The 57,671-nt window shown below is 40.8% G+C and carries 61 protein-coding genes and 1 riboswitch (2 of these 62 running past the window's edge); of the genes, 33 read left to right on the top strand and 28 right to left on the bottom strand.

Annotated elements, in window-relative coordinates; genetic code table 11:
- The 4 genes from recG to gmk form a co-directional block, all read right to left on the bottom strand.
- Positions 1-229 carry the 5' end (the start) of an ATP-dependent DNA helicase RecG gene (gene recG, locus L0991_12685; GenBank protein XGB62231.1) on the bottom strand. It extends 1,850 nt beyond the left edge of the window, so 229 of the gene's 2,079 nt are visible here — the first part of the coding sequence; it begins with the start codon at positions 227-229; its stop codon lies off the left edge, out of view.
- A 317-nt stretch (positions 230-546) separates the two neighbouring features.
- A complete protein-coding gene (spoT, locus tag L0991_12680) occupies positions 547-2,673 on the bottom strand; it encodes a bifunctional GTP diphosphokinase/guanosine-3',5'-bis pyrophosphate 3'-pyrophosphohydrolase (protein XGB62230.1) in 2,127 nt (708 codons plus the stop codon).
- 39 nt (positions 2,674-2,712) lie between these two features.
- The gene (gene rpoZ / locus L0991_12675; GenBank protein XGB62229.1) at positions 2,713-2,985 is read right to left on the bottom strand and encodes a DNA-directed RNA polymerase subunit omega; all 273 of its coding nucleotides are present in this window, start codon (positions 2,983-2,985) and stop codon (positions 2,713-2,715) included.
- Between the two features lie 119 nt (positions 2,986-3,104).
- Entirely contained in the window at positions 3,105-3,728 is a 624-nt protein-coding gene (gene gmk, locus L0991_12670; GenBank protein ID XGB62228.1) for a guanylate kinase, read from the bottom strand.
- A gap of 301 nt (positions 3,729-4,029) precedes the next feature.
- Positions 4,030-4,129: riboswitch (purine riboswitch) on the top strand.
- A gap of 58 nt (positions 4,130-4,187) precedes the next feature.
- Here gmk and L0991_12665 point away from each other — a divergent pair.
- The 4 genes from L0991_12665 (at position 4,188) to L0991_12650 (ending at position 7,897) form a co-directional block, all read left to right on the top strand.
- On the top strand, positions 4,188-5,558 hold the full coding sequence (locus L0991_12665; protein ID XGB62227.1) for an NCS2 family permease: 1,371 nt from the start codon (positions 4,188-4,190) through the stop codon (positions 5,556-5,558).
- A gap of 188 nt (positions 5,559-5,746) precedes the next feature.
- Entirely contained in the window at positions 5,747-6,172 is a 426-nt protein-coding gene (locus L0991_12660; GenBank protein ID XGB62226.1) for a phosphate-starvation-inducible PsiE family protein, read from the top strand.
- A gap of 212 nt (positions 6,173-6,384) precedes the next feature.
- A complete protein-coding gene (locus L0991_12655) occupies positions 6,385-7,017 on the top strand; it encodes an alternative oxidase (GenBank protein ID XGB62225.1) in 633 nt (210 codons plus the stop codon).
- Between the two features lie 16 nt (positions 7,018-7,033).
- Positions 7,034-7,897, top strand: coding sequence for an SDR family oxidoreductase (locus L0991_12650; GenBank protein XGB62224.1), 864 nt, complete (start codon positions 7,034-7,036; stop codon positions 7,895-7,897).
- A gap of 66 nt (positions 7,898-7,963) precedes the next feature.
- On the opposite strand, the gene L0991_12645 is transcribed toward L0991_12650, so the two are convergent.
- Entirely contained in the window at positions 7,964-8,830 is an 867-nt protein-coding gene (locus tag L0991_12645; GenBank protein XGB62223.1) for a YicC family protein, read from the bottom strand.
- A gap of 248 nt (positions 8,831-9,078) precedes the next feature.
- On the opposite strand from L0991_12645, the gene rph reads away from it, so the two are divergent.
- The gene (rph, locus tag L0991_12640; protein XGB62222.1) at positions 9,079-9,795 is read left to right on the top strand and encodes a ribonuclease PH; all 717 of its coding nucleotides are present in this window, start codon (positions 9,079-9,081) and stop codon (positions 9,793-9,795) included.
- Between the two features lie 107 nt (positions 9,796-9,902).
- The gene (gene pyrE / locus L0991_12635) at positions 9,903-10,544 is read left to right on the top strand and encodes an orotate phosphoribosyltransferase (GenBank protein ID XGB62221.1); all 642 of its coding nucleotides are present in this window, start codon (positions 9,903-9,905) and stop codon (positions 10,542-10,544) included.
- A 91-nt stretch (positions 10,545-10,635) separates the two neighbouring features.
- Here the strand turns inward: pyrE and lpxL are convergent, their stop codons facing one another.
- From lpxL to coaBC, 3 genes are all read right to left on the bottom strand, one after another.
- Positions 10,636-11,619: an LpxL/LpxP family Kdo(2)-lipid IV(A) lauroyl/palmitoleoyl acyltransferase gene (gene lpxL, locus L0991_12630; protein XGB62220.1), complete on the bottom strand. Its 984-nt coding sequence runs from the start codon at positions 11,617-11,619 to the stop codon at positions 10,636-10,638.
- A gap of 17 nt (positions 11,620-11,636) precedes the next feature.
- Complete coding sequence (gene slmA / locus L0991_12625; protein XGB62219.1) at positions 11,637-12,227, bottom strand: nucleoid occlusion factor SlmA; 591 nt, start codon at positions 12,225-12,227, stop codon at positions 11,637-11,639.
- Between the two features lie 169 nt (positions 12,228-12,396).
- Positions 12,397-13,644, bottom strand: coding sequence for a bifunctional phosphopantothenoylcysteine decarboxylase/phosphopantothenate--cysteine ligase CoaBC (gene coaBC / locus L0991_12620; GenBank protein XGB62218.1), 1,248 nt, complete (start codon positions 13,642-13,644; stop codon positions 12,397-12,399).
- A 225-nt stretch (positions 13,645-13,869) separates the two neighbouring features.
- Here coaBC and radC point away from each other — a divergent pair, with 225 nt between their 5' ends.
- The 6 genes from radC to L0991_12590 all read left to right on the top strand — a co-directional run bounded on the left by radC (position 13,870) and on the right by L0991_12590 (position 17,895).
- Complete coding sequence (radC, locus tag L0991_12615; GenBank protein XGB62217.1) at positions 13,870-14,544, top strand: DNA repair protein RadC; 675 nt, start codon at positions 13,870-13,872, stop codon at positions 14,542-14,544.
- Positions 14,545-14,835: 291 nt separating this feature from the next.
- A complete protein-coding gene (rpmB, locus tag L0991_12610; protein XGB62216.1) occupies positions 14,836-15,072 on the top strand; it encodes a 50S ribosomal protein L28 in 237 nt (78 codons plus the stop codon).
- Between the two features lie 13 nt (positions 15,073-15,085).
- Positions 15,086-15,253 carry a 50S ribosomal protein L33 gene (rpmG, locus tag L0991_12605; GenBank protein ID XGB62215.1) on the top strand — a complete coding sequence of 56 codons (168 nt, stop codon included), beginning with the start codon at positions 15,086-15,088 and terminating at the stop codon, positions 15,251-15,253.
- Positions 15,254-15,455: 202 nt separating this feature from the next.
- Entirely contained in the window at positions 15,456-15,986 is a 531-nt protein-coding gene (locus L0991_12600; GenBank protein ID XGB62214.1) for a hypothetical protein, read from the top strand.
- Between the two features lie 3 nt (positions 15,987-15,989).
- Complete coding sequence (gene mutM / locus L0991_12595; protein XGB62213.1) at positions 15,990-16,799, top strand: bifunctional DNA-formamidopyrimidine glycosylase/DNA-(apurinic or apyrimidinic site) lyase; 810 nt, start codon at positions 15,990-15,992, stop codon at positions 16,797-16,799.
- A 91-nt stretch (positions 16,800-16,890) separates the two neighbouring features.
- On the top strand, positions 16,891-17,895 hold the full coding sequence (locus tag L0991_12590; protein ID XGB62212.1) for an NAD-dependent epimerase: 1,005 nt from the start codon (positions 16,891-16,893) through the stop codon (positions 17,893-17,895).
- 39 nt (positions 17,896-17,934) lie between these two features.
- Here L0991_12590 and coaD read toward each other — a convergent pair whose 3' ends face one another.
- Genes coaD through L0991_12570 form a run of 4 tightly spaced genes read right to left on the bottom strand, consistent with a single transcriptional unit; the run spans position 17,935 to position 21,315 of the window.
- Entirely contained in the window at positions 17,935-18,441 is a 507-nt protein-coding gene (gene coaD, locus L0991_12585) for a pantetheine-phosphate adenylyltransferase (protein ID XGB62211.1), read from the bottom strand.
- A 4-nt stretch (positions 18,442-18,445) separates the two neighbouring features.
- Positions 18,446-19,480, bottom strand: a complete 1,035-nt coding sequence (locus L0991_12580; GenBank protein ID XGB62210.1) for a glycosyltransferase family 4 protein — start codon at positions 19,478-19,480, stop codon at positions 18,446-18,448.
- A gap of 8 nt (positions 19,481-19,488) precedes the next feature.
- Positions 19,489-20,268, bottom strand: a complete 780-nt coding sequence (locus L0991_12575; protein ID XGB62209.1) for a glycosyltransferase family 2 protein — start codon at positions 20,266-20,268, stop codon at positions 19,489-19,491.
- 12 nt (positions 20,269-20,280) lie between these two features.
- On the bottom strand, positions 20,281-21,315 hold the full coding sequence (locus tag L0991_12570) for a glycosyltransferase family 9 protein (protein XGB62208.1): 1,035 nt from the start codon (positions 21,313-21,315) through the stop codon (positions 20,281-20,283).
- 105 nt (positions 21,316-21,420) lie between these two features.
- Here L0991_12570 and L0991_12565 point away from each other — a divergent pair, with 105 nt between their 5' ends.
- Positions 21,421-22,134, top strand: a complete 714-nt coding sequence (locus L0991_12565; GenBank protein XGB62207.1) for a 3-deoxy-D-manno-octulosonic acid kinase — start codon at positions 21,421-21,423, stop codon at positions 22,132-22,134.
- Here L0991_12565 and L0991_12560 read toward each other — a convergent pair.
- Genes L0991_12560 through L0991_12535 form a run of 6 tightly spaced genes read right to left on the bottom strand, consistent with a single transcriptional unit; the run spans position 22,131 to position 28,218 of the window.
- On the bottom strand, positions 22,131-23,168 hold the full coding sequence (locus tag L0991_12560) for a glycosyltransferase family 4 protein (protein XGB62206.1): 1,038 nt from the start codon (positions 23,166-23,168) through the stop codon (positions 22,131-22,133). The genes L0991_12565 and L0991_12560 overlap by 4 nt on opposite strands.
- A gap of 3 nt (positions 23,169-23,171) precedes the next feature.
- A complete protein-coding gene (gene waaA / locus L0991_12555) occupies positions 23,172-24,434 on the bottom strand; it encodes a lipid IV(A) 3-deoxy-D-manno-octulosonic acid transferase (GenBank protein XGB62205.1) in 1,263 nt (420 codons plus the stop codon).
- 2 nt (positions 24,435-24,436) lie between these two features.
- Positions 24,437-25,516: a lipopolysaccharide heptosyltransferase II gene (gene waaF, locus L0991_12550; GenBank protein XGB62204.1), complete on the bottom strand. Its 1,080-nt coding sequence runs from the start codon at positions 25,514-25,516 to the stop codon at positions 24,437-24,439.
- A gap of 31 nt (positions 25,517-25,547) precedes the next feature.
- On the bottom strand, positions 25,548-26,270 hold the full coding sequence (locus L0991_12545; GenBank protein XGB62203.1) for a glycosyltransferase family 2 protein: 723 nt from the start codon (positions 26,268-26,270) through the stop codon (positions 25,548-25,550).
- The gene (locus L0991_12540; protein ID XGB62202.1) at positions 26,267-27,844 is read right to left on the bottom strand and encodes a phosphotransferase; all 1,578 of its coding nucleotides are present in this window, start codon (positions 27,842-27,844) and stop codon (positions 26,267-26,269) included. Before L0991_12540 ends, L0991_12545 begins: the two co-directional genes overlap by 4 nt.
- A gap of 2 nt (positions 27,845-27,846) precedes the next feature.
- Positions 27,847-28,218 (bottom strand): HAD hydrolase family protein, encoded by a 372-nt coding sequence (locus L0991_12535; protein ID XGB62201.1) that lies wholly within the window; start codon positions 28,216-28,218, stop codon positions 27,847-27,849.
- A 77-nt stretch (positions 28,219-28,295) separates the two neighbouring features.
- Here L0991_12535 and L0991_12530 point away from each other — a divergent pair, with 77 nt between their 5' ends.
- The 3 genes from L0991_12530 to L0991_12520 are packed head-to-tail and all read left to right on the top strand — an operon-like array spanning position 28,296 to position 31,364.
- Positions 28,296-29,426 (top strand): glycosyltransferase, encoded by a 1,131-nt coding sequence (locus L0991_12530; protein XGB62200.1) that lies wholly within the window; start codon positions 28,296-28,298, stop codon positions 29,424-29,426.
- Complete coding sequence (locus L0991_12525) at positions 29,419-30,426, top strand: WavE lipopolysaccharide synthesis family protein (GenBank protein ID XGB62199.1); 1,008 nt, start codon at positions 29,419-29,421, stop codon at positions 30,424-30,426. Before L0991_12530 ends, L0991_12525 begins: the two co-directional genes overlap by 8 nt.
- The gene (locus L0991_12520) at positions 30,423-31,364 is read left to right on the top strand and encodes a glycosyltransferase (GenBank protein XGB62198.1); all 942 of its coding nucleotides are present in this window, start codon (positions 30,423-30,425) and stop codon (positions 31,362-31,364) included. Before L0991_12525 ends, L0991_12520 begins: the two co-directional genes overlap by 4 nt.
- A gap of 10 nt (positions 31,365-31,374) precedes the next feature.
- Here the strand turns inward: L0991_12520 and L0991_12515 are convergent, their stop codons facing one another.
- The 4 genes from L0991_12515 to rfaD form a co-directional block, all read right to left on the bottom strand.
- A complete protein-coding gene (locus L0991_12515; protein ID XGB62197.1) occupies positions 31,375-32,460 on the bottom strand; it encodes a glycosyltransferase family 4 protein in 1,086 nt (361 codons plus the stop codon).
- 1 nt (position 32,461) lies between these two features.
- Positions 32,462-33,637, bottom strand: a complete 1,176-nt coding sequence (locus L0991_12510) for an O-antigen ligase family protein (GenBank protein XGB62196.1) — start codon at positions 33,635-33,637, stop codon at positions 32,462-32,464.
- A gap of 19 nt (positions 33,638-33,656) precedes the next feature.
- Complete coding sequence (gene lpxM, locus L0991_12505; protein XGB62195.1) at positions 33,657-34,613, bottom strand: lauroyl-Kdo(2)-lipid IV(A) myristoyltransferase; 957 nt, start codon at positions 34,611-34,613, stop codon at positions 33,657-33,659.
- 122 nt (positions 34,614-34,735) lie between these two features.
- Positions 34,736-35,677 (bottom strand): ADP-glyceromanno-heptose 6-epimerase, encoded by a 942-nt coding sequence (gene rfaD / locus L0991_12500; GenBank protein ID XGB62194.1) that lies wholly within the window; start codon positions 35,675-35,677, stop codon positions 34,736-34,738.
- 152 nt (positions 35,678-35,829) lie between these two features.
- On the opposite strand from rfaD, the gene L0991_12495 reads away from it, so the two are divergent.
- Both L0991_12495 and L0991_12490 read left to right on the top strand, forming a co-directional pair.
- Complete coding sequence (locus tag L0991_12495; GenBank protein ID XGB62193.1) at positions 35,830-36,993, top strand: nucleotide sugar dehydrogenase; 1,164 nt, start codon at positions 35,830-35,832, stop codon at positions 36,991-36,993.
- Between the two features lie 108 nt (positions 36,994-37,101).
- The gene (locus L0991_12490) at positions 37,102-37,740 is read left to right on the top strand and encodes a TetR/AcrR family transcriptional regulator (protein ID XGB62192.1); all 639 of its coding nucleotides are present in this window, start codon (positions 37,102-37,104) and stop codon (positions 37,738-37,740) included.
- Positions 37,741-37,921: 181 nt separating this feature from the next.
- Here the strand turns inward: L0991_12490 and L0991_12485 are convergent, their stop codons facing one another.
- From L0991_12485 to L0991_12465, 5 genes are all read right to left on the bottom strand, one after another.
- Positions 37,922-39,073: a peptidoglycan DD-metalloendopeptidase family protein gene (locus tag L0991_12485; GenBank protein XGB62191.1), complete on the bottom strand. Its 1,152-nt coding sequence runs from the start codon at positions 39,071-39,073 to the stop codon at positions 37,922-37,924.
- 91 nt (positions 39,074-39,164) lie between these two features.
- Positions 39,165-39,986: a serine O-acetyltransferase gene (gene cysE / locus L0991_12480; GenBank protein XGB62190.1), complete on the bottom strand. Its 822-nt coding sequence runs from the start codon at positions 39,984-39,986 to the stop codon at positions 39,165-39,167.
- Between the two features lie 173 nt (positions 39,987-40,159).
- Complete coding sequence (gene gpsA / locus L0991_12475) at positions 40,160-41,197, bottom strand: NAD(P)H-dependent glycerol-3-phosphate dehydrogenase (GenBank protein XGB62189.1); 1,038 nt, start codon at positions 41,195-41,197, stop codon at positions 40,160-40,162.
- Positions 41,198-41,370: 173 nt separating this feature from the next.
- Positions 41,371-41,838, bottom strand: coding sequence for a protein-export chaperone SecB (gene secB, locus L0991_12470; protein XGB62188.1), 468 nt, complete (start codon positions 41,836-41,838; stop codon positions 41,371-41,373).
- Positions 41,839-41,920: 82 nt separating this feature from the next.
- Positions 41,921-42,355, bottom strand: a complete 435-nt coding sequence (locus tag L0991_12465) for a rhodanese-like domain-containing protein (GenBank protein XGB62187.1) — start codon at positions 42,353-42,355, stop codon at positions 41,921-41,923.
- A 437-nt stretch (positions 42,356-42,792) separates the two neighbouring features.
- Between L0991_12465 and L0991_12460 the strand changes: the two genes are divergently transcribed.
- From L0991_12460 to L0991_12390, 15 genes are all read left to right on the top strand, one after another.
- Positions 42,793-43,482 (top strand): acylneuraminate cytidylyltransferase family protein, encoded by a 690-nt coding sequence (locus L0991_12460; protein XGB62186.1) that lies wholly within the window; start codon positions 42,793-42,795, stop codon positions 43,480-43,482.
- Positions 43,475-44,518 (top strand): N-acetylneuraminate synthase family protein, encoded by a 1,044-nt coding sequence (locus L0991_12455; protein XGB62185.1) that lies wholly within the window; start codon positions 43,475-43,477, stop codon positions 44,516-44,518. Before L0991_12460 ends, L0991_12455 begins: the two co-directional genes overlap by 8 nt.
- Positions 44,519-45,643 carry a UDP-N-acetylglucosamine 2-epimerase gene (gene neuC / locus L0991_12450; protein ID XGB62184.1) on the top strand — a complete coding sequence of 375 codons (1,125 nt, stop codon included), beginning with the start codon at positions 44,519-44,521 and terminating at the stop codon, positions 45,641-45,643.
- 250 nt (positions 45,644-45,893) lie between these two features.
- Positions 45,894-46,811: a polysaccharide deacetylase family protein gene (locus tag L0991_12445; protein ID XGB62183.1), complete on the top strand. Its 918-nt coding sequence runs from the start codon at positions 45,894-45,896 to the stop codon at positions 46,809-46,811.
- Positions 46,812-46,825: 14 nt separating this feature from the next.
- The gene (locus tag L0991_12440; GenBank protein ID XGB62182.1) at positions 46,826-48,601 is read left to right on the top strand and encodes an HAD-IIIC family phosphatase; all 1,776 of its coding nucleotides are present in this window, start codon (positions 46,826-46,828) and stop codon (positions 48,599-48,601) included.
- Positions 48,591-48,824: an acyl carrier protein gene (locus L0991_12435; protein XGB62181.1), complete on the top strand. Its 234-nt coding sequence runs from the start codon at positions 48,591-48,593 to the stop codon at positions 48,822-48,824. Before L0991_12440 ends, L0991_12435 begins: the two co-directional genes overlap by 11 nt.
- A complete protein-coding gene (locus L0991_12430) occupies positions 48,818-49,216 on the top strand; it encodes a VOC family protein (protein XGB62180.1) in 399 nt (132 codons plus the stop codon). The genes L0991_12435 and L0991_12430 overlap by 7 nt, the downstream gene beginning before the upstream one ends.
- On the top strand, positions 49,206-50,174 hold the full coding sequence (locus L0991_12425; GenBank protein ID XGB62179.1) for a GNAT family N-acetyltransferase: 969 nt from the start codon (positions 49,206-49,208) through the stop codon (positions 50,172-50,174). The genes L0991_12430 and L0991_12425 overlap by 11 nt, the downstream gene beginning before the upstream one ends.
- Entirely contained in the window at positions 50,171-51,586 is a 1,416-nt protein-coding gene (locus L0991_12420) for an alpha-2,8-polysialyltransferase family protein (protein ID XGB62178.1), read from the top strand. Before L0991_12425 ends, L0991_12420 begins: the two co-directional genes overlap by 4 nt.
- Positions 51,583-52,362, top strand: coding sequence for an ABC transporter permease (locus tag L0991_12415; protein ID XGB62177.1), 780 nt, complete (start codon positions 51,583-51,585; stop codon positions 52,360-52,362). The genes L0991_12420 and L0991_12415 overlap by 4 nt, the downstream gene beginning before the upstream one ends.
- Positions 52,362-53,057 (top strand): ATP-binding cassette domain-containing protein, encoded by a 696-nt coding sequence (locus L0991_12410; protein ID XGB62176.1) that lies wholly within the window; start codon positions 52,362-52,364, stop codon positions 53,055-53,057. The genes L0991_12415 and L0991_12410 overlap by 1 nt, the downstream gene beginning before the upstream one ends.
- Before the next feature lie 9 nt (positions 53,058-53,066).
- A complete protein-coding gene (locus L0991_12405) occupies positions 53,067-54,113 on the top strand; it encodes a sulfotransferase domain-containing protein (protein ID XGB62175.1) in 1,047 nt (348 codons plus the stop codon).
- Between the two features lie 67 nt (positions 54,114-54,180).
- On the top strand, positions 54,181-55,080 hold the full coding sequence (locus L0991_12400) for a hypothetical protein (protein XGB62174.1): 900 nt from the start codon (positions 54,181-54,183) through the stop codon (positions 55,078-55,080).
- Positions 55,077-55,475 carry an adenylyltransferase/cytidyltransferase family protein gene (locus L0991_12395; GenBank protein XGB62173.1) on the top strand — a complete coding sequence of 133 codons (399 nt, stop codon included), beginning with the start codon at positions 55,077-55,079 and terminating at the stop codon, positions 55,473-55,475. The genes L0991_12400 and L0991_12395 overlap by 4 nt, the downstream gene beginning before the upstream one ends.
- A 139-nt stretch (positions 55,476-55,614) precedes the next feature.
- A complete protein-coding gene (locus tag L0991_12390) occupies positions 55,615-56,784 on the top strand; it encodes a CDP-glycerol glycerophosphotransferase family protein (GenBank protein XGB62172.1) in 1,170 nt (389 codons plus the stop codon).
- Here L0991_12390 and L0991_12385 read toward each other — a convergent pair.
- Positions 56,774-57,671 carry the final stretch of a polysaccharide biosynthesis protein gene (locus L0991_12385; protein ID XGB62171.1) on the bottom strand. Its footprint extends 974 nt past the window's final position, so the window shows 898 of its 1,872 coding nt (coding positions 975-1,872); its start codon lies off the right edge, out of view; the stop codon is at positions 56,774-56,776. The two genes, L0991_12390 and L0991_12385, sit on opposite strands and share 11 nt — an antisense overlap.

Genomic DNA, 57,671 nt, shown 5'->3' with positions numbered 1-57,671 from the left:
GTTTACCGAAAATGGTATCCACGCTCATCACCTTGCCTTGGACTGCGGCCCAGATTCCAGCGTGCAGTTTGATGATCGGATAGATTCGCGTTCTATCTTCATAGCGTAAAGGCAGGTGAAACAGCAGGTCTTGCACATTGTTAAGTCCAACCTTTTCCAGTTTCTCTGCGACTTTAGCGCCGACTCCAGATAAAGAGTTGAGAGGGATAGCAGATAAAAGCTGTGACATAACAAGGCTCATAAACGTAAGAGTGATGATCTATTCAAGCATTTTACTGGATTTTTGTACAGGATAAAGCTTAGAAGCAGATACGTGATGCGAAGGGATAAGAGCAGATGCGAGATACGGGTAAACGAGATTCGAAAAGATTAAGAGCAGATATCGGGTGTGAGTGAAAGGGATATGGAAAGATTAAAGCAATACATAAAATTACAGCAGACTCGAGATACGCAAAGATTAAAAGCAGATGTGGAGCCAAGATGGTGAGTCACGAAGCCTTTTGCTCTTCGCATCTCGCCATCTCGAATCCCTCATCTGCTCTTGGATCAGTTCTTACGGCGTCTTACTTTGAGCGCGTGTGGCATCACACGTAGCTTCTTCATAATGCTCGCAAGGTGAACACGATCTTTGGTAGTCAGCAAGATTGTCACTGTGTACAAGCGTCCATCACGTTCTTCAGTTGAAATACCGTGAATGTTTGAGCCTGTTTTCGAGATAACGTTAGTTAACTCAGCCAGTGCACCTTGGTGGTTCTGCAGATCAACCTGTAGTTCAGCTGTGAACTCTTGGTCGTAATCGTCAGACCATTCCACTGCCATGTACTTATCTGGTTCTTTTTGGTAGCCACGAACGTTTGGACACGTTTCACGGTGAACCACAAGACCACGACCTGGAGACACATGGGCAATGATGTGATCGTCTGGAATCGGGTGACAACAGTTGGCGAACGTCAGCAGTAGACCCTCAGCACCACGGATTGGAAGCTTCTTCCTAGGCGTGTCGCTGTTGTTTTCCACTTCAGTCAGTTCGTCAGCATCACCTAGTAGGCGACGAGCAATCACGATACTCATCAGCTCACCAAGACCAATTGACGCTAGCAAGTCTTCAATGCTGTCGAGACGAAGATCAGACAATACATGTTCAACGTTCTCTTGACCGATATCACCAATCGAGTGTTCGCCAAGTGCGTGGTTAAGTAGACGACGACCTAATGTAATCGACTCTTCACGACGCATGGTTTTCAGAACCTGACGGATCTTAGTACGCGCACGTGATGTCACCACATAGTTGAGCCATGCTGCATTCGGACGTGCGCCCGGAGCACTGATGATCTCAATCGTTTGACCGTTCTTCAGCGATTTGCTGAGTGGGTAAGGGTTCATGTCTACACGAGCACCTACACACATGTTGCCGACATCGGTATGTACCGCGTAAGCAAAATCGACCGCTGTAGCGCCAGCAGGAAGTTCGACAATGCGACCCTTCGGCGTGAACACGAAGATCTCATCTGGGAACAGATCAGACTTAACGTTTTCAATGAATTCGAATGAGTTACCTGCGCTTTGTTGTAGCTCAAGTAAGCTCTGCATCCAACGTTGTGCTTTAACCTGTGCGGTAGTGCCATTACTGCTGCGTGAACCATTGCCTTTGTAAGACCAGTGTGCCGCGACACCTTTGTCCGCCATTTGATCCATATCTTCAGTACGGATCTGAACTTCAACTGGCACCCCGTGAGGGCCGATCATTGATGTATGCAGAGATTGGTAGCCATTGGCTTTTGGTACCGCGATGTAATCTTTCATGCGGCCAGGACGAGGCTTGTACAGGCTGTGTGCCTGACCAAGTACGCGATAACAAGTATCTGGGGTATCAACCACCACGCGGAAAGCGTAGATGTCCATAATGGTGTGGAAACGCTGCTCTTTGGTTTTCATCTTGTTATAGATGGAGAACAGGTTCTTTTCACGACCAAGTACGCGAGCAGGTAAACCAACTTCTTCAAGGCGGCCTTCGATTTCGCTATGGATACGTTGAATCATCTCCTTACGGTTACCACGCGCAGCTTTCACTACGTTTTTCAGTACGCGATAACGGTTAGGGTAGAGGGCTTCGAAGCCTAGCTCTTCTAGTTCGGTCTTGATGTTATGAATACCAAGACGGTGAGCTAGTGGAGAATAGATTTCTAGGGTTTCACGAGCAATACGGCGCTTTTTGTCAGGACGAAGTGCCCCAAGCGTACGCATGTTGTGAGTACGGTCAGCTAATTTGATCAAGATAACGCGGATGTCTTGCACCATGGCGAGAACCATCTTACGGAAGTTCTCTGCTTGCGCTTCTTTGCGATCACGAAATTTAAGCTTATCCAGCTTAGATACACCATCTACTAATTCAGCAACGGTATTGCCAAATTTTTCCTCTAGATCTTCTTTAGTGACATCACAGTCTTCAATCACATCATGAAGTAGAGCAGCTTGTAGGGTTTCGATATCCAGACGCATTTCTGCCAGGATTCTTGAAACAGCTACAGGGTGGATAATGTATGGTTCACCGCTTGAGCGGGTTTGCCCTTCATGGGCGTCTCTCGCTACCACATAAGATTGACGCAGAGCCTCAATTTGAGGCTCTGTTAGGTATTCTTGGGCAACGTCTTTGAGGCTATCGAATAGATACAAATTAAAGGCCCGGAAGGTTAATTAGTTCGAATGACGTTCTTATCGAGTGTGAGCGATGCTGCTTACTGCTGCAAGTTCAGCCGCTTCTTGCTCTTGTTGCTCTTGACGTTCACGAGCATCTAGTACGTCTTTAGTGATAAGACCTTCTTCGATTTCGCGAAGAGCGATAACCGTTGGCTTATCGTTTTCTTCAGGCACTAGTGAATCTTTACCGCCAGTTTGCATTTGACGTGCGCGGCGAGCCGCAATAAGAACTAGGTCGAAACGGTTGCCAACTTTTTCAACAGCGTCTTGAACAGTTACGCGTGCCATGAGGACTCCAAATAGTAATTAACTAATAAATTTTTGATGACGAGAAAGTATACAAGTTTAACTAGAGACTTTCTAGATCACCGTATACTTATCTCAATGGAAAATCTAGCTTTGCTAGCTTATTCCGCCAGTAGAGCAGTAAGCATGCCGCTGTATTTAGCTGCTTGCTTATCTTCTTTTAAGCGTTCCGCACGAATGATAGCTCTGAAGTCCATTAGGGCTGCATCAAAGTCATCATTCACGATCACGTAGTCATACTCATTATAATGAGAGATTTCTGACTTCGCTTCGCTCATGCGTTTCGCAATAACTTCTTCGCTGTCTTGACCACGAACGTTTAGACGACGCTCTAGCTCACCATTTGATGGTGGAAGAATGAATACACTCTTCGCTTGAGGCATCTGTTCACGGATCTGACGAGCACCTTGCCAGTCGATATCTAGGAATACATCGATACCGCGGTCTAGGTTTTCTTCAATCCAAACGCGTGAAGTACCGTAGTAGTTGCCGAATACTTCAGCGTACTCTAGGAATTCATTCTTCTTGATGAGATCTTCGAAGTGATGCTTCTCTACGAAGTGGTAGTGAACACCATTTTCTTCACCAGGGCGCATACCGCGAGTGGTGTGTGAAACAGATACCTTCATTGCGTAGGTTGGATTGGTTTCTAGCATTGCTGAGATCAAGCTCGACTTACCTGCGCCACTAGGTGCAGATACGATGTAAAGAGTACCTTTGCCCATCTGTATATTTCCACTGTTGGTTGGATTGAGTGAAGGCGATAAACCGACACTATAAAAGATAGCACTGACCTTAATTACGTTCCGGTAATTGCGCGTTTATAGCGGCAACTGGTGAAAATTAGGTCAGAAAAATGGAGGCGAAGAGTAGCATATTTAGATGATTGAGAACAACTGGCTTGATCGTTATTTATTAGCGAATGATCCTCTTAAAGATCGTTCTAGAAATGTAATCACTCATCAGCTGCACTTTTTTATGTGATCTCGACAAAATTTGTTGAAGTTTTAATCTCAATCCTTACAATCCGCGCAAACGATTAAATGCTGTATATATCTAGTGATATGGACTAGATGTTTCTACTACCGAGCCTATCTTGGTGACTACAGTTTTTAGTGTAGAGACCTCTCTATTCTCACAGCATTTGAATCTTCAAATTCTTAATTTATTGCAAAGGTTTTGTTGTGAGTACCGATTCCACCCTGAAAGCCCAGAACACCTCTGGTTCGCTTGATTCAATGTTTAAAATCACTGAAAGAAAGACCACGATCGGCACTGAGCTGTACGCAGGTTTCATTACTTTCTTGGCAATGAGCTACATTCTTGCGGTTAACCCAGCGATTTTGGGTGGTATCCCGGGGATGGATAAAGGTGCGGTATTCACTGCAACGGCTTTGGCGGCGGCTATCTCGACGTTAATCATGGGCATCTGGGGTAACTACCCTGTGATGCTAGCACCGGGTATGAGCATGAATGGCTTTTTCAAAGGCCTGCTACTGAGTGGTTCTGTGGCTGTACTTTGGAATGAAGCGCTATTTGGTATCTTCCTTTCTGGTATTTTGTATCTCGCATTCTCACTGACCAATATTCGTAAATCGATGATTGAGTCGATTCCAGAGGACTTAAAGCTGGCGATTACGGTATCGCTCGGTTTGTTCATCGCTTTCTTGGGACTTAAGAACGCGGGCATCATCGTTTCGAACCCGTTTGTATTGGTTGGTCTAGGAGATATCTCAGACCCACAAGTGATCATCGCTTACATCAGTATCTTCATTGCACTTGGCTGTATGGTGCGTGACATCAAGCTGGCGACCTTTATCTCATTCGTATCAGCGATTGCACTGACAATCCTAGCTGACGTGTTCATGGGTACATCAAATGCGCCAATCCCAGAGCAGTTAGTCGCGATGCCACCGAGCATGGCAGGTAGCTTCGGTGCTATCTTCGATTTCTCTGCATTTACTCCTGAGAAGATGTTCGATCTATTGTTCATCGTACTTATCTTCTTGATTGTCGACTTCTTTGATGGCTTGAGCACGATTGTTGGTGTTGGCCGTGATGCAGGTATCATCGACAAAGACGGTAAGGTGCCAAATGCGAAGTCTGCTCTAGTGGCAGATGCGGGTGGTACGGTGATTGGTTCAATTCTTGGTACTACATCGATTACTGCTTTCTCTGAGTCGGGTATTGCCTCTTCTCAAGGTGCGAAGACAGGTTTAGCGGCAGTGATGGTTGCAGGCTTGTTCCTAATCTCGCTATTCCTATACCCAATCTTTTCTATTTTCTCGGCGGCTATGGTTGCGCCGGCGATGGTCGTGGTAGGTATCTACATGGTCGGTCGCCTTGGTCAGATTAACTGGGAGAAGAAAGAGTCACGCATCGCAGCCTTCTTCACCATCATGTTCACGGTACTAAGCTTCTCACCTGCAAATGGCATGGCGATGGGCTTTATCAGCTACGCATTCACTATGGTTGTCGCGGGTAAGGGTAAAGAAGTTCACCCGTTAATCTATGGCCTGTGTGTGGTGTTCTTAACCTACCTTATTTTGCTTTAAGGCTAATCGGCTGAGTTAAGCTGAGACAAAGAATGAATAAATGGCTCTACAGTGAATGTAGAGCCATTTTTGTATCTGCGGCTTCGACAAAAGGTGTGCAATTGATGGTGTTCTCCTACAGAGAGTGAGCGACTTATATTGAGGCATGCTATTGTAGAGGTTGGATTAATTATTTTTGAAGAGTGACTATGCCTTCCAATTTACCCAAATCTTTTAGTAAGCCTTTCTTAAAGGTTTTCCATATTCTTGAAGCTGTGTTGCTGGTGGCGATTACCCTTGCAACACTGTTTGCGATGCTTGAGGAGTTCATGCATGTCTTCACAGAACGTCGAGTGTTGCTAACAGACATCCTTCTAATGTTTATTTACCTAGAAGTGTTGGCCATGGTTCAGCAGTTTGTGATGAACGGTAAGATCCCTGTGCGATACCCGATCTACATCGCGATGATGGCGATCGCTCGTTACATTACTCTGGGAATGAAGGAACTCGATGCGGTTCTGATCGTTTGGTTATCTCTAGCGGCATTTATTTTAGCAGCCGCAACCTTGCTGATTCGAGTTGGTCACCATTACTGGCCGTATGTCGATCTTCGAACCAAGCAACCGGACGAGTAAACCGTCGACTTATAAGTCATTTAAGAGCCCAGCTATGTCGCTGGGTTTTTTATTATCGCATTAGTGTCAAAAAGACTTTAAGTTGTCCTTTTGTTATTTACTCTCGTTATGTCTTAATGACTCTTTTTTTCGTTTTTTCCTTGATATATAAGGCTTTGTGTTGTGGCATGAATGTTGATTAGTGAGTATTAGACTCATATAAGGAACACGCTATGCATTTTGAAAGCACTCATTACAAACCTGAAATATTCTCCGAAAAGGTTGCGCTTCTTGTTACTCGACTTCTCAAAAAAACGCTTAACCTGTTTTATGGAAAACATTTAGCCAAACGTGCGATGTTGTTGGAAACCATTGCGGCTGTACCTGGCATGGTCGCAGGTGTATTTAACCACCTTAAAGCACTACGCCGTATGAAAGATGACGGCGGCTGGATTAAAGAGCTATTGGATGAAGCAGACAATGAACGGATGCATTTGATGATTTTCCTGACCGTTACCAAGCCGTCCATTATAGAACGCATCTTAGTGATGTTACTGCAGTTCATCTTTCTCATCATCTACGGCGTTATCTACCTAGTTTCTTCTAAAACTGCGCATAGGATTGTCGGTTACTTTGAAGAGGAAGCTTGCAACAGTTATTCAGAGTACATATCCAAAATTGAAGAGGGGGCTCTGCCTAATCATCCTGCGCCAGAAATCGCGATTACCTATTATCGCCTGCCTGAAGGCGCAACATTCTTAGATGTGCTTTTCCGTATCAGAGAGGATGAAGCTAAGCATCGCGACAAGAATCACGACATTGCCAATCTCTACAAAACGAAAGACTTACCTGAGCATCAATGCTAATTCAAAGGAAACCATTATGACGAATACCGCTCAACAGCAATCTCATCAGGTCGTACTTATTACTGGGGCAAACTCGGGAATGGGGCTAGAAACGGCACTCCTGTTTGCACAAAAAAATTATCGTGTTTATGGTTCGGTTCGCAGCATCGCTAAAGGCCTTGAGCTTGAAAAAGTATTTGCTGAAAAAGGCTTATCGATGACGCCTGTCGTGTGTGATGTAACGCGTACACAAGATGTGAACGATGCTATCAGAATGGTGGTGAGCGATGCAGGTCGACTCGATATTCTGGTGAACAACGCAGGTTATGGATTAGTGGCCAGCGTAGAAGAGGGAACGGATGAAGAGTTTATACATCAGTTCGACGTTAATGTGTTTGGTGTCCTTCGCACTTGTCGCGCTGTGATCCCATTTATGCGCGAACAGAACTCAGGGATGATCATCAACGTCAGCTCATTTTTAGGAAAGATGGGGCTGCCGCTGCTTACCCACTACAATGCTAGTAAATATGCAGTAGAGGGGGTCACGGACTCGCTTCGCTATGAACTCTCGCCTTATGGAATCAAGGTTCATACGGTTGCGCCAGGCTTGTTCCAAACAGGGTTTGTGAAGAATGGCCTAAAAGCGAATCCGTTGACGACTAGCCCAGACTCTCCATATGCAGAGCAAGCGAATATCTTATTGCCACAGGTTGTTGAGAAGATAAACCAAGGCCCATCACCTGTTGAAGTGGCAAAAGCGGTATTAGCCGTTGCTGAGGGTGACACTCAACAGGCTCGTGTGCCAGCCGGTAATGATTCTGTTTATTTCGATAAGCTGAGTCGTGAACTGACTCAAGAAGAGTTTGAACTCAACGTTAAAAAGGCGCTATCGCTAGTATAAAGCCATAAAAGAAAAGCCCCTGCATCTTTCGATACAGGGGCTTACTTGTATTAGCTCTGCGTAGGCTTATTCAATGTTCTGAATTTGCTCACGCATCTGTTCGATAAGAACTTTCAGCTCTACGCCTGATGCAGTGATATCAGTGCTGATAGACTTAGACGCTAGCGTGTTTGATTCACGGTTGAACTCTTGCATCATGAAGTCCAGTTTACGACCACATGCGCCGCCTTTCTTCAATACTGCATTCGCTTCTTTCACGTGAGAGTCTAGGCGGTCTAGCTCTTCGGCTACGTCTGACTTCTGTGCGAGTAGGATTAGCTCTTGCTCAACGCGAGAACCTTCAAGCTCAATCTTCGCTTCTTCAAATTTGTTAAGCAGACGCTCACGTTGCCACTCTAGGATTTCAGGCATGCGTGCACGTACTTTTACCACTTCTTCAGTGATCGCATCTAAGCGCTGTACGATTAGCGCCTTCATGTTCTCACCTTCACGAGCACGAGCATCAATGAACTCAGCAATCGCATCGTTGAACGCTGCTAGCAGGTCTTTGTTGATCGCATCCATGTCTTGCTCAGGCGTTTCCATCACACCAGGCCAGTTCATTACTTGGAATGGATTCAGACGGCTCTCTTCACCTGTCATTGTCATCACTTGGTTCGCCGCATTGATCACTTGCTGCGCTAAACCTTCGTTGATGCTTAGCTCGCCTTTTGCTGCTGGGTTAGCTTCAAAGCGTAGGTTACATTCTACTTTGCCGCGCGCTAGGCGCTTACGAAAACGCTCACGTAGGATTGGCTCTAAACCACGGAACTGTTCAGGCATACGGAAGTAAGTTTCTAGGTAGCGTTGGTTTACACTACGGATTTCCCATACTGCGCTGCCCCAATCGCCTTTTACTTCTTTGCGTGCGTACGCGGTCATACTATAAATCATCGAATTTTCCTGTCTTTTATCATTCTGAAAATAACGCGCACGCATAGTATCATGATACGGGTGACAGCCGAAGCTCATCACTTTCGCTAAGGAATCGCTTTTGATGAACAGTGTCTTCGAATGGTAAATAGCTTTGCACAGTAAACTGCTATATAATCTCGCCCCAATCAAATATGTCTCACCCCTTTCTTAGGTGATGCACGCTTTCGATAGTAAATCACTTCAGACTGTTAATAAGGTAGATACCAATGCGTCCAAATGACCGCGCTGTAGATCAAATTCGTCCAATTAAAATTACTCGTAACTACACAGCTTATGCTGAGGGTTCTGTATTAGTTGAGTTCGGCAACACTAAAGTTCTATGTAATGCGACGGTAGAAGAAAACGTACCGCGTTGGTTGAAAGGTCAAGGAAAGGGTTGGGTAACGGCTGAATACGGCATGCTGCCACGTGCAACGCACACTCGTAACCGTCGTGAAGCGGCGAGCGGTAAGCAAGGTGGTCGTACGATGGAAATCCAACGTCTGATCGCTCGTAGCCTACGTGCTGTTGTGGATCTTAAAGCGATGGGTGAAATCATGATCACGGTTGATTGTGATGTTATTCAAGCAGACGGCGGCACACGCACTGCGTCTATCTCAGGTGCAAGCGTAGCAATGGCTGATGCAATCAAGAGCCTACTAGACAGCGGTAAGCTGAAAAAGAACCCTATGAAAGGCCACGTAGCGGCAGTTTCAGTGGGTATCGTTGGTGCAGAAGCACTGTGTGACCTTGAGTATGTTGAAGACTCAGCAGCCGATACCGATATGAACATTGTAATGACGGAAGACGGTAAGATGATTGAGATTCAAGGTACTGCAGAAGGCGAACCGTTCAGCCACGAAGAGCTGATGAAGCTTTTAGCCCTGGCGAATAAGGGCATTGCCGATATTGTTGAAGCGCAGAAAGCAGCGTTGGTCGACTAGTCATTTTTAATAGCTCCCAATTTGGGGGCTATTTTTTTGTCTGTAAAACCTGAAAGGGTGGTACAGAGCGTAAGTTAAGTTTTATTGAGTAAACATAGAGGATGAGCATGAAAGCATATCAACGTGAATTTATTGAATTTGCACTAGAGAAAGAAGTACTTAAGTTTGGTGAGTTTACTTTAAAGTCTGGCCGTAAGAGCCCTTACTTCTTCAATGCTGGATTGTTTAACACAGGCCGTGACCTAGCGCGCTTGGGTCGTTTCTACGCAGCAGCACTGGCGGATTCTGGTATTGAATTTGATGTACTGTTTGGCCCTGCATACAAAGGTATCCCAATCGCAACGACAACAGCTGTTGCACTGGCCGATCACCACGATGTAGACACGCCTTACTGCTTTAACCGCAAAGAAGCAAAAGACCACGGTGAAGGTGGCAACCTAGTCGGTAGCGCACTGGAAGGTCGTATCATGCTGGTGGACGATGTAATCACTGCAGGTACTGCAATTCGTGAATCGATGGAAATCATCCAAGCGAACGGAGCTGATCTAGCGGGCGTTCTTGTTGCGATTGACCGCCAAGAGAAAGGTAAAGGCGAGCTATCTGCGATTCAAGAAGTAGAACGTGACTTTGGTTGTGCGATTATTTCTATCGTTAGCCTGACTGACTTAGTGACTTTCCTTGAAGAGAAGGGCACTGATGCAACGCACCTTGAATCAGTGAAAGCGTACCGCGCTCAGTACGGCATCTAACACAATTTGTTATAGCTATAGAATGCACAAGGGGCTGATGAATCATCAGCCCCTTTTCTTTTGGTTTAGAATATTATCTATAGCAGCTAATCTACTTATAACGAATGCCGCGCTCAGCTTCTGGGTCTTCCATGGTTTTGAAACGCTTGTGTAGCCACATCCACTGCTCTGGTGCGCGTAAGATAATCTTCTCAAGATAGCTATTCATGTAAGCGGCAGCCGCTTTCTCATCTTTTGGCGGGTAGTTATCTTCGATGGACTCATCGGCCATGATTTCATATTTGCCGTTGTCGTTTCTAAAGCCAGAACCTGGAACAATCGCGCATCGGCTAGTGTAAGCCAGAATACTAGTACCAGTCGTCGTACACGCATCAGGCACGGCGAAGAAAGGCACAAACACTGACTTATTACGGCCGTAATCATGATCAGGAAGGTAGAAAAGGATCTCACCCTGACGCAAGATTCGGATCATGCGCTTCACATCTTTACGGTGAATTAGGCGGTTGCCGTTTTGGGTACGACCGCGGTATTGAATGAACTCATAAGCAGGGTTGTTGTGTGGACGATACACGCCTAGGCCAGGAATACCGAGCACAGCCATTGCTCGTGCGGTGATCTCCAAGTTCAAGGCATGCACACAGCAGAGAAGAACACCTTTACCATTGTCTTTGTGCGTACGCAGCATTTGGGTGTCTTTATCTACTAAGATTCGCTTAAAGCGCCATGTTGGCCAAAACCAAGTAATGCCGGTTTCAATCAGCGCCATACCCGTATTCTTAAAGTTCTCACTCACCATAGCCGCAACTTCATCTGCTGGCTTATCTGGGAAAGCGAGTTCTAAATTGCGAGTGGCGACTGCGACGCGTTTTTTGCCATAACGAGCGCCCAAAGTGCCCAATGAACGGCCTAATAGCAATAATAGGCGGTAAGGTAGAACGTTAACGATAAGTGCCAACAACCCAAAGCCGAACCATACACCCCAATATTTTGGGTGAAGCAGTGCCAGCGTAAAAGGCGGCTTAGTAATAACGTGTTGTGCAGTGCTGCTTGTCGGAGAAGTTTTCGTCATAACCATCACTTAAAGTTGGATTGCTACTTAATCTGAGCGCTGAGTAGTGCCCAATAAGCATCGAAGTTTTCTGTTGGTTGATATTTGAAGTCAGAACGTACGAATCGATTCAAGCTGCCTTCAACTTGGCCGAGCAATTGTGCCGCTAAGATTTTCTCGTCAACTGGGAATGATTTCCCTTCACGAAGCTTTCTTTCTCGCAGAATTTGGCGAAGTTGAGTCTCAATGCGTTCGAACAGTTGATTGATGCGGTCACGTAGGCGCTCGTTTTCAAACATTAGAGCATGGCCAGATAAAATTCGAGTCAGGCCTGGGTTACGTTCTGAGAAAACTAAGATCAGTTGCAGTACTAGGCGTATGCGCTCTAGTGTGTCTTTCTCTTCATCCAGAATGCGGTTGATTCGAGACATCAAGGCTTCTTCAATAAACTCGATAAGGCCTTCAAACATGCGAGCTTTGCTAGGGAAGTGGCGGTAAAGTGCTGCTTCAGAAACGCCAACTTGCTTGGCTAATTTTACCGTCGTGATACGAGAAGCACCTTCGGTCGATTCCAACATTTGTGCGAGAGCTTGTAGGATTTCTTCACGACGGTTTGATTTTCGAGTACCAGCCATCTATTTACTTCCTTTCCTAAAGATGAGGATTGAGTGAAGAAGGATTATAAACACCATTCAATTCTGTTTCCTAGTTTTGTAAGCCCTAGGTCAACAGAATCGAGAGGTGTCAGCAGATTGTCAGCTCAAAATTGTCTATTTATCCGACAATATTGCTCTAATCAGTGAGTTAGTGATGCTTTTCTAGCAGTTGTTGGATCTGCTCAAGGATCTGGAATCCGAGCGCACCTTTGCTATCTAATGGCAGAGACTTATCGCCACCTTTCCAATAAAGATGTAATTCGTTACTACTACTATTGAAGCCTTGGCCTTCGACAGATACATCATTAGCGCAAATCATATCGAGGTTCTTCCGCTCTAGCTTACCACGAGCATATTTCTCAACGTCTTGCGTTTCAGCCGCAAACCCTACTGTAAATGGGCGGCCTTCAGTCATTGCCGCGACAGAAGCGACGATATCTGGGTTTTTCACCATGTGAATCGTCATGTCATCTTTACCATCTACTTTTTTAAGTTTCTGGTCTGCAATGGTTTCAGGGCGGTAATCGGCAACGGCGGCGCAGCTGATGAAAACATCGTGTTGGATGGCGTGAGCAGTAACGGCATCAAACATCTGTTGAGCACTATCGACATCGACGCGAGTCACTTTTTCTGGAGTAGCGAGTGACACAGGACCGCTCACTAAAGTGACCGTTGCGCCTTGTCTAGCTGCGGCTTCAGCTAACGCGTAGCCCATTTTGCCTGAGCTGTGGTTTGTGATGTAACGTACAGGGTCAATGGCTTCACGAGTTGGCCCAGCAGTAATAAGTACAGAGCGGCCAGCAAGTGGTTTAGGTTGGAAGAAGTCTTCACAGCGGTGCACAAGCTGCATTGGCTCTAACATGCGGCCCATGCCTACATCACCACACGCTTGTTCGCCAGCCGCTGGCCCCCAAATCTCACAACCACGATGTTTTAGCGTCGCGATGTTCTCTTGAGTGGCAGGGTGGCTATACATTTGTTGGTTCATTGCCGGTGATACCGCAACTGGTGCATCGGTCGCTAAAACCAAAGTGGTCAGTAGGTCATTACCCATGCCCGCAGTCATGCGTGCAATAAGATCGGCAGTCGCTGGTGCTAACAATACTAAATCAGCCCATTTTGCGAGTTCGATGTGACCCATTGAAGCTTCAGCTGCAGGATCAAGCAAACTATCAGACACTGGCCTTCCCGAGACCGCTTGCATGGTCAGTGGAGTGATGAACTCCTTAGCTGCGTTGGTCATTACGACCTGCACTTGTGCGCCACGCTCAACCAAGCGTCGAGTCAGCTCGGCACATTTGTAAGCAGCGATACCACCACTAATACCAAGAAGAATTTTTTTCCCTGCTAGGCCTTGTTGGTCAGCGTTACTCAGTGGATTAACCTGTGTTTGCATGATTCTGTTCCTTAACTTTTCTGCGACTTACGATATCAGAACAAAGGATGAGTGCCTAGAAGCAGAACTTGAACAGACTTGACGCTCATCAAATTGGCGTTATCAAACTTATCAATTACACGCTTTTGTTAGTGGCTCGTCTGACTTTATCTCTATTAAAGGATCTCTGGATACACGATAGTTACGCTGATGGGTTATGTTCATAAGCAATGGATTTACTCTTCTATGCCGATAAATAAAATGCCCGCAGAGTCGATGCCAAGAGAGAAACTGCTTACTCGAGGGCCGGGTTCTTTGAGTGATGCAGAGTTGCTAGCCATCTTTCTGCGAACTGGCACACAAGGAATGAACGTTCTAGAGCTGGCAGACAAACTACTCAAGGACTTCGGTTCACTCAGGCACCTTTTCTCAGCAACACAAGCTGAGTTCTGTGCTCATAAGGGGATGGGACAAGCGAAGTATGTTCAATTGCAGGCTGTATTAGAGATGACGCAGCGTTATCTCGCAGAGACCTTATCTCGAGGTGATGCACTGACCAGCCCGAGTCATACTAAGCTTTATCTTTCGAGTATGCTGCGCGACCGCCAGAGAGAAGCCTTCTATATATTGTTTCTTGATAATCAAAATAGGGTAATAAAGGATGAAGTGATGTTTGAGGGGACGATTGATGCTGCATCGGTTTACCCCAGAGAGGTCGTTAAACGGGCGCTTCACCATAATGCAGCCGCACTTATTCTGGCGCATAACCACCCCTCGGGTATTGCAGAGCCAAGCCAAGCAGACAGACGAATAACCCGTCGATTGACTGATGCCTTAGCGCTGGTGGACATTCGAATTCTCGACCATTTTGTGGTCGGAGACGGCGAAGTTGTCTCTTTTGCTGAGCGCGGATGGATTTGAATCACATTTTAGGTTGTTAACTACGTTAAATCTGCTATCATTCCGCCCACATTTTTAGACCTAAAATCAGCTCTGATTACTCAAGCAAGCTGCGCTGCACAAAAAAAGATCACGAAATCCGCAAAAAGGATCTGTTCGGGTCTTGAGCAATGCGTGTCAAGTTAGTATAATGCGCGACCTTTGATAGCCTTGTATGGATTTTCCATAACGGTTTTTACCTTCTATTTTAATTGATAGAGAGGTTCGGCCACCAAGGTTGATATCGAGCTGAAACGATTGGAGAAGACATTCATGTCCCGAGTATGCCAAGTAACTGGTAAGCGTCCAGTAACGGGTAACAACCGTTCACACGCACGCAATGCTACTAAGCGCCGTTTTCTGCCGAACCTACAAACTCATCGTTTCTGGGTAGAGAGCGAAAAACGTTTTGTTAAACTACGTCTAACTGCTAAAGGCATGCGTATCATTGATAAGAAAGGCATCGATGCTGTTCTTGTTGATATTCGTGCACGTGGCGAAAACGTTTAAGAGGAATTAAGCAATGGCTAAAGGCATTCGTGAGAAAATTCGTCTAGTATCTTCTGCAGGTACTGGTCACTTCTACACAACTGATAAGAACAAGCGTAACATGCCAGGCAAATTTGAGATCAAAAAGTTTGATCCAGTAGTTCGCCAACACGTTATGTACAAAGAAGCGAAAATCAAGTAATTGATGCTTTTTTGGCTCTTCTTCAGTAGAAGAAAGAATTGAAAAACCCAGCTTAATCGCTGGGTTTTTTTATACCTAAAATTTGATGCCTCCACGTATCTTTTAGTCTTTATAAGGATCTAGCCAGTACAAATAGCAACATAGAAAGTATCGCCACTTTCACGATATACTGAAGACTCAATAGGTTAGATGGCAGAATCAGATGAGATATCGTGGACGTAGGTGGAACAACATACTCATGTTAAGCGTGATCGCTTTTATTGGGGTGCTCAACCTTCCTACTTTGATCAAAGCGTATCTTATCGAGCCAGAACCTGAGCTGCAGGTTAGTAGCCCTTATCCCTATCTATTAAACCCTAGAGCTGAGCTGCAAGCGTTGCACTTTGCTAAGTGGTCATTAGTACTCGAAGATGGTCAGTGGGGCTATCAATTAAAAAGTCCCGTTCCAGCCCAAAGCATTAGTGCTCAAGAACGCGCTCAGCGTTGGCAGCAGCTTGTTGGTACCGAGGTAGACTCACAAACCTATACTGACCTTGCCTCTCAGCTCAGCACTCCGCATACCATAGAAGTGTGGTATCAAGACCAAGAAGAGCCGCAACGCATTACTTATTATCAGCTGCCTGAGTTTTGGTTGTTAAAAAACTGGAATGATCAGTGGTTAGCGGTGTCTATTGAAGAGAGCTACCTGTTTCCAAGTCTTAGCCAAGACAATCCCTCAACATCGGACGATTAGATTATGCCTGAGTTACCCGAAGTCGAAGTAAGCCGCATGGGGATCTCGCCTCATTTAGTCGGCGAGACTATTAAGACACTGACCTTTCGCACGCCAAAGCTACGTTGGGATATTCCACAAGAGCTTAAAAAGCTAGAAGGGCAGGTGATTCGTGCGATCTCACGTCGTGCTAAGTACCTGTTGATTGAAACTGATACAGGTACTGCTATCGTTCATCTTGGAATGTCTGGATCACTGCGCGTATTAGATGCCGATTTCCCGGCGGCAAAGCACGATCACGTGGATCTCAAGCTCACTAACGGCAAGGTACTGCGCTATAACGATCCGCGTCGTTTTGGCGCTTGGTTATGGTCGGCGCCTGATGAAGTTCACTCTGTGTTGCTTGGCTCTGGTCCTGAGCCGTTAACGGATGACTTTAACGCTGACTATATCGCAGAAAAGGCAGAAAAGCGTAAAGTTGCGGTCAAGCAGTTCATCATGGACAACAAAGTGGTGGTCGGTGTCGGGAATATCTACGCTAATGAAGCTTTGTTCTCTGCAAAAATCCACCCGTTACGATCAGCAAACAAGGTCACTAAAGCTGAATGGATCTTGTTAACCGATGAGATCAAACAAGTCCTCGCAACGGCTATCAAGCAAGGTGGCACGACACTGAAAGATTTCTCTCAGGCGGACGGTAAACCAGGCTACTTCGCACAAGAGTTGCAAGTATATGGTAAAGCAGGTGAAAAGTGCCCAAGTTGCGAAGCGCTGATTCAAGAGCTAAAAATCGGACAACGCAATACGTTTTATTGCGAAGAGTGCCAAGTCTAGAAAATCTGAACTCGTGTTCACTTTTTATTGCTAGTCGATAGGCTAGCGAGTAGCTACAATTGTACTAATTATATGAATTGAGAATAGTAGAATGAAATATTTAGTAACTGGCGTTGCTGGTTTTATTGGCTCTGCAGTGTCAGAGCGACTATGTGCGGCAGGACATGAGGTTATTGGTATCGATAACCTAAATGACTACTACGAAGTCTCTCTGAAACATGAACGCCTTAAGCGTATCGAACATGAAAACCTTACTTTTATCGAGCTTGATCTCGCTGATAGAGAGGGTATCGCTGAGCTTTTCGCACAGCAAAAATTTGACCGTGTTATCCACTTAGCGGCGCAAGCTGGCGTTCGTTACTCAATCGATAATCCAATGGCTTATGCTGACAGCAACCTTGTTGGCCATTTAGCTATTTTGGAAGGTTGCCGTCACAACAAGGTTGAACACCTAGTTTATGCTTCATCAAGCTCGGTATATGGCTTGAACCAGAAAATGCCATTCCACACGGCAGACAGTGTTGACCACCCGATTTCATTGTACGCAGCGACTAAGAAGTCGAATGAGCTGATGGCACATACCTATTCTCATCTATACGATGTACCAACAACAGGTCTACGCTTCTTTACGGTGTACGGTCCTTGGAGCCGCCCAGATATGGCGATGTTTAAGTTTGCGAACTTAATCGTAGCGGGTAAAGAGATCGATATTTACAACAACGGCGACATGATGCGCGACTTCACTTATATCGATGATATCGTTGAAGGCATTATTCGTGTACAAGAGCGAGTTCCAGCAAAACAGCCAGATTGGACAGTAGAGCAAGGATCACCAGCAACTAGCTCTGCACCATACCGAGTGTTCAACATTGGTCATGGTAGCCCTGTTAAATTGATGGATTACATCGAAGCGCTGGAAACGGCTTTAGGTATCGAAGCGAAGAAGAACTTCATGCCAATGCAGCCCGGCGATGTATACGCAACTTATGCCGATACTGAGGATCTGTTTGAAGCTGTAGGCTACAAGCCACAAGTAAAAATCCAAGAAGGCGCCAAAGCATTCGCGGATTGGTACAAAGCTTACTACTCACTGTAAACTCTAATCGCAGTCATAAAAAATAGCGCTCCATGAGCGCTATTTTTGTTTTTGAATACAGGATTGTTTCACTGTTTTCAGTTTGATTTCATCTGCCACTTTCTGTGGCACAAACTGACTTATGTCTCCTCCATGTATCGCGACTTCACGAACAATAGTCGAAGATAGGAAAGCATACTCTTCCGAAGGGGTTAGGAACACGCTTTCCAGGCCGGGTAGGAGCCTTCGGTACATATTGGTTAAGCCGAACTCATATTCAAAGTCTACCGTAGTACGCAAGCCACGGATGAGTATGTTAGCTTGTTCTTGTTTAGCAAAATCAACCATTAAGCCAGAGAAACCTTTGACTATAACATTAGGCATATCTGCAGTGACATCTGTCACTAGGTTTACACGCTCTTCTAAGGTAAACAAAGTGTTTTTACTTGGACTTGCAGCTACCGCAATAATGATCTCATCAAACATCTTCGTTGCACGCTCAATGAGGTCAAGATGTCCGTTAGTTATAGGATCAAAAGTACCTGGGTAAATAACTTTCTTCTTCATTGAGTTACTCTTTTCTTAGGTTTGCGTATAGTTCTTCATAACGTTGAGCTGTGTACTCAATACGGAAAGTCTTGAGTTTTAGCTTTGCGCCATGGAGGATTGACGTGCGAAGTCGCTCGTTATTTTTTGTATCTAGAATAGCTTGGGCTAGTTGATCTGAATTCCCGGGCTCAATTAATAAACCTGACTTCTCATGGTCAATAATGTCTGGAATACCGCCGGCGTTACTGGCTGCTACTGGCAACCCTGCGTCAAGAGCCTCGAGAATCACTGAGCCAAGTCCTTCTGAATATGACGGGTGAACAAGCATATCCGCAGCTGCGAACCAGTCACCCATTTGCTCTTGTTTTCCGACGAAACTAATATTGTCTAATCCGTGAGCCTTTTTCTCTAACTCAGATCGGATTTTCCCATCACCAAGCAAGGCAAAATGGATACTTGGGTCCTGTTTAGAGAGAGTTCTGGCTGCCTCTACTGTTACATCGAAGCCCTTGTGGTCAAGCATATTTGCGGCATGGATGACTAAATAGTCACCTGTAAACTGCTGGCGGATTCTAGATATATTCTGTTCATTGCTGGGGTAACGTACAGGAGAGCTAGGGATACATTCCACCAGTTTATTCGGATATACAGATTTAATTCGCGATACAATCTCCCGGCTCAGTCCAACAAGAGCATCTGCTTTCTCGTACGCTAAGTTAGAAAGCCATTTCTTCTTGAGCGAGTTGTCGATTCGGCGTGTGATTATATAAGGGATATTGAAGAGTAAATGTTGAATCAGAGCCCAATAAATAGCACGACCTTCATGAACATGGATAACCTGACAGCCTTGAGTAATTGAACGTTGATGTTTGAATAGATAATGCTTGGTTAAAATACAGTTGCACCCTAGCTCTTGCACTGCTTTAGCGAAAGGGCTTTTCGGGTTAGCGACAACCGTTAGTTCATATCCCAGGTTAAGCTGCTGTTTTATGAGCTGAAGTGTTTGATTCTCGCCTCCATGGTACCCTGAAGCTAGATTAACGTGACATATTTTCATAGTAGTTATTACTCAACTCTCTTCTTCTTCATGTAATCTCGTAGCCATAGGTCCGCATAGCGTGTAAATGTTGTATTAGCGCTAAGTAGGGCTAGTAACAACCCATGTCTTCCATCAAGAAAACCGCGTTTGATAATATACATTTTGAAAAATCGGAAAAAACCATGACTGATTGCACTACTCAGTGATACCGATTTTTTTCCTTCTCGTTGATCTGCCCAAGCTTCCATATAGTGTTGAGTCTTTCGGACGTAATTCGGCATAGAGTCAATTGTATAGTGAAATAGGTCGCCGTCTAATTGCTTTACTTTAAAACCCTCTGGCACAATCACTGATTCATGCACTAGGACGTCATTATATTGTGTGGCTAGCCTTGGGTAGAGGCGAGTGACTCGGTCAGGGTACCACCCTGAGTGCCGAATAAATTTACCAAAAGCTTCAGTTAAGCGGTTAATTTTATATACTGATTTACCATCGTCCGTTTTTATTGCATGAAGAATAGATGCTTTAAGTTCAGGAGATACCTCTTCATCAGAATCTAGTGGTAGAACCCAGTCACTGCTCATCAAACTTTGCGCTTTTTGTCGCTGAGGACCAAAACCAAGCCAGTCTTGGTGATAGACAGAATCGGTATATTTTCTTGCGATATTCAGGGTACCGTCAGTACTGCCTGAGTCCAAAATCACGATTTCATCCACCCAGCTTGAAACGGAAGACAAGGTTTTTTCCAGGTGTTGTTCTGCATTTTTGACGATCATAAGAACGCCGATACTCACATGAGTTGTCATATCAGTTTTCGCTCAACTTACGTTTTTGTTTAAGGTGCTATCTAGCTTTTCCTTTACTGATTCAAAAGTAATAGCTTCCATAAGTGTATCACCTTTGGCTCGAGTTCCCCATGAAGCTGATTTAGATTGATTTTTAATATGGCTATCGTAGGAAGTTACAACTAGGTTGAGGCTATTATATGGCCCTGTTCGTTCAGGGTTACTATGTGCGTAAAGCCCAATTACTGGTGTACCCTGTGTTGTTGCCATATGAGCAGGGCCGGAGTCAGGGGCTACTACGATACGAGCTTTAGCGAGGACTGCGATAAGTTGCTTGAGATTTGTTTTGCCTATTAAATTGTTAACAGGTGATGCGCATAAAGCTTCAATCTTTTGTCCCAATAACATCTCTCTCTCTGACGGAGAACCGCATAGAGTAATACTTAAACCTTTTCTATGAGCGTAGTCGATTAGCTGAACATACCTATCTGTCAACCAGTTACGTTCATCCTTACTCGCAGAAGGGCATATTACCAATGTATTGTTGGGTATATTCTTTTTTGCAAAATCTAATTCTTGCTGTTTCAAAGGAATATCCCATTGCGGTTTATCAAACGGGACACCGATATAGCGTGCGAATTCTGCAAAGTTGTCTAGAACATGGAAAGCACTAGTGTTTGGTAAGTGTTTGTTAGTGAAGAAGTATTGCCCTTCTCTAGTTCGATTGCGACTAAATCCTACTTTATATCTAGCTTTTATACCGAGAGAAAGTACGCTAGCTCTAAGAGCAGCTTGCATATGTAAAAGGCAATCAAAGCGGGTATTTGACAATTCCTTCCAAACATTTCGCATTCCAGCAAAGCCCTGCTGTTTGTCGAACACGACTACTTTTAAATTTGGTAGATCTTGAATGAGTTGAGCTTCCACTTTGCCTGTGACCCAAGTAATTTCAGTAGTAGGCCAGTGCTGCTGGATAGCTTGTATTACCGAGATAGCATGACAAACGTCTCCAATTGCTGAAAGACGGAGCACACATAATTTTTTTGGGGCAGAAGAAAATAGAGCCATAAGGGACTTCAATCAGAAACGACTAATACGAATTATGCAGATACGGAGAATAAATGTAAAATATTCAGGTTATTTAGTCAGTATCTTTAATTGGTGATTTATAAAATGATTAAACAATATCTGCTAGAAAATCAGGTTATATGGTTCGAGAGTCGACTGATTGATGAAGCATCACCGCAATTGTTTGATCCTGACTTTTGGAAGGAGCACGATAAAGTCATCGGTAGTGCTCAAGGCAGAGGCACGACTTGGTTTGTTAATTTAGGCAATATTCATGCTGCTCTGCGTCATTATCGCCGCGGTGGCTTGTTTGGAAGGTTGGTAGAAGATCGTTATCGCTTTTCTAATTGGAACAAAACTCGTTGTTACGAAGAAATGATGATCTTGGATAGGCTTCATAGAGCCAATGTCAATGTGCCTAGACCATTAGCCGCCAGCGCTGTGAAAACTGGTTGGACTTATCAAGCCGATATTTTAGTTGAAAAAATCCCAGGAGCTAAAGATTTGGTCGCTATCCTTAAAGACAAGGAGTTAACAAAGGAACTTTATCAAGGTATTGGAAAGATGATAGCCAAAATGCATCAAGAACAAGTTAACCACACCGACCTCAATATCCATAATATTCTATTGGATCAATCGAATTCCGTGTGGATTATTGACTTTGATAAGTGCCGTGTAGAGCCTGGTGATAAATGGAAAACTGATAATCTTGCGCGTTTATTACGGTCTTATAGAAAAGAAAAAAAGAACTTAGGAATTCATTGGCGAGAGGATGAATGGCAACACCTACTTGAGGGCTACCATTCTATTGAACATTAACGTTGCAGTAGATGTTGATCTATAGCGGCCAAAGAGCGGGTGGCATAGTCGGTATCGTCATAGGTCGCTGATTTAGCGGCAGCTTTGACTAGGCCTTCGAAAAGATTGTTGTCGTCTGCTAATCGAAGTATGCGTTCTGAAAACCAATCTACATCTACAGAAGGGTTTATCCAGTCTTTAAATTCTTCACTTAATATCTCGTGAGCCCCAACGTTTTGAGTTGTAATGACAGGGGTGCCCATAGCCAGAGCTTCAGCTACAACCATTCCAAACTCTTCGAATTTTGCAGGGTAGACAAAAATATCCAACGAGCTTAACCAAAAATTAGGTTTAGAGTTACTTGGTTTGTAGCGGAACTGTTTGAGAGATAGAGCTGGATGCTGACTTAACTCTTTTGGGATTCTTTTGGCACCTAGAACAAAAAATGCGATGTCGTCTCTTTCTGTTGCTACCTTTTGGCAAATGTCCAAAAACTCCTTTAATCCACGCTTCTCAAAGTGTCCAGAGGTGATGAAGCCAATAACTTTTGAGTACTCACCTAAACCAAGAGCTTGTTTGGCCTTATGCTGATGTTGTGCTTTGACTGTTGGGTTAAATTTTTGGTGATTGTAACCAGGGTGGATAACAGATATTCGAGATTTCTCTATTCCGAGGTTGACCATTACATTTTTTGCGCATTGTGAGGGAGTAAACACATGGTTTTCACTCCGTCTAAGCCATCCCGTGAAGCTATTTTCATCATGTACAATATTCGTTAATGGAACATTGTGGATAAAAGTCAGATCAGCATTCCTGAGACTACCTTCATGATCAATGATAGCAGTGTTTTGTGACTCATTAATTATTAACTTATCGTTGACCACCTTTGCTTTTTTTGCCGGTTGAAAGTGCTTAAACCAAAGGGATCCCCAGCCTTTTTGGCAAGTTAATTCAAAGGCTCTACCTAATTTTCTCAATTTCTTTGCTTGCATGACAATGAGCTGGCCTGCACCGCTAGAGGTAAATATTTTTCTTCTGTAAATTACTAGTTTCATCAATCAAACCTCTATCATGCCAATTGTTTTTTTGAGAGCCCCTTGATTCTGCTTTACTACACTTAGTGCGTTGGTTCCCATCTGAACACTCTTAGCTGGAGAATCAATTAAACCGAGTATATGGAGACTAAGCTCATCGTGTGATTTTATAACTTGGAGCGCTTCAACTTGTATAAGTTGCTGTGCAATATCTGAAAAATTAAAATAACTTGGACCTGTTAGACAAGGCTTTTTTAGTGCAGCAGGCTCAATGAAATTATGACCTCCGACTTTGCCACCCAGTAAACTTCCCCCCATAAAACAAATATCACTTGAGGAAATCAGAGTCATCATCTCTCCCATAGTATCTGCTAAGTAGACGTTTGTATTATTACTATAGAGTTTATCGTTTGTTCTTCTTGTTACATTCATTCCTGAATTCTTGCAAAGCGACTCTACGTCATTGAACCTTTCTGGGTGACGAGGAACTAGAACTAAAAGAGCATTCGGTTTCTTTTCTAAAATCAATTGATGCGCAGCAAGGATAATTTCATCTTCACCCTTGTGAGTGCTAGCTGCAATCCATACTGGACGATCTTTCCCTAGTTGCTTACGCAAAGAGTTACCTTCATCAACTATTTTCTGTGATACATCGATATCAAATTTAATCGAGCCAGTTACATTAATTTGCTCTTTTTGAATACCGAGCCTTATAAATCGGTCCGCATCACTTTGGTACTGGCAAAGTAACGCTGTGATATTTTTTGATAGCAAATTAAAAACACATTGGAATCTTCGATACCTTAGGCAGGAGCGCTCGGAAAGGCGAGCATTGATTACAATAATTGGAATATCAAGCTTCGCCACTTGATGTAGCGTGTTTGGCCACAGCTCAGTTTCAATGATTATCATTTTCGAAGGCTGCACGGATTTTAGAAAGCCGCTTATGCACCAGGGGAAATCTATGGGCATGTAGCGGTGTGTGACTAAATCGCCGAGTTTATCTATTTGCGCAGCACCAGTACTCGTTGTTGTGGTAACTACAATCTCACGTTGTGGGTTAAGAGCTTTTAGCTCTCGGATGATCGGAGTCGCTGCGATAGATTCGCCTACTGATACGGCGTGGATCCAAATAGGATCGACTCCATCGGCTTTTGGAGTCAGCCCCCAATGTTCTTTCCAGCGAGACCCAAATTTGGGCTTTCCAGGCTTGTTCTTGTACAGGGAAAGCAATAGGAAAGGTGCAACTAACGCTAGTAGGAGCGTATAGATAAAGCGAATCGCCATAATTACGAGTTTACTTTGGAAGTTGTGATAATCGTTTCTAGCCTTTGTTTACTCAGCTCTTGAATTGCATGATTAACTTTTTCTGGCTTTAGCTCAGTCAAGCATTTTAAATGCTCATAGGGGCATTCACGCTTGAAACAAGGACGGCATTCTATTTCAGTATGTACAACGGTGCTGCGTTTCGCTAATGGTGGAGTATAACTGGGTGAAGTAGAGCCGTAGACACCTACAACATCACAGCCGGCAGCACAAGCGACATGCATTAACCCTGAGTCATTACTGACTACAGTCTGACAGCATGCTAATAGATCAACGGCCTCGATTAAGCTTGTTTTTCCCGCTAGGTCGAAGACATACTCTCTTAATGGCTCGGGGATGTGTGAAATGATTTTCTGAGTCGTAGCACTGTCTTTTGCTGAACCAAATAACCAAACTTGTGCCCCTTTCTTTATTTGAGCGGATGCAACTTCTGCATAATGCGCTGTTGGCCATTGTTTTGCTGGGCCAAACTCAGCTCCAGGGCATAGACCTACAGTTGGGCGTTTAGTTTTTAAGTTAAACTTTTCGACAGCCAGCTTCTGTGATTTTTTGTCTATATAGAGATTAGGTTTGGGTAGCTTTTCTAGTCCGCCAAGTGCTTCCGAGCCCGTCATTTTTTCTTTTGGGTAGGCTAGTGCAGCATAGCGTTCAGTCATGAATTGGAAGGACTTTTTGTTTGGTCTAATATCATTCAAAAGACCGAAGCGCATCTCTCCTTTCCACCCTGTTCTGACAGGAATTTTGGCAAACCATGGAATTAAGGCCGATTTTGCTGAGTTGGGTAGTACGTAGGCCTCATCGTATTTTCCTTGCAAAGATTTCCCAAGGGAACGGCGCTCTGAGAATTTGAAATCGCCATGACCAAAAGGTAAAGACAGAGCTTTATTTACTTCGGGCATACGCTCTAGTATTGGCCGACACCACGCTGGAGCCATCACATCTATGATAGCATCAGGTTTTTGTTGTTTGAGAGTGCTATAAAGGCATTGAGACATGACCATATCTCCAACCCAAGATGGGCCAATAACTAAAATTCGTTTCATCGATGTGCTACTTCTTATTCTTTGATTGATACTATTTTTGCTCTAAAAACTCGTAGTATTCATCAGGAACACCACAAAAGATAACCTCGTTGCGGTCTATTAAGTGGTAATGGATATTCTTGTTTCTCTGAATCAAATAGTTATAAAGAGGAGCCACATAGAGTTCTCCCTTATCCCATTGCTCTGCAGGCAAAGATAGATAGTGAAGGTAACTATCACGATAGTCTTTCAGTGACGAAAACTGGTATAGCCCTGTGCAGCACAAATCAGAAATACGTCTTTTTTCTGCGGTTTCAATGACCTTGGTAGTTTTACTGGATACAGGGCGAGCATAAGACCAATTATCCCCTTCACCTGAAAAAACCTCTAGATAGCCATCCCATTGATCCATCGAAGCCGGATAGTTAAAGCCGGGTCTAAAAGTATCAATATTAAAAATGGTGATAGGTTCATGATCATTACAGTGTTGACTTCCTAAATATACTGTCTCTGCTTGGCCCCTCGTTTCCTCGTTCAAAATCTTAATTTCATAAGACACTATACCTAGAGAGGTTGCCTGCTGAGCCACAAACTGAGGAGTGTCCTGAACATCACGAACAATAAATAGGAAATGCTCGGAAGAGAAGTAGTCTTTAAAACTGTTGATTGCGTGAGCGAATAATGTACAACCATGTGCTTCAAGCATGTATTTAGGCTGCTTAAAACCAGCTTTAAAGAAACGAGAACTCAGCCCCGCCATTGGAATTATGATCATTTCTTGTTCTCTAGCATTAGATAATAGAGTCTGTAGGCGTTAGCCATCAGAGCGTCTTGTCGTTCTGGATCATCACTATGTAATGGAAGCATAGATAAAAACAGTTGAATTTGCATTGCATACAATGCTGATTCTGACAAAGCGCAGTGTTTAGTTAATGCATCAATAAACATCTGTTGGATACTGGTTAAATGTTCGGTATCAGCAAGAGAAAAGTTTATTCGATAGTCATGTGTATCAACTTGATAATAGCCAGCGATGATCCAATCGTATAATCCGATAACAGAATGACATATTTTTGCTATGTCATATTGGATGTGTCCATAAATGCTTTGGATATTACTCGAGGTAATTCCTCTCGGATCTATTACTTTGATTCGATCTTTTCGGAAATCGTAAAGTATATTGCTAAAACAAAAGTCGCCATGCATTAAGCTTGGTTGTTGGCCTTTTGGTATATCATCCAGAGTGGCTTCATAAAGTGCTTTTAAACTCAAAGAGGCTTTGCCGTTAAAACGCCACGGAAGCTCCCAATCGTAGCTTCTATCTTGACAAAACTCTTGCAGCCGTTGTTCTGTTTTACCAGAAAATAGACTATCTAAGGAGTCAGTTGCCGCCTCAAGGGGGGCTTTTTCCTTCTGACATGCAGATAGAAAAGAAAGCATCTGATCTAAGATCTGCTTCCAAGTCATCTCCGGGAGGTGAGCGAATACAAATAGTTCATTCAGAGCGATGTTGTATAAATATTCAAGGCGATAAGCAGTTCGTTTATCGACTTTTTTTTCTCCCAGGTACTGTGGTGCAAAGTGTTTTAGCGAGCTCGGAAGTGTCTTGAACCAGTTAGACTCAGCTGCAATTTTTTTATCTTTTGCGCTACTTTTTTCAATCCAATCAGCAGTAATCGTGAGTTCGTTAAACGCTCGCTGTGTTGTGTAGAGGGCTTTAGAACGGTAATAGGTATTGATATGACCGAAGTCTAACCAATCATCACACTGGCAGGTTTGGATACCATTGATATCATGATAAAGGCTTAGCGCTTGTAAAAAGTTCCAATGTGTTTGGCTCAGGCAGCGAATTAAGGTCCTTGGTGAGGCAAAATTAAAGTAACCACTAACAACTTGGCTATGCACGCCAATGTTAGCGCCCTCGGTATCAAGCCATTCAGGTTTTCCTTCATCAACGGTTGCCCAATTGTATGTACTGTCCGTTTTGGATATTGACACAACATCTTGTGTACTCGGTGGAGTTATTAGAGTGTCACCATAGAGAATGCTTAAATCAGTATCAAAAGAATGCTCAATTAGAGCTAAAGCAGCCATCAAAGATTCACCCAATGATAGGTTGTCGGGAATTGGCAATAGGGTGACGTTATGTTCCTCTAACCACAGACGGTCAAATTCCTGTACCGGGTAAGATTTAGGTACAGATAAATAGATACTCTTTCCTTTCGGAACCTTTGCAACTTGATGTTGAAATAATCGTCGATTACCCAGAGGTAGAAAAGCGGGTGGAATCGAACCAAACTCGGCTCTTAGATCTTGACCAACATAGGCTGCAGACATAATTAAGAACAAGATTAGCGCTCCTCATCAAGTAGATTATAGATCTCATCTAACGACATTTTTCGAAACTCAGATGGACGAATTGCTTTGTCATCGATGTAGAAGCCCTCATGCCCACACCATGGCTTCCCAACTAAGATTTCATCATAAGGTACATCATGCTTATCTAGCCATTCAGTAATTATAGGTAAAGTATGAATGTTTATCTTACCTACATTCCCCTCGTAAGTACGCATATTTCTTGCTGTTGAAATCGTAATACTAAAGCCTTTAGCTCTATATTCTCGTAGGCGTGAGATAACCTCTAAATCTGGAGATACATTTCTATAATCAGAGGTGTCGGCAGTTGTTATGGTGCCGTCTAGGTCAACAATTAGTCTTTTCATCGTAGGCAAAGTACATGTTAGAGGAGAAGATATGTTAGCATTTAGGCGTATGTATTTATAGTAAATGAGACCTATAAATGAACACGAAGAAGATAGCGTTTGTGTTAAGTGGTAATTACCACACGAGTTTATACCTTGTAACCCGCGATGTAGTTAAAGAGCTACGTCAAGGTGGCTGGCAAGTTGATTATGTTTTTATTGAACGCCCTGAGGAAGACTTAAAGGATAACGATCAGTATGTTGACATCCATGGTCTTAGTAACCAAAGTCAACGCAGTTTGTCTGGTTTTAAGTTTAGGCTCCTAAAATACACTTTTGGAAGACATATCTATCAATTCTTATGCAGCAGATACTTCAGTCGACAGCTGGATTCACATTTGCAAGGTTATGATGCTGCCATAGTTCATGGCTCAATATTTATTAGCTTCAGCTCTATGTCTTTACCGCATTATGGTGTTTTACATAGCTGTAAGTACGATAACTTCTTAGGAAGAAGGAAGGGACTATCGAAAGTTTTTCATCAGCTAGTTTACCAGTCTGTATACAGTGGCAAAAGATTGTTAGCTGTATCTAACTCTGTAAAAGCCGATATGTTAGATAAGATGAGAGCGACACCAACTAGTCTTGAAACAATTTATAATGGATTTGATTTTTCTGATTTAGCGAGGCGTGCTGAATTAGGCGTTACAGAGAGAATTCCTGATAAGTTTATAATGGCTGCGGGGCGTCCAGATCGAACAAAGCGTTTTGATGTATTAATTCGAGCTTACGCAAAAACGAAGAGAACTCATAAGTTGGTGATCTTTGGTGAAGGGCGCAAACTTAAGGATCTTAAGCAACTAGCGGAGCAGTTAGGTGTCATTGATGATGTCGTCTTTTGGGGGTTCTGTAAAAACCTATTACCTTATTATAAAAAGGCCAGTGCCTATATTTTAAGCTCTGACGTTGAAGGTTTACCGACTGTTGTCGTTGAAAGCTTGGCGTTAAATACTCCTGTAGTGGCAACGGATGTTGGTGGTGTTGGTGAGCTACTTTCTGGTCGATTATCCGAATGGATCGTTCCTAAAGGAGATGTTGATAGTCTTGCTAAGAAAATCGATTTAGTGCTGGGGCATCCTCCGAAAGTGGGGCCGGACGACATTCCATTTTTATCAAATCAAGTGGTTAGCAGACACTACTCTAAACTGATCGAGAAACTTTGTGATTGACTTTAAAGATATAACTGTTGTGGTTCAGGGGCCTGTTCAAAATTTTAATGATCGCCCTCAAGAACCTAATATTACGATTAAATGCTTAAATTCGGTCCGGGAGCACCTACCTGGCGCGCAAATTATTCTGTCTACTTGGCCTGAACAAGACCTCACAGGGTTAGAGTTTGATGAGCTTGTCATTTCCCCTGATCCAGGTAGTAACAGTCGTAACTACACATTAAAAGGTGAGCCTCAGAAGTATAATAATAACCGTCAAATTGTATCTTCTGTTGAAGGGTTGAAAAGAGTCAAGACTAAGTATGCTCTAAAACTTCGTAGTGATAACTATCTAACCTCTAATCATTTTGTAGAGCTGCAGCAAAAGTACTTAAAGCGCTCTGATGTCGACGCATTTCTTGAAGAACGTGTTGTGGTTTGTGATATTTTTTCTAGGAAATATGCCAAAGGTTATCCAGTTGCATACCATATAAGTGATTTCTTTTACTTTGGGTTAACCAAAGATGTTCTCTCTTTATGGAACTTCCCGTTATTTAAAGATTTTGAACCGTCAGGAAGCCAGCAGATCAGTCCTGGCTATCCCAATTTTATCATAGACTGTACGCAGGCACTTTTTCTTGCTGCGCTCAAACAATTTGATTCATCCATTCGACTTGAGCATTTATTGGATCGTAGTCATAGAGCAATTGAGCGTTCCAATCAAATTATTGCAAACAATCTGGTTGTCGCGCCCGCTAGTGAATTGGGGCTCGGGTTGTGTTTGAAGTTTTTAGGCAAAGCAAGAGTGTCGAGAACCTCTGGAAAGGTTGCACACATTCAACTCTTCGAGTGGGAGTTGTTGTATAAGCGTTATTGCGATCGCGACTATAAAATTACTAAGTACTATAGGAAACAATTTTGGGTTTTCTTACTACGCTGCATACATATATTCCCAACGAGGTTTGAAACAGCTAGCAAGTTAAAAAAGAGAAAGAAAAAAATTAGTAAGGCTTCCCAATGAAAGAAATATTAGATGACGTTGTTGTCGCACTGTTTACTTATAACCAAGATAAATATACAAGAGAGTCTATCCTGTCCATATTTAATCAGACAGTGTGGCCTAGAAAGTTAATGATCTTTGATGACGGCTCAAGCGATTACACCGAAGAAGTTATTAAAGATGCTTTAAAAGATAAGCCTATTGGGTTGGATGTCGAGGTAGAAATTAGCCTTAAAAACTCTGGACTAGCAACTCAAATAAACAAACTTCGAGGGAAATTTAGTCAAACACTTATCATCACTCAGCATTGTGACGATATTGCAGTTCCTACACGCATTGAAGAGCAATACAGGTTATGGAAGTCTGAACAAAAACCAACGCTGATTTTAAGTCAATTTGACTGTATTGATGAAGATTCTAATGTTGTATCTAGAAGAGATACATCAGAAAAGTTTAACTTTGATGTGGACACTCTGATTAAACGAAAAATCATGCCATCAGGATGCTCAATGGCTATAGACAGCTCTTTATTCAATGACTTCCCTCCGATTGATGCAAAGGTTATTAATGAAGATAGGATTTTTTTGTTTAGAAGCCTTCTGAAGGGGAAGGCTATAAAAATAATGAGTTCTCTAATTTTGTATCGCCATGAAGTAGGTAATAGCACACTCAAAATGGAGACAAAGAGTGCTTTTATATCATCTTGGCGAACTATATTACTTAGGGAGTCTTATGACTTACCTATGACTATAAAAGATTGTGGGCATATTGGCGCCCATGAATATGTCCCCAAGCTTATTACTCGCCAGAAGTATATTGCTTTACTACTCAACTTATTCAATGCTAAGTACGACACTAAAATGGAAGCTTGGCTTGCGTTCTTTTCTGCTAAGCTTCCGTATCGACTAGTCTCTGGCTATAGACATAAGGTTAGAGGATATTTTAAGAGCATTAAGTGAGGTGAGAGGCTTAAAATAGTGACTTGAAAAAACTAATGTGTTGCTCTGCTGTTGCCTGAGTGGAGAATTCGTCACGAATTCTTCCCTTAGCTTTTTCTCCCATCTCAATTCGTTTGGTTTTGTCTTGGCTTAGAAATCGAATTTTTTCGGCGATGGCAGTGCTGTCTTTAACTGGTACAACAAATCCTGATTCGCCATCTAAAAGGAGTTCTTTACCACCACCAGTCGTTGTTACTATTGATGGTACGCCCATTGCCATTGCTTCAATGATAGTTTTGGGTAGCCCCTCCCCGCTGATCGATGGCTGGATTTGGATGTCGCTTGCTGCTAGCAGTTCAGGGACATCCTTTCGATAACCTAAAAAGTGAATACGTTTTGCCATGCCACTTTTTTCCGACAGCAATAGATTCTCGGGTGTATCCATATCTCTCCCAACGAGAGCAAGATGTAGATTAGGGATATCAACGAGCTGGCGCATACTGTCTAGAAGTATGTGTACACCTTTACTCGGTCGTGCGTTAGCGATACAAATTACAATAATTGAATCTTTGGGAATACCTAATTGAGTAAGGTCTGCAGGCTTAGCTTGGTACCAGCTCATGTCATGACCTTTATAAATGGCTTTGACATTTTCTTTAATTTTCCAAACTCGTTTCTTTACGTCATCAGCTACAGCTTGGGCTACACAACTAATACCATTAACTCGTGGGTGTAGGTGAGTTAGGTAAGCTGATGGATCATGGCGGTAGAGACCACCAACAGTCCCTCGGTATGTCACTAATCGAGTCTTTTTGAACCCGATACAAGCGAACGCCGCATTTGGTATAGTCTTAGAGTTCATCGCATAGACGATGTCATATGTTTTACTTTTTAACTCTGTGCGAAGCACTTTTATTGCTGATAAACAAATCTTTTTCTTTGGATAGCAGTCGATGATTTTTATACCACAATCTATGAACCGGCTAACATAGTCAGCATCACCTTGAGTTACAATCGTAATATTATGCCCAAGACGAGACATTTCAATGAACATTTCTGCTTCGGGTCTAACGCTATTCCATGCATCTTTATAGGAGCTAAAAATCAAAATATTCATACTAGTTCGTCTTTATTTTTTGTTTGAAAGAGAGTTGATCATTACATAACGGAATTATCAGCATTAGATACATTAGAGTCGTCTCTGCATACCAAAGTGGTGAATCAGTTAAGCAAGCTATAAAATAGAAAGCGACTAAAGAAAATATTAAGCTGCTTTTTTCATTTCTTTTGGTTGCTGCATAATATAGCGGTACGAAAAACAACATCAATGTAAAAATTAATCCAATAATTCCCATTTTTGCGAAGTTTTCAAAAAACTGGTTATGATACTGATCCGGGTGGAATTTAGCCAGACTCCGCTCGATTAGCCCCTCATCAACTAGATTTAAGAATACCTCTTTATGCTCTGACCCTGCACCTATCCAAAAATTGCGTTTACCAATCTCTGTTGCTGCTTGCCACATCTGAAATCTTAGACCGATAGACGTGCCATAGTCACCACTTTGAATCGCAGCGTATTCTCTTTCAGTTTTCTCGTACCTTTCTGTTAGTTGGTCTTTGAATACAAAAGAGATAGTAAAGAAGATGGTGAGCATTGCTCCTAAAATTTTCCAACGCTTTTTTTGGGTTCTGAGGTAAGTAAAGAGCAAAATCGAGAATGCGCATAACAGAGCCAACCAAACCCCTCTGGTTTCCGATATTAAGATACTACTAACTGACAGCAGTGTGGTCGCGATAGGTAGTAATTTCTTTGTCTCTATAAATTGATAGAGAGCAAGGACAGCTATAGTTCCACAGAGAGTGGAATATGGGATAGCATTGAGAAGAAGATCTCCTCGGCGTGTACCTAAGTACAGCAGGTGATAGCTTATAAAAGCTGTAAGGGCAATCGAACCAACAAATGACATCCACATTAAAGACCGTTGATTGATTAGTCTTAAAGGGAATACAAGCATAAGTAGTGATACCGATAATGTAGCTCGAAGCATACTTGGGCTTGCGCTTTGCAATAGATATTTTAGAGATATGAAAGTGGTAAATAACAGAACGATCCAAAAAGTATAATTAGATAAGTTCTGCTTTATGTTTTGTTTTGATATAACAACTAAACTTGCAAAGATAGAAATAAGGGCCCCAACGACCATATTCTTTTCACCGCCAGGTAAGATGGCGATAAAGATAAATAGGTAGAAATAAGGGAGTAATATTAAACTACTAGTAATACTATTTTTCATTAATAAAGCACGTTCGAGTTTATACTGCATATGGATTATGATTAGTGTCAGGGCGAGTTTTCAACAAACGTAATATCCACATGTATTGCTCTGGATTATTACCTACGTAAGCTTCAATGCACTGGTTCATCATACGCGCATCCTCTTCTTCGCTTCCTGTCGGAAAGGGTAAAGCAGGGTAGAAGTCCAGAGTGTATTGGCCTGTGTTGCTATCGTATTGAGCGAATAGTGGAACAATTTTAGCCTTGCTCAGCTTAGATAATCGACCAAGGCCTGAAATAGTTGCTTTTTGTGTAGCAAAAAAATCAACGAAGACACTATGCTCGCGACCAAGATCCTCATCTGGGAGGTAATAACCTAGGTAACCATCCCTTACAGACTTAATGAAAGGCTTTATACCACCGCTGCGGTCATAAACTCGGCCGCCGTATTGTACGCGCTGACGGTGCATCAACCAGTCACTGAGCTTGTTTTTCTGGGCTTTCGCCATTGCAGATACAGGTAGATTACGTGACGCGAGTAACACTGCTGGGATATCGATCGCCCATGTGTGTGGTACTAACAAGATAACATTATCGCCACTATCCGTAATATCGGTTAGGTTGCTCAGGCCGTTTATCGACGTATTACTCTCTAGCCAATCTTTGCTTTTAAGGGTTAGTGATGCAAAGCCCATCAAAAATGAGATGGATGTAACGTAAGACTTATAAAGGAGTGCTTCGCGTTGTTCGATTGATTGCTCAGGAAAACACATCTCAAGGTTTACACGAGCGCGACGGTTGGCTTTATTCTTGACCTTCACAGCTTGTTTAGCGATAAATTTCGCCATAGCTAAACGAATGCTATTAGGTAAAAAACTAACTAACGAAGACAGTAGCACAGCGATCCAGGTAACCCAGTATTTAGGTGCTAGAAAGCCCCATTCAAACTCAGGATTGTATGCTTTTGGGTCAAAGTCATTGCGTTGTGTGGTCATCAATACACTACAGTTTTATTATGGGAGCGAACTGTGAGCTCGCTCCTCAGGAAATGATCATATTTTTATAATGACGGTTCTAACAATATTGTCCGTCATTAAATCCAATATCGGTTCACTTATTATGCATTAATAAGCTTCATGTATTCGGCAACGCCATCGGCGACAGACTTAAATTCAATATCGCAGCCTGTATTACGTAGCTTAGTTAAGTCGGCTTGCGTAAACTCTTGATAAGCGCCTTTTAGTTGCTCTGGGAATGGGATGGTTTCAATTTCTCCTTTGCCGTGGTGTTTAATCACGGCTTTTGCGACTTCTTCAAAGGACTCTGCATTGCCAGTGCCTAGATTAAAAATACCAGAAACGCCACTTTCTAAGAACCAGAGGTTTACTGCCGCTACATCACCAACATAAACAAAATCTCGCTTGAAGGTTTCGCTGCCTGCAAACAGTTTTGGATTTTCACCAGAATTCATTTGATTGTTCAGGTGGAAGGCAACGGATGCCATGCTACCTTTATGTTGTTCACGCGGGCCATAAACATTGAAGTATCTGAAGCCAACGATTTGCGAAAGTGTTTCGTTGTGCGCTGCTGCATCAGCTGCTAGGCGACGAACGTAGTTATCGAACTGTTGTTTAGAGTAGCCGTATACGTTCAATGCTCCTTCATATTCGCGCTCTTCAATGAAAGTGTCAGTTTCACCATATGTCGCAGCGGAAGAGGCATATAGGAATGGAATTTCACGTTCAACACAGTAATGAAGCAGTTCTTTTGAGTACTCATAGTTGTTAAGCATCATGTACTTACCATCCCACTCAGTGGTCGCAGAGCATGCACCTTCGTGGAAAATCGCTTCAATATGACCGAAGTCATCGCCAGCCATTACTTGAGTTAGAAAGTCATCACGATCCATATAATCTGTGATGTCTAAGTCTACTAGGTTTTTGAACTTCTTACCGTCTTTTAAGTTGTCGACGACTAGAATATCGTTGTGGCCCGCTTCGTTAAGCGCCTTAACAATATTGCTGCCAATCATGCCAGCACCACCGGTTACGATAATCATAATTCTCTAACTCTTTTGAATACAAAACTATCACGAGTATAGCAAGGAATGGATAAGGCGGGCTAGTGGAATAATTCCCCAACCGGAGTATGATACGGCAAGCTAAGTTATAAATTTTGTTGAGTTAATTGCTCAAAAATATAGGTATTGTTATGAAGATTGTAATAGCAGGTACAGGGTATGTAGGTCTCTCAAATGCGATGTTATTGGCTCAGCATCATGAAGTGATCGCGGTGGATATCATCGAGAAAAAAGTGAAAATGCTTAATAATAAGCAATCACCTATTGTTGATTTTGAAATAGAACACTTTCTGGCAAATAAAGCACTGAACTTCAGGGCAACGACCGATAAATCAGTATATGAAGGCGCCGACTTTGTCATCATTGCAACCCCAACGGATTATGACCCCAAAACAAACTACTTTAATACTAGTTCAGTAGAGTCTGTTATCCGTGATGTCATGATGGTAAACCCGGAAGCGGTGATGGTCATTAAATCAACGGTACCTGTTGGCTATACTGAACGGATCAAACAAGAACTGAACTGCGAAAATATCATCTTCTCCCCCGAGTTTTTGCGCGAAGGTAAAGCGTTGTACGATAATTTGAACCCTTCTCGAATTATTGTTGGTGAGTGCTCTGAGCGAGCTACAGTGTTTGCAAACCTTCTAGTTGAAGGTGCTGAAAAAGACAATATCGATGTTTTGTTCACTAACTCTACGGAAGCTGAAGCAGTAAAACTTTTCTCTAATACTTACCTGGCAATGCGTGTTGCATATTTCAATGAACTTGACTCTTACGCGGAAGCACATGGCTTGGATTCTCGCCAGATCATTGAGGGTGTGGGTTTAGATCCTCGAATTGGCAATCACTACAACAATCCTTCGTTTGGTTATGGTGGCTATTGTTTGCCGAAAGATACCAAACAACTATTAGCCAACTACCAAGATGTACCAAACAACATTGTTGGTGCTATCGTTGACGCTAACCGTACCCGCAAAGATTTTATTGCGGATTCAATCATCAAGCGTTCTCCTAAAGTGGTCGGCATTTATCGCTTGATCATGAAGGCAGGTTCGGACAACTTCCGTGCTTCTTCAATTCAAGGGATCATGAAGCGTTTGAAAGCGAAAGGTATCGAAGTTGTTGTGTTTGAACCGGTATTGAAAGAAGAGCACTTTTTCAACTCGAAAGTCTATTCTGATCTTGCTGAGTTCAAAGCGGTATCCGATGTGATTGTTTCTAATCGAATGGTAGAAGAGATCGCAGACGTGGCAAACAAGGTTTACACTCGAGATCTGTTTGGTAGTGATTGATTTGGCTCTATTTTAGCTAGTGCTAATTAGACCAGATGTTAACAGCTCGATCTATCTGTTTAGTGGCGATATACTGAACCACTAAACGGATAGGGATACTTATAAATAATGAAAACACGTGACAAGATTGTTTACGCTGCTTTAGAGCTTTTTAACGAGCATGGTGAGCGTAGTATTACGACTAATCATATTGCTGACCACATCGAGATCAGCCCTGGTAACCTCTACTACCACTTTCGTAACAAGCAAGAAATTGTCCGTGATATCTTTACCCTCTACTCTACTGAATTGCTTGAAAGGTTTACTCCTATCCAAGGTCAGAAAGAGAGCCTCACGCTATTAAAACACTATTTAGATTCGATATTTACTCTGATGTGGAAGTATCGTTTTTTCTACGCAAATCTTCCGGAAATCTTGTCTCGTGACGAGCAACTTCACCTTGATTACATGGCAGTGCAAGAAAGATTACAAACGAATCTTGTCGATATTATGAGAGCTTTTGTTGAATTGAACTTGCTGAAAGCGACAGATTCAGAGATGAAATCGATGGTGACCTCTCTTCACTTGATTGCATCGGGCTGGTTAGCTTACCAATCTGCAATGTCTCCAAAAGCGCAAATAACGGAACAAGTGGTTCACCAAGGTATGCTGCAGATGATCGCGACCGTTAAACCAATTGCGACCGCGCAAGGTTTTGAACAGCTGACATTATTGGAAGATGGCGTAAGAGCGTTGAATTGTAAATAGAAGATACGGGTAACGAGATACGAGTAAACGAAAAGCAGGAGAGCGACGACTAGGTTGTTTTTCATATCACGTTTTGCTCTAACCTTTTATCGGCTCTCATGATTTTTTATCTCGATGACTTGAACTCCGTATCTGTTTTTAAGCCTTTCGAATCTCGATTACTCGAATCCCGTATCTGCTTTTACCTAACCAACCAACTCTTTGGATTCTGAGCTTGGCTGTTTCTGCGAATCTCAAAGTACAGTGATGGGCGGGTTTGACCGCCAGTGTCACCAGCAAGGGCAATGGCTTCGCCAGCTTTCACTTTATCGCCTTCTTTCTTGAGTAGTGCTTGGTTAAAGCCATAGAGCGTCATGTCACCTTTGCCGTGATCAAGAAGGACTACTAAGCCATAACCACGTAGATACTCAGCAAAAACAACGGTGCCTGAGTAAACCGATTTAACCTGTTGGCCATATTTGGCATTAATCACCATACCTTTCCAGTTAACTTGCCCGGTTTGACGTGAGCCGTAGTTATGCAGAACTTTTCCTTTGATTGGCCAAGGTAGTTTTCCTTTACGTTTTGCTAAGCCATCCATAGGCACCGTGTTACGTCTTTCTCGAGCGGCTTTCTCTGCTTTGGCGATCTCCGCTTTGAGGCGAGTCTCATTACGCTGCAGCTCGGCTAAGTAATTTTTATCACCTGAGATGTTTTTCTTAATACTGCCAACGGTTTTCTTACGCTGCGTTTGAGTCTGGGCTAATTTATCGCGCTTTGTTGTCTGTTGTTTTAATAGAGTCGCAATTTGCTCTTGTTCAAGTTGGCGCTGCTTATGGCTTTCTTCTAACTCGAGTTGTGTTTGTTCAATTGTTTTGATTGTTGCAGAACGGGCTTTAGCAAGATGTTGATAGTAATGGCTTATGCGATCTTCTTCGACACCCGTGTTGAGAATGTGGGATGAGGCTTTAGCACGACTTGTCATGTAGTAAGTTTGGATCAGTTGTTCCAACTTATCGGTATGCACTTTTTTCTGAGCGGTAAGTGCTTTGATCTTAGCATCTAAGCTAGCAATATTTGCATTCGCCGTATTAAGCTGCCTTTTACTGTCTTGAATGTCTTTTTCCAGTGCAGCAATAGACAGCTCTTGCTTCTTTAAGCTTGCTTGTAAGCTATCGAGTTTTTTTTGCTGTGAAGATAGGGCTTTCTGTTGGCGAGAGATCTCGCTGGATACGCCTTTCAGTTCACCTTGAGACGCGGCAAATGATGATGTTGATAAAAGCGCAGCACTGAGGCTGGTAGATATAAGAAGAGTTCGGCTGATAGCTCGAATATGTTTCATCATTATCGTCATTTAGTTGTATTCATCTGCTCTTAAATTTTCGAATTCCGCTTCTGCTTTTAATCTCTTCATATCTCGATACTCGTATCCCGTTACTGCTGTTTTATATCCCATCACCATGGATAAAGCTTTGTGAGCGACCATTGAACCCTTGGTCCATATCAAGAGAAGGCTTATCTGTCTTTGGCTTACCAACAATCTTAGCGGGAACACCTGCGACCGTAGTATGTGGTGGTACAGCTTGTAGTACCACAGAACAAGAACCAATCTTAGCGCCTTCACCTACTTCAATATTGCCGAGTATTTTCGCACCAGCACCAATCATCACGCCTTCACGGATTTTAGGGTGACGGTCACCGCCTTCTTTACCGGTACCGCCGAGAGTAACATCTTGAAGGATGGATACGTCGTTTTCGACTACCGCCGTTTCACCGATAACAATACCAGTTGCGTGGTCGAGCATGATAGCTTTGCCGATACGTGCTGCAGGGTGTATATCCACTTGGCATGCGACTGAAATTTGGTTTTGCAGATAAGTGGCCAGTGCAATACGCCCTTGCTTCCATAACCAGTTAGCCACGCGATAACCTTGCAGGGCGTGATAGCCTTTAAGGTAGAGCAATGGCATAGAGTACATTTCTACAGCCGGGTCTCGAGTAACTGTCGCGCAGATATCACAAGCGGCCGCATCAATGATTGAGTCATCTTCTTCAAAGGCTTGTTCAACAACTTCACGTACTGCCATTGCTGGCATCGAAGCAGTCTTTAACTTGTTAGCAAGAATGTAACTGAGTGCAGCCCCCAGGCTTTCATGGTTGATAATCGTGGCATGGTAAAAACTCGCAAGCATAGGTTCTTGCTCAGACTGCTGTCGAGCTTCTTTTACAATGCATTGCCAAACTTTTTGTTGTTCACAGTGTTTCATTTTTCCATCCATTTTTAAGGGGCTGATGCGAGTGATGGGATGAGAGTCTCGAAGAGCGGTTAGAGAGGAAATGAGTAACCGAGATTCGAATAATGAAAAGCAGCTTTCATTAAGAGCTCAATTTACACTTACTCTCTTCGTATCTCGTTTACCCGAATCTCGTATATGCTTCTTTATCTTTCTGACTTTTTATCTCGAGCAAGTAGATCTTGCGCAGCTAAGTGTGCGTCTTTCCCTTGATACAACACTTGATAAATTTGTTCAACAATTGGCATCTCAACACCCATACGCTCTGATAGTAACCAAACTTCTTTAGTGTTGCGATAACCTTCTACCACCTGGCCAATTTCTTCCTGTGCGGTATCAACATCTTTACCTGAACCTAACGCTAAACCGAAGCGACGGTTACGCGATTGGTTGTCGGTACATGTCAGTACTAGGTCGCCAAGTCCCGCCATACCCATAAAGGTTTCTGGTTGTGCACCAAGAGCTGCACCCAATCGACTCATCTCAGCTAAGCCACGGGTAATTAACGCTGTACGTGCATTAGCGCCGAAGCCAATACCATCCGACATGCCAGCACCAATCGCAATAACGTTTTTAACCGCACCACCAAGCTGCATACCAATGAAATCTGAGTTTGCGTATACACGGAATGTCTTGCCACAGTGAATCTTTTCTTGTAGCTCTTTTAGGAAGTTTTCGTCTGGCGACGCAACTGAAATTGCGGTCGGCATTCCCATCGCAAGTTCTTTGGCAAAAGTAGGGCCAGATAGAACTGCTAGTGAGTAACCATCACCAATTACATCGTGTGCGACATCTTTTAGTAGTCGGCCTGTTTCTGGTTCTAGACCTTTCGTTGCCCAGCAGATACGAGAATTTGCTGACAAATGAGGCTTTAGGTTATTTAAGACGATGCCAAACACGTGGCTAGGAACTACGACTAGGAGATCACGACTGGCTGTCACTGCTTTCTCTAGGTCTGACTCGATGATCAGGCTCTCTGGAAAATCGATATTAGGAAGAAACTCATTATTTGCTCGTTCAGATTCAAGGCGCGCCATGTGGATAGGGTCATGTCCCCAAAGAACAACGTTTGCACCGTTACGCGCTAGAGATATGGCTAAAGAGGTTCCGTAAGAACCAGCGCCAATGACTGTCATGGCGATCTCTTTGCCGTAAACGTTTGTCGTGTTAGTTGTGTTTGTCATGCTTCCACCTAAAAATAATGAGGGAAATCGAAGAGTTCTGGAAAAGCTTCCTAATAATCGGAAGGCTCTACCTTAGTACAGTGTAAAGAAAAAATGCACATCGCAGAAGTTACGATGTGCATTTAAGAGTTAACTAGCGTTTGAAACGTTAGGATTAAGTTCTACTTTGAGACTTAAGCCTGCTCGCCTTCAGCTTGTTGAGCTTGGCTCTGTAGGTAGTTCATGAACAAAGCATCGAAGTTTACAGGTGCTAGGTTCAGTTGTGGGAACGTACCTTTAACCACTAGGCTAGAAATTGTTTCACGAGCGTATGGGAATAGGATGTTCGGGCAGAATGCGCCTAGGCAATGTGCTAGTTGGCCCGCTTCCATTTCGCTTGCAGAGAAGATACCACCTTGCTGAACTTCACAAAGGAATGCAGTGTCGTCTGCGTTCTTCACAGTAACCGTTAGGCGTAGGATTACTTCGTAAACACCTTGACCAAGTTCGCGGCTTTGAGTGTCTAGGTCCAGTTTTACATCTGGATTCCACTCTTTTTGAAACATGTCTGGAGAGTTTGGCGCTTCGAAAGATACGTCTTTTAGGAAGATACGTTGGATTGCGAAGTTCTGTTGTGCGTCTTGTTGTGCTGCTTCAGCCATTTTCTTGTCCTTAAAAATTTAAATTAGGCTTTATTCACTATATTTGTCGAACAAAGCCCGAAAGTTTGTTGATTAGGTCAGCTTACTTTTTGCCTTTTACTAAAGGTAGGTTAGCTTCGCTCCAAGCCACTAGGCCACTTTTCAGCACGCTTACGTTTTCGAAGCCTGCTTTAACTAACAAGTTAGCGCTTTCTTGAGCGGTTTGACCTGTCTTGCATACTACGATGATTGGGTCAGCTTTACGGCTTTCAAGGCTACCTAAGTTATTTGATTTGATGTCTGACGGTAAAATGTGAAGTGCGTCAGTAATATGGCCCTTTTTGAACTCATCTTTAGTACGAATATCAACCACAACGCCGTTCTCACGGTTTATCAGCTGTGTAGTTTGTGCAGCAGTGATCTCTTTGTATGCTGCGTTTGATGTCTTGATTACGTTCGCAATGATGGCAACAACCAAGCCAACCCATACGATGGCTAAAATCATATTCTCTTGAACAAATGGAACTAACTCTTGCATGTCTTGAACTCTTATTCGTTATTGGGCGAAAAATTATAGGGTAGGAGTATAGCTAGTTTTTAGGAGAGGGGGTATAGGTAAGCTGATGTTGGAATTGTTTTTGCCGTGTTTGTGTCTGTCAGAATTTGCCTCTTACATCTTGAAATGTGATAATTACTTAGTTTTTACATGGATCTTAGTCAGCGTAGTATGGTTTCGCATAACCAAGGGCGGTAGCTTTACTTAGTTTTTAATTGGTTAGTACTTCGTACCTTAGTTAGAACTTAAGACTTCAAAGACTGGTCTTTTATCTGTTGTGGGGTTCATTCAATGGAACTGAGCAAGATAACCTTATGATTCCGCACGTTGTGACCTACGAAATCTATGATTCGCATTTGATTTAAGTGGTTATTTTTATAGTTTATTATTCCTGATTTTTGTCGGGTTGAGGTGGAGATATGCGGATAGCATTGATAACAGCTAGGGGTGGTTCTAAAGGGTTACCAAGGAAAAATATTCTTAAATTAAGTGGGATACCGTTGATAGGGTGGACTATTAAAGCTGCACAAGAATGTAGATTTGTTGATCTTGTATATGTATCAACTGAAGACGCTGAAATTGCAGAAGTTAGCCGGAGTTTTGGAGCGGAAATTATCCCTAGACCAGAATTATTAGCAACAGATTCCGCAACTAGTGAGTCGGTTATAGAACATGCAATATCATGGTTAGAAAGTATGAATATTGACACGCAGCAAATAGTTCTTTTGCAACCTACTTCCCCATTAAGAACAAGCACTCACCTTAACGAGGCGTTGGAAGTTTTGTCTAATTCTGATGCAGATTGTATAATTAGCGTTTTTGAACCAACACATACTCCGATTAAGTCTTATATTCAGAGCGAAGATGGATTCATTACTGGTCTTTATAGTAAGAAAGCTCCTTATATGCGCAGACAAGACTTACCTCGAGCATATCAGCCTAATGGTGCAATTTATGCTTTTCATAAGGAAGCGTTTAAAGAGTTTAATCAGATACCAAGAAGTAAGGTATTGCCGTATGTTATGTCTGAGTTAGAATCTGAAGATATTGATACAATTGATGATTTTTTGAAAGTAGAACAAATTTTAAAGGGAAAAATTAATGCTTAATCCTGTATTCGAAATCGCTGGACGTAAAGTTGGGCTTGAACATTCTCCATTAGTTATCGCGGAAATTGGTATTAACCATGAAGGCTCATTGAAAGTTGCGTTTGAAATGGTTGATGCGGCAATTTCTGGTGGCGCTGAAGTAATAAAACACCAAACTCATGTAGTTGAAGACGAAATGAGCGAAGAGGCAAAGTCGGTAATCCCAGGAAATGCTGACGTCTCTATTTATGAAATAATGGAGCGTTGCTCACTCAATGAAGCTGATGAAACGAAACTGAAAGAGTATGTCGAGGCTAAAGGTGCAATATTTATTAGTACCCCATTTTCAAGGGCTGCAGCTGAACGTTTGGAAAGAATGAATGTACCAGCATATAAAATTGGCTCGGGGGAATGTAACAACTATCCTCTACTTGATCTTATTGCTAGTTACGGAAAACCTGTGATTCTGAGTACAGGAATGAATGATATTCCTTCTATTCAGAAAGCTGTTGATATTTTTAGGAAGCATGAAACACCATTTTGCTTATTGCATACGACTAATCTGTACCCCACACCTGATCACTTGATTCGTATTGGTGCTATGGAGCAACTACAAGAAGCTTTTCCAGATGCTGTTGTAGGTTTATCTGACCATAGTATTGATAATCTTGCTTGTTTAGGTGCTGTAGCTTGCGGCGCTTCAGTTCTAGAGAGACATTTTACAGATAGTAAATCTAGGCCAGGCCCGGATATCTGCTGTTCTATGGATGCTGATGAATGTCGAGAGCTTATTGAACAATCAGCGCGAATGGCAAAAATGCGTGGCGGTAAGAAAGAAGCGGCTAAAGAAGAGCAGGTCACAATTGACTTTGCTTATGCTAGTGTTGTTTCGATTAAAGATATTAAGGCAGGAGATGAGTTGACCCGAGATAACCTCTGGGTTAAACGTCCAGGAACTGGAGATTTTCTAGCTGATGACTATGAATCATTGTTAGGAAAGAAAGCTATGGTAAATATCTCTGCGGACACTCAGATTAAAAAGTCGGACATCATCTAAATGAAAAAAATAGTCTTTCTAACTGGGACTCGAGCTGACTTTGGGAAGCTTAAATCGCTGATTGAGAAAGTGGAAAAGTCAGAAGAGTTCCATTCTCATATTTTTGTTACCGGAATGCACATGCTGAAGAAGTATGGGTTTACAGTACAAGAGGTAGAGAAGTGCGGTTTTTCTAATGTGTACAAATATATTAATCAACACTCTGAAGATACTATGGATGTTGTTTTAGCTAAGACTATTTCTGGGCTTTCTGATTATGTAAAGGAAGTAGATCCTGACATGATCGTTGTGCATGGTGACAGGGTCGAAGCTATGGCTGGCGCGATAGTAGGAAGCTTAAACAATATCCTTGTATCTCATATTGAAGGGGGAGAGGTCTCTGGTACTATTGACGAATTGATCAGACATAGTGTAAGTAAAATGTCACACCTTCACTATGTATCAAATGAAACTGCTAAAAGTAGATTGGTTCAGTTGGGCGAGGCAGGTGAAACAATTCATGTTATAGGTTCTCCCGACTTAGATATAATGTCTTCTGGACATTTACCTGAATTCGATGATGTTATAAGACATTACGATATACCATTTGATGACTATGGTGTTTTGATGTATCACCCAGTTACAACTGAGGTGGAACAACTGAGAGAAAATATAACACAGGTTGTGGATGCCATTATTGAATCAGGTAAAAACTTTGTTGTAATATTTCCTAATAATGATCATGGTACCGATATAATTATTAATGAATATAATCGATTTAAGAGCTTGGATAGAATTAAAGTATTTCCAAGTGTTCGTTTTGAGTCATTTCTAACTTTATTGAAGCACGCTAAAATCGTAATTGGTAACTCAAGCGCTGGTGTTAGAGAAGCCCCATTTTATGGTATCCCTTCTCTAGATATTGGTACGCGACAGAAAGATAGGGCAACGGCGGAATCAATTATCAATGTTGATAATTCATCAACAGAAATACTTGAAGCCTTGGAGCGAGAATATGCCAATAAATATGCTGCTTACCGGGAATTTGGTTCTGGAGATAGTGATAAATTATTTATCGAGTCTATTGCCAGCCCTAAACTTTGGAAAACAGCTAAACAAAAAGTCTTTGTAGACTTTAGTGATTAACATTTCTTGAAGAAGGAGTAGTTGATTTTTGGTTTAGGGAATCTGAACACTACTCCGTTCTATCATAAAGGAACTAGTACATCCATTGAGACTTTTCCTAGATTGAATAGATCGTCAAGTGATCAATACAGTTGATTTAAAGATTCAGTGAGAGAAATGATAAATGAGAAGCATCCAATATATGTAATCGCGCAGTTATCTCACACTACATAATATTATAAGCGTACCTTTGTAAACTTTTGGAGGAAACATGAATCCCATAATGTTCCATTATTTTCATGGAGACAGCGGTAACCACAAACCATGCCAAGGATCTATGTCAGCCGATCATCTTGAGAGAGTGATAAAACATCAGAAAATTCAAGTGTTGGGTGTCGATGAGTGGGTTTTCAAATTATCTAATGGTACGTTACAAGACTGCGAAACTTGCTTAACATTTGATGATGGGATTAGAGAGCAGTGGGATATCGCCCTTCCGATACTTAATGCATTTGATATCAAGGCAAATTTTAATCTTTGCTCATTTCAATTTTCAAAAGAAAAAGATAATTTTGAAATATACCGCCACTTCAGAAATTACTATTTTGAAAGCTTAGATGATTACTATGAACAGTACTTTTCAGAATGCGCTAACTATTTTAAAAAATATCATATTGAGATTCCTAAAAACTTGAACTTTTCTAATTACTTGCCCAATTCGACTTTTTATACAGTTCAAGATAGGAAGTTCAGATACTACAGGGATGAAATTTTAAAAGAAAAACACTTTCTTATATTAGACGAGATGCTGAAAAAACAAAAAGTAGATATTGGTAAAGTAGAAAAAAAACTTTGGATAACAAAAGAAGAAGTAAAAAATCTAGCATTTCAGGGGCATGAGATTGGTTTACATACTCATCAACATCCAACTAACCTTGACCAATGGAGCTATGCACGACAACAAGAAAGCTTTCTAAAGAATCAAGCAGTGTTGGAGTCGATTATAGAGAAAAAAATCACGCATTGTGCATATCCTTGTGGTAAAAAAAACGATCACACACTACGTTTAATGAAAGAGCTTGGGATTAAATATGCATATTCAGCCCATAATTACGACTTCGATGGCGATCTTTTAAATATACCAAGGATCGATTGTACCGATATATTAAATAAATTAAATATAAAATAACTTTGGGATCCTAAATGAAAGAATTATTTTTCGAACCATTAAATAATGTAGATATTTTAAGAAATAAAAATAAAATAAAAAAAGACCTACTCCCTAAATCAAGCAAAAAAATAAAATTATTAATTTTAAGTGGTTCGACTATCGGGGAGTTAAAAGACTTTATTTACCTATTCTTACTCAATAAAGGTATTGAAGCAGATATATATGAAGGGCAATATAACTCTTACTATGAAGAGGTAATGTTTACTAATCTCATAGGTGAGGTCTCTCCTGATTGGATTTATGTACATACTACGAATAAAAATATATCTCGTCTGCCTCGTAATACAAGCAGTGAAAATGAACTCGATTTATTTTATGAAGAAGAAGTAGTTAAATTAAACTCTTTTATTGATAAATTAGAATCTTTAGGTATAAACTGTATAATTAATAACTATGAAATGCCTCAATATAGGAATATGGGAAACTATGACTTTATTTCTAGTCATGGGTATGTAAGTTATATCAATAAATTAAATTCATTTTTAAGTACAAAGATATCTAGCGTTAAAAATGTATTTGTTAATGATATCATGTATACGGCTTCTTCTGTTGGTTTAGTTAACTGGTACGACTCATCATATTGGTATGGATTTAAATACGCAGTATCACCGAAGGTAATGCCGAATATTGCGAAGTCGATTTCAAACATTATTAGCTCTATCTGCGGTAATGTAAAAAAAGTGCTTGTTTGCGATCTTGACAATACACTCTGGGGCGGAGTAATTGGAGACGATGGACCTGAAGGTGTTAGTGTTGGACAAGGAAATGCTAAATCAGAATCGTTTGATGAATTGCAAGCATTTATTCTAGAATTGAAGCGTCGCGGAATTATTCTTGCTGTTAACTCTAAAAATGAACTGAGTCTTGCTAAAGAAGGTTTTAGTAACCCTGCTTGCCGTTTATCTTATGATGATTTTGGGACTTTTATTGCAAACTGGGAATCTAAGTCCGGGAACATGAGTTTAATTGAAGATGACTTAAATTTATTTCAAGATAGCTTTGTTTTCATCGACGATAACCCTGCAGAGATAAAGCAAGTGAGCGATGTATGCCCAACAGTTACGACTGTTACTTATCAGAAGTCTGTATTTGAATTAATAAAGTTCATCGATAGCGAAGGGCTTTTTGAGGTTTTTAATTTCTCGGATGAGGATAAAAAACGCGCAAAATATTACGAACAAAATAAAAAGATTAAGTTGGCGAAGTCAAAGTCAGTTAATTTTGATGAATACCTAACTTCCTTGGAAATGGTTATGAAAATTACATCAATTAACGATAAAAATTTGGATCGCGTGATACAATTGGTAAATAAAACAAACCAGTTTAATCCTACAACATCAAGAATCACTAAAGTAGAATACGATCAACGTTATAATAACAATGATGGAATCACATTGTGCGCCGATTTGACGGATTTATATGGTGATAATGGTATTATTACAACTCTATTTTCTTCTATTCACGGGGATACTTTAAAAGTTGACACCTGGGTCATGAGTTGTAGGGTTTTTAATAGAGAGTTAGAGTTCGCAATTTTTGATAAATTAGTAGAACGATGTAAAGAAAAATCGATAAAATTTATAGAAGCAGACTACATAAAATCAATTAAAAATGGTTATGTAGAAAAGCTCTATGAAAATCTTGGCTTTGAGATAATTTCACAAAGTTCTAATGAAAAAAACTACAAGCTTGAAGTTGATAGCTACGAGAATAAGTGTAAAAATATAAAGGTAAATTATGAGTATTGAAGCGTCTGTACTAACAGTTGTATCTGAGGTTTTGGATCTAGATAAAGTGAAACTTAACGAAGAATCAGGTATTGAGGATTTTGAAGAATGGGATTCTATGGCAACTATCAATATAATGACTATTATTTGTCAAGAGCATTCAATTGTTCCTTCTTTTGATGACTTCGAGAACTTCACAACAGTAAAACGTATAATAAACTTTATCAAGAAATCAACATGTTAAAATTTCACCATACTGGAATTGCTTGCCGAGATATTGAAAAGTGTGTGGCACAATATAGAGCGCACTTTGGAAGTAGCATTTTTTCAGAATCGAATACTATATTTGATCCTGAGCAAAATGCGAATTTAAAATTAATCACTCTGTCTGATGGAACAAGCGTAGAGTTCATTTCCGGAGAAATGGTTGAAGGGTTGATTAAGAAGGGGCGCGATATCTATCACGTTTGTTATGAAAGTAACGCATTTGAGGAGGATGTAAATAATTTCATCAGTAATGGTGCTATGCCTATCTCAGCTGCGAAGCCTGCAGTATTGTTTCATAACAGGCTAGTACAATTTTTTATGACTAGCTATGGGATAGTTGAGCTATTGGAGTTTAATAATGAAACTTGAGCTTGCCCAACTTTCTGATATTGGTGCAATTCGCACCTTTATCAATGACCATTGGCGAAGAGAACATATCTTTGCTAGAAATGAAAGTTTTTTCAATTTTGAAATGACAGATAATTCCGAAGTCAACTTTTTATTGGCGAAGGATGATAGTAATAATATAGCTGGTTTGGTTGGCTTTACTAAAAGTGCTGAAGAGCAAAAAGAAGCAAATCTATTTTTGGTTATTCTGTGTGTGTTACCTGAGTTCGCTAGCAAGGGGTTAAGCTTTAAACTCATCAACGAATGTATTGCGATGAACTCTTCATCAGTCAACACTATCGGTGCAGCACCAAAGGTTTTGCCTCTCTATCAGCTATTAGGTTTTAAAACTGGTTATTTAGAGCATTTCTTTTGGATTAATACACAGCTTGAAAAGCTTAGTTTATGTGAAAACAAATCTCTATTGTTTAAAGACACTCTTTGCAGAGAGACTGAGTTAGATCTTGACTTTATTAAATTAGAAGAAATCGATAAAGAGACTTTTGAGCGAACGCCATCTTCAAGACGGGACTTTTATAGTTTTAATAAAAGATACTTTAAACATCCGATATATAAATATGACGTTTATTATAATAAAAGTAATGCATCTATAATTGTTGTAAGGGTTATAGAAGCTAATTCATCTCGTGCAATGAAGGTTATCGATTACTTTGGGAAAGATATCGATATAACAGTATCATTAAAGTTCTTAGTACATCTCGCTAAAGAAAACAACTACGAATTTGTTGATATTTATGTCAAGGGAATAGACGGTAAACTTATAAGTGATGCAAATTTTTCTCTGGTTACAGATAAAGATGTAACTATTCCTAACTACTTCTCACCATTTTTATTGGAAAATGTATCTATTTCTTATGCAACAAAAGATGATAGTTTAGTATTGTTCCGAGGTGATGGTGATCAGGATCGTCCCTCATGAGTCATATGAATACAATTATTTATTCGAGTGGTGGATTTTGTGATGTGATGGCATGTGCTGCATTGTCATCGAGCAAGCAATCTACAGATAATCAGCACATAATATTCATGCTAAACACCGTGGATAATAATGCTGACTTTGAGAAAAAAGCAATTAACAATATTAAAAAGCTACTTAAAAATGCACAAGTAACGATTGATAATGTTTATAATTATTGTGATGATGGCGATATTAAAACTTTAGATCCTGAGAAGTTACAAGCTAAATATGAAAATGTTCGTTCTGTTTACTTGTACGCGGAGTCTAGCGGGTTAAGAATAGATTGCTTTTTTAGAGCTTTTGAAAATTCAGAGTTCGTTGTTTACGAAGAAGGTATGTTGGGATATTGTGCTGATATTTTTCACAACTCTGAATTGGGTGGACTGTCATTAATATCTAGTTATTATACTACGAATTATTTCGAAAAGTTACTTCCTCAAAGTCTTAGACAAGTTTCTTTTAAGCTCAAAAAGTATGATGAAAAAGTTATTCGAGATTACTTCACACTAATTGACCCTATAGCTGAAAAAGATACTATGAGCTTCTCTAAGCAATCGGTAATGATGATTTCAGCACCACTTTGGAGAATGGGGCCATTAAGCTATATAGATGTGCTCTATGCTCATGTTAAAGCCGTAAAACAAATTTTGGCGTCCGGTGTAGTTGTTTATTTTAAAGATCACCCACGTCCTGAAGCTAAGTTGTTCCCACAAATCAACAGGCTTTTAGAAGATGATTATAAAGAAAGGTTTGTTGATGTAAGTGAGGTGGCGATGCTTGCAGAAAGTATTGTCGACTATATTAAACCTGATGCGGTTGTAGGGTTTGGAAGTACTGTTTTATTCAACGCACCTCATTTTTATAACGTGCCTTCTTTTCGTTTCTCAACTGAACTAGTTGCTTACTCACTTGGAGCTAAGAGGCAACATTTATTAAACTGTGTCTTAAAATGTCAATATATCCCTCATTTGGACTCTTTAGTTAATGTATTAAATTCAAGTCATGATGATAAACGAAGTGAAATAAAAAGAGAATTTGACTCTTACTTAGAAGAAGTGGATAGCTCATTGGAAAATCCATTTATAGAATCAGTATATAATTCTCTTTTTATTGAAAATATTAAAGTAGAGAATGATATTGATATTATCCTAGATGTATTAAACGAAGGTAAAATTGAGTCATTAAAAAAAGATCGCTTCAAAAAAATAATATCAAATCCATTTTTAGTAAATGTCAAAATGTTTATTGAATCCTTACTTAAGATAAAAATATGTAGACAAGAAAGCTACGTTGCGCTTAAGGAAAAATGCAAAAACGATGCAAATACGATAGACTTTCTTTTAGATATAATCAATAAGGATTTAAAAAAGTGAAGCAATATTTTGAAAGTTACTTTAACGTGATTTTCTTGTCTTACACCAAAGCAATATTGAACATTAAATCTGAGTTGTCAGATAATAAGATGTCATACGCATGGCTTATTCTTGAGCCTGGTTTATTTATAGCCGTGTATTTCGTTGTATTCGGAATCTTGTTAAATAAAGGTACTGAAAACTTTGTGGAGTATCTAATTGTTGGTTTGATACCTTGGCTCTGGTTTTCGAGGAGCGTGACAAAATCAAGTGCCTCATTGATATCAGCGAGAAATACTATCAGCCAAATAAAAGTATCAAAGTTTTATTTTGTTTATTCTATCGGTATCCAAGAAGCTATAAAACAGGGAGGGATAATCCTAATTTTGGCTTTAATTCATCACTTTTTAGTTGGTGGTGCTGTAAGCTTTATTATTTTAGCAGCTCTGATGCTGTTAAATCTTTTATTCAATATTTCGATGGGCTTAATTTGCGCTTTTGTTGTGACTTTTGTTAGAGATGTTCGGTTACTAATTCCTAGTGTAATGAGAGTGTTAATGTATGGAAGTGCAATTGTATATTCAATTGAAAAGGTTCCTTTTACTTATCATTACATATTTGATTTTAACCCTATATTCTTGATTGTTAGTCTATACCGAGGAGCAATTTTAAACGTACAAATAGACTACTTGCACCACTTCTCTATTTTATTTATGTTTACTTTTTGTTTAGTAATCATATCCCATTTACTTTATATTATTTTTGATGAGAAATTAACTAGGGAAGTTTTACGTTAATGGAAGAGCTAATCAAACTATCTAATGTTAGTCTAACTTATAAGTTAAAGACTAAGATTCAAGACAAGTTGACCTATACCCCACTGAATGATGTTAGCTTTACTCTTTATGAAGGTGAAACTCTTGGTGTATTAGGGCGTAATGGGGCTGGGAAAAGTTCTTTATTAAAGCTCTTGTCGGGAATACTGAAGCCTAATTCAGGGAAGATTTATTTCAAGGATGGCCTTTCTGTAAGTATGCTCTCTTTGCAAGTGGGGTTTGATCAGAACTTAAGCGGCTATGATAATATAATATTATCTTCTATTTTGTCTGGCTTTTCTCGGAAAAAATTAGATGATAATATCGAAAATATTATTAAATTCTCTGAACTTAACGATTTTATTCATCAACCTGTAAAGTCATATTCTAGCGGGATGAAAGCTAAACTAGGCTTTTCGATAGCAGTAAAAGTTACACCTGATGTATTACTGATTGATGAAGCGTTAAGCGTTGGGGATGTTGCGTTTAAAAAGAAGGCTGAGTTAGCCATTACAGAAAAGATTAAGAGTGATCAGACCGTTGTATTTGTTAGTCATTCTCTTGGTCAAGTCGAGCGTTTGTGTGACCGTGTTATTTGGATTGAAGATGGCTTGGTTAGAAAAATTGGGAAGCCTGAACAAGTCATTGAGGCTTATAAAGAGTATTTTGATAAGTAGAACTTTAAAATGAAAAAAATTTTAGAAAATAAAATTCTTAGCATGATCCAAAGACCAATCGAAGAGATTTCAGAGCGGTTGAGAACGAGTAATGAAAGGCATACGAGCGAATTCTTAAAACTCGAACAGAAGATAGACTTGTTGAATGATAAAGTTTCAGGTCTGGAGTCTGAGTCTAATGCTAGCAAAATAAGCATAAAAAAAGAACAAGACCTAAGATGTTTTTTATATCGTCAAATTGTAGCCAGAACTATACCTAAAAGTATATTTGTTTGCTCTATACCCAAGTGTGGGACTACTTACACTATTAATTTTTTATCGAATTATGTAGCTAACATAGACACGAAAGATCCTGTGCAAGTTAACTTCGATCAACTAGTTCAAAATGGCGTCTTTCATACGGTTGACACCCCTATGTTCAATCCTAATGTTACAGATTTGAATCTTTACAAAGCTAATATTGCTTCATTGTTATCGCAGGATACCACAATAAGCAATAAGTCAAACTACTCCCACATCATCGGGACTCATAAACTACATGACAATTATAAATATAATAAAGCGATTTTCTTATATCGTAACCCATTAGACTTCTTGGTATCTTTGTATAATTTTGAATATACTAAAAAGGGTTTGTCAAAAGATTTTTCTGAAATGGTACGAGAGAAGTTATCAGGGAATGAATTTTCATTTGTAAGTAGATATTTAGAGCAATTGAAGTCATGTCAAAATGAGCAAGCTTTACATATATCTTATGAAAGCTTGATGATATCTCCTCGTGAAACATTTTCAAAGATTTTAGATTACTTAGATTTGCCGATTCAAGATAATACTCTCGAGCAAGCGTTGGAATTTTCTTCTATTAAAAGTGTTAAAGAATTTGAGAGTAAATCAAATAAAATACTCATCGGAGCAAGTCGAGGGCTGAAGGGTTCTTTTATTACGTCGGGTAAAATTGGCCAGTGGAAAGATTACTTTGATGAAGAGCTACTGGAATACGTTAAAAATTGCCTCGAAGAAAATAATATTGACTTCAACACATTTGTTTATGAATGATAACAATAGTTTTGACAGGTTATGTATCTGTCGAACTAAACTACAAGCTTATACATTTTGTCTCCTTTTGTCTAAAGAGAAGAGAAGCTTTGACTTTATACTTTTCATAGATGACTGTCATAACAGAGATAATTTACAGTTTTTAGAACGCTTGTCTGAAGCTAACAACATAAAATTTGCTTACTATGCGAAAAAGAACGTATTTTCAGATGTTAATTCAATTATAAAATTTGCCATTAGAAATCGTTGCCATGATTTATACATTTCAAGCCTTGGTAACGGTTATATCTCATTGATGCTTGGCATTTTAAAATATGATTGTTTACTAACTTTTGATGATGGAGCAGCTAACCTAGAGAAGCAGTCTTTTGTCTATGTTCCAAGGAATAGTTTCGCCAGGAAGTTTTTTTTTACGGCATTCTATAAATCAAAAGATTTAAAAACTATTATTGACTCATCTTCCGTCCACTTTAACATTTTTCCCAAGTTTTTATATCCCTATCCTGGATATTTTAGGAATGAAGTTAATATTAATTTTTTATTTCATAATATTAATATAGACCTAAACATAGGTAGTTATGATTGTATTTTTATAGCCCCTTGTTATGAAGAGTACTTCAATGATCCTTTAGAAGGTTACCAAAAAACCATATTGTTCTTAAAAAATAAAATAAGAGAAGGTAGTCGTGTACTATATGTTAAGCACCCTAGAAGCTCGTTTGATGTACCAAAAGAGTTGGCAACGGAAAAAAAAATCAATGGGTATTTACTTGAAGAGTTAGTGCCAAGTTTTTTTAAGGAAAATGAGGTGCTAGAGTTGGTTGGATTCGGTAATACAACACAGGCATTTTTCTTAAACGATAAGAGAGTTAAAATTACTATTTTAACTAATGATGGTGTCAAGGAAAAATATGTTAATCACTTTTTTTCCCTTTATTCGCAAATCAATAAGGTGGTATTGGATTGAATAATCAACGTGTAATCACTTTTGGTACTTTTGATGTTTTTCACATTGGTCACCTGAATATTTTAGAGCGATGTGCGTCGTTAGGACATACTCTTATTGTAGGTGTATCTAGTGATGAGTTGAACTTCAGCAAAAAACAGCGATACCCGATATATAAAGAAAATGATCGATTGAAAATTGTTCAATCAATGTCGTTTGTAGACGAAGTTTTCTTTGAGGAATCTTTGGAAAAGAAACGAGAATACATTAATTATTATAAAGCTGATATTCTTGCGATGGGAGATGATTGGCAAGGAAAGTTTGATGAGTTTTCTGACATCTGTGATGTTGTCTACTTCCCTAGAACACCCTCTATATCAACAACAAAAATTATTGAAATCGCCAAAACTATATAGATCAAATGATAAGATGATATTTAATTATCTTTTATATGACTATCATGATTAATATTATATGAGTTATATATTCTAGCAATAAAAGATTAACTCAACCCTTTCTCAACGCTATCACAAAATTAAATAGCAGAAATTTATAATGAATAAAGATAAATACAATTGGAATCGTTTTTTTTCCCTGATTAAAGGGGCTATCCCCGCTTTATGCATGATGTTTTTCCCTAGAAAGTCTAATCGTATAATATTTAACTCAGAGTTTAACTTAGAGTTTAATCACAACTCTAAGACACTATTTCAATATTTCCTGAAACACTATGGAAAGTATGAAATTAAATTTGTTATTAATGACTCTTCAAAAAGAAATAATTTAAATCGTGTTTATGGAGATTATTTTATTTCTTCTAGTTCTATTTGTGAAATTATTTATATATTGCGTGCAAAAACTTGGGTAACGTCATCACTAGAAACACCAATTGGAGGATTTTTTCTAAATTTTAGGAGGAATGTATTTCACTTAGGGCATGGTGCTCCATTAAAAAACATAGGATTAAGCGAAGGTTATAGCAATTGGAAGAAAAAAATTTATTACAGAATATTAAGGACTAATTTCAGTTATTTCTTATCAACGTCCAGCCTTTTTTTAGATAACTGGGCTAATTGTATCGGAATGCCTCTTGAGCGCGTTTTAATCGGCGGGCAATCGAGGAATGATTTAATCACCTGTCCTAAAGCCGACTCAGGTGATATATTTAAGTCTTCCAAACGTAAAATTCTTTACGCTCCAACTTGGCGACCATTCTCCGATACTGACTTATTCCCTTTTCCTGACAGGAATCTTACGTTAATAAATGATAGTTTAAAAGAGTTAGATGCTGTTGTTTATTTACGTTTACATCCTAACTTTGAAAATCTACATATGGATGAGTTCGCTAATCTTGATAATATATGTATTTTAAATAAGCATAAAGTTGATGATATTAATGAGGTTTTAGGTTTATTTGATTTGGTCGTCACGGATTACTCTAGTATATATATCGATTTTCTATTAACTCTGAGACCAGTGGTTTTTCTTCCTTATGATCGCAGTGAATATGAAAAAAACATAGGTTTTTCAATTGATTATAATAGAAATACGCCAGGACCTAAACCGTCTAAGCAGTGTGAATTTATCGAAGAGATTGATTTGTTACTTAACGACAACTCATATTATTTAAATGAGCGAAAGCAAGTAAACGATCGATTGAATCAAGTCAAGTACGATCATAGTGAATCGAATGCTCAACTAATTTTTCTTCATCTTAAAGATTAGGCTTTGAATTATAGCCTGTAGGTGCATCTAATAATATCCGCTTAATACAGTCTACATTAAAATCATGGCAGCACTCGTCTAGCTCGTTCAATAGTATCTGCATCTCTGGCCAATTGAGCTTACTCTCCATTGCAGTCATGATTTTTTCGTGGCTAGTTCCTTCGACATTGTCACCAATGAGAAGTTCTTCATATAGCTTCTCTCCGGGTCTTAAACCTGTAAATTTGATTTCAACATCACCTTCATCCGAGCTTGAATTAAGGCTTTCCTTCATTCCCATTAAATGTACCATGCGTTTTGCAAGGTCCAGAATTTTAACGGGTTCACCCATATCCAGTACGAAAACTTGTCCATTGTTTCCCATCGCACCAGCCTGAATGACAAGCTGTGCAGCTTCTGGTATTAGCATAAAATAACGGATGATATCTGGATGAGTAACGGTAACAGGGCCGCCAGCTTTAATTTGCTTCTTAAAAAGTGGCACTACCGATCCGGAAGAGCCTAACACATTGCCAAATCTAACCATGGTAAAGACAGTATCTGTCCCTTTATCTGCAAGCGCTTGAAGAACGAGTTCTGCCATCCGTTTGCTCGCACCCATTACATTCGTTGGTCTTACGGCTTTGTCGGTTGAAATTAGCGTGAAATTTTTCACGCCGCACTCTATAGCGGCTTGTGCGCAGGATAGTGTCCCAAAAACATTATTACGAATCCCTTCAACAACATTATCCTCAACTAGGGGAACATGCTTGTATGCGGCAGCATGATACAGGGTCTCAATTTCATATGTATTAATGAGCTTTTCAAGACGGTTCTGTCTTTGGACTGAACCTAGAGCGGCAATGATCTGAGTTTGGCTCTTTAAGTTTTTCTTCGTAGAAAGTAGT

The organism is Vibrio chagasii, assembly GCA_041879415.1.
In the GTDB taxonomy this organism is placed as follows: Bacteria; Pseudomonadota; Gammaproteobacteria; order Enterobacterales; family Vibrionaceae; genus Vibrio.
Note: the sequence above shows the minus strand (reverse complement) of the source record. Positions and strands in the feature narration are given on the sequence as shown.

Coding starts and splice junctions, on each gene's coding strand:
- rpoZ (XGB62229.1), bottom strand. CDS start 2,985: ATGGCACGCGTAACTGTTCAAGACGCTGTTGAAAAAGTTGGCAACCGT.
- gmk (XGB62228.1), bottom strand. CDS start 3,728: ATGGGCAAAGGTACTCTTTACATCGTATCTGCACCTAGTGGCGCAGGT.
- L0991_12660 (XGB62226.1), top strand. CDS start 5,747: ATGCCTTCCAATTTACCCAAATCTTTTAGTAAGCCTTTCTTAAAGGTT.
- L0991_12655 (XGB62225.1), top strand. CDS start 6,385: ATGCATTTTGAAAGCACTCATTACAAACCTGAAATATTCTCCGAAAAG.
- L0991_12650 (XGB62224.1), top strand. CDS start 7,034: ATGACGAATACCGCTCAACAGCAATCTCATCAGGTCGTACTTATTACT.
- L0991_12645 (XGB62223.1), bottom strand. CDS start 8,830: ATGATTTATAGTATGACCGCGTACGCACGCAAAGAAGTAAAAGGCGAT.
- rph (XGB62222.1), top strand. CDS start 9,079: ATGCGTCCAAATGACCGCGCTGTAGATCAAATTCGTCCAATTAAAATT.
- pyrE (XGB62221.1), top strand. CDS start 9,903: ATGAAAGCATATCAACGTGAATTTATTGAATTTGCACTAGAGAAAGAA.
- lpxL (XGB62220.1), bottom strand. CDS start 11,619: ATGGTTATGACGAAAACTTCTCCGACAAGCAGCACTGCACAACACGTT.
- slmA (XGB62219.1), bottom strand. CDS start 12,227: ATGGCTGGTACTCGAAAATCAAACCGTCGTGAAGAAATCCTACAAGCT.
- coaBC (XGB62218.1), bottom strand. CDS start 13,644: ATGCAAACACAGGTTAATCCACTGAGTAACGCTGACCAACAAGGCCTA.
- radC (XGB62217.1), top strand. CDS start 13,870: ATGCCGATAAATAAAATGCCCGCAGAGTCGATGCCAAGAGAGAAACTG.
- rpmB (XGB62216.1), top strand. CDS start 14,836: ATGTCCCGAGTATGCCAAGTAACTGGTAAGCGTCCAGTAACGGGTAAC.
- rpmG (XGB62215.1), top strand. CDS start 15,086: ATGGCTAAAGGCATTCGTGAGAAAATTCGTCTAGTATCTTCTGCAGGT.
- L0991_12600 (XGB62214.1), top strand. CDS start 15,456: ATGAGATATCGTGGACGTAGGTGGAACAACATACTCATGTTAAGCGTG.
- mutM (XGB62213.1), top strand. CDS start 15,990: ATGCCTGAGTTACCCGAAGTCGAAGTAAGCCGCATGGGGATCTCGCCT.
- L0991_12590 (XGB62212.1), top strand. CDS start 16,891: ATGAAATATTTAGTAACTGGCGTTGCTGGTTTTATTGGCTCTGCAGTG.
- coaD (XGB62211.1), bottom strand. CDS start 18,441: ATGAAGAAGAAAGTTATTTACCCAGGTACTTTTGATCCTATAACTAAC.
- L0991_12580 (XGB62210.1), bottom strand. CDS start 19,480: ATGAAAATATGTCACGTTAATCTAGCTTCAGGGTACCATGGAGGCGAG.
- L0991_12575 (XGB62209.1), bottom strand. CDS start 20,268: ATGACAACTCATGTGAGTATCGGCGTTCTTATGATCGTCAAAAATGCA.
- L0991_12570 (XGB62208.1), bottom strand. CDS start 21,315: ATGGCTCTATTTTCTTCTGCCCCAAAAAAATTATGTGTGCTCCGTCTT.
- L0991_12565 (XGB62207.1), top strand. CDS start 21,421: ATGATTAAACAATATCTGCTAGAAAATCAGGTTATATGGTTCGAGAGT.
- L0991_12560 (XGB62206.1), bottom strand. CDS start 23,168: ATGAAACTAGTAATTTACAGAAGAAAAATATTTACCTCTAGCGGTGCA.
- waaA (XGB62205.1), bottom strand. CDS start 24,434: ATGGCGATTCGCTTTATCTATACGCTCCTACTAGCGTTAGTTGCACCT.
- waaF (XGB62204.1), bottom strand. CDS start 25,516: ATGAAACGAATTTTAGTTATTGGCCCATCTTGGGTTGGAGATATGGTC.
- L0991_12545 (XGB62203.1), bottom strand. CDS start 26,270: ATGATCATAATTCCAATGGCGGGGCTGAGTTCTCGTTTCTTTAAAGCT.
- L0991_12535 (XGB62201.1), bottom strand. CDS start 28,218: ATGAAAAGACTAATTGTTGACCTAGACGGCACCATAACAACTGCCGAC.
- L0991_12530 (XGB62200.1), top strand. CDS start 28,296: ATGAACACGAAGAAGATAGCGTTTGTGTTAAGTGGTAATTACCACACG.
- L0991_12520 (XGB62198.1), top strand. CDS start 30,423: ATGAAAGAAATATTAGATGACGTTGTTGTCGCACTGTTTACTTATAAC.
- L0991_12515 (XGB62197.1), bottom strand. CDS start 32,460: ATGAATATTTTGATTTTTAGCTCCTATAAAGATGCATGGAATAGCGTT.
- L0991_12510 (XGB62196.1), bottom strand. CDS start 33,637: ATGAAAAATAGTATTACTAGTAGTTTAATATTACTCCCTTATTTCTAC.
- lpxM (XGB62195.1), bottom strand. CDS start 34,613: ATGACCACACAACGCAATGACTTTGACCCAAAAGCATACAATCCTGAG.
- rfaD (XGB62194.1), bottom strand. CDS start 35,677: ATGATTATCGTAACCGGTGGTGCTGGCATGATTGGCAGCAATATTGTT.
- L0991_12495 (XGB62193.1), top strand. CDS start 35,830: ATGAAGATTGTAATAGCAGGTACAGGGTATGTAGGTCTCTCAAATGCG.
- L0991_12490 (XGB62192.1), top strand. CDS start 37,102: ATGAAAACACGTGACAAGATTGTTTACGCTGCTTTAGAGCTTTTTAAC.
- L0991_12485 (XGB62191.1), bottom strand. CDS start 39,073: ATGACGATAATGATGAAACATATTCGAGCTATCAGCCGAACTCTTCTT.
- cysE (XGB62190.1), bottom strand. CDS start 39,986: ATGAAACACTGTGAACAACAAAAAGTTTGGCAATGCATTGTAAAAGAA.
- gpsA (XGB62189.1), bottom strand. CDS start 41,197: ATGACAAACACAACTAACACGACAAACGTTTACGGCAAAGAGATCGCC.
- secB (XGB62188.1), bottom strand. CDS start 41,838: ATGGCTGAAGCAGCACAACAAGACGCACAACAGAACTTCGCAATCCAA.
- L0991_12465 (XGB62187.1), bottom strand. CDS start 42,355: ATGCAAGAGTTAGTTCCATTTGTTCAAGAGAATATGATTTTAGCCATC.
- L0991_12460 (XGB62186.1), top strand. CDS start 42,793: ATGCGGATAGCATTGATAACAGCTAGGGGTGGTTCTAAAGGGTTACCA.
- L0991_12455 (XGB62185.1), top strand. CDS start 43,475: ATGCTTAATCCTGTATTCGAAATCGCTGGACGTAAAGTTGGGCTTGAA.
- neuC (XGB62184.1), top strand. CDS start 44,519: ATGAAAAAAATAGTCTTTCTAACTGGGACTCGAGCTGACTTTGGGAAG.
- L0991_12445 (XGB62183.1), top strand. CDS start 45,894: ATGAATCCCATAATGTTCCATTATTTTCATGGAGACAGCGGTAACCAC.
- L0991_12440 (XGB62182.1), top strand. CDS start 46,826: ATGAAAGAATTATTTTTCGAACCATTAAATAATGTAGATATTTTAAGA.
- L0991_12435 (XGB62181.1), top strand. CDS start 48,591: ATGAGTATTGAAGCGTCTGTACTAACAGTTGTATCTGAGGTTTTGGAT.
- L0991_12430 (XGB62180.1), top strand. CDS start 48,818: ATGTTAAAATTTCACCATACTGGAATTGCTTGCCGAGATATTGAAAAG.
- L0991_12425 (XGB62179.1), top strand. CDS start 49,206: ATGAAACTTGAGCTTGCCCAACTTTCTGATATTGGTGCAATTCGCACC.
- L0991_12420 (XGB62178.1), top strand. CDS start 50,171: ATGAGTCATATGAATACAATTATTTATTCGAGTGGTGGATTTTGTGAT.
- L0991_12410 (XGB62176.1), top strand. CDS start 52,362: ATGGAAGAGCTAATCAAACTATCTAATGTTAGTCTAACTTATAAGTTA.
- L0991_12405 (XGB62175.1), top strand. CDS start 53,067: ATGAAAAAAATTTTAGAAAATAAAATTCTTAGCATGATCCAAAGACCA.
- L0991_12390 (XGB62172.1), top strand. CDS start 55,615: ATGAATAAAGATAAATACAATTGGAATCGTTTTTTTTCCCTGATTAAA.